The organism is Curtobacterium sp. PhB136 (genome assembly GCF_004346855.1).
In the GTDB taxonomy this organism is placed as follows: Bacteria; Actinomycetota; Actinomycetes; order Actinomycetales; family Microbacteriaceae; genus Curtobacterium.
This window is the reverse complement of the sequence record NZ_SMGH01000007.1, coordinates 288358-345140: the sequence shown is the minus strand read 5'-3', so window position 1 is coordinate 345140 and position 56783 is coordinate 288358. Positions and strand designations below refer to the sequence as shown.

Genomic DNA, 56783 nt, shown 5'->3' with positions numbered 1-56783 from the left:
GTGCTTCACCTTGAGCATCGAGCGCTTGCCCGGCTCGTACGGACGGGTCCGCGGCTTCGCGACCACCCCGTCGAGTCCGGCGCCCTCGAACGTCGTCAGCCACTCGCGGGCCAGGTCGACGTCGAGCGTGGTCCGGGTGACGAACAGCGGGTCTTCGAGGTCCGCCGCCAGTGCCTCCAGCCGTGCCCGTCGCTCGTCGAACGGCAGGTCCGTCAGCTCGGCGCCGTCCGCCGCGAGCAGGTCGAACGCCACGAACTGCGCCGGCGTCTCCACGCTGAGCTTCGTGATCCGCGACTCCGCGGGGTGGATGCGCTGCGACAGCGCCTCCCAGTCCAGGCGCTCGTTCCCGGGCTCGCCGGAGCGCAGCACGACCTCGCCGTCGAGGACGACCGGGTGGTCCCGCCCGCCGAACTGGGCGCGGAACGCCGCGACGAGCTCGGGGAAGTACCGGGTGAGGGGCTTGGCGCCGCGGCTGCCGATCTCGACGTCGTCACCGTCGACGGTCACGATGCCGCGGAACCCGTCCCACTTCGGCTCGTAGCGCAGGCCGCCCTTCACGCTGTCGGGTTCCGGGACGTCCGGGACGGCCTTGGCGAGCATCGGTGCGATCTCCATGCGTCCTGTCTACGCGGTCACGCAGGTGCTCCGGTCGACACCGGCCGGGAGGCTCGGGTCGGCTCCGCCCCGCGGGTCGCGTTGTCGGGGCTCCGGTCAGCACCGCCCGGGTGGCCGCCGCCCGCCGGTCGCGTCGTTACAGTGGCCGGGTGACGACGCCCCCCGCAGCCCCCGCCCCGGAGCCGATCAGTCCCGTCCAGGCACGCGCGCTCGCCGAGGGGGTGCTCCCGCCGGTCGAGGAGGTCCGTCCGGGCATCTGGACCCTCGCGGTCCCGTTCCGGTTCGGCGTCCCGGACGCGACGCTCGTCTACGTGATCGAGGGCACCGACGGGGTGCTCACCCTGGTCGACCCCGGGTGGAGCGAGGACGGCTCGCTCGACGCGCTCTCCGAGGGGCTCCGGCAGATCGGCAGGTCGGTGTCCGACGTCGGGCTCGTCGCCGTCACACACCTGCACGCCGACCACCTCGGCGCGGCCGCCGCCGTCCGTCGTGCCTCCGGCGCCCGGATCGCGATGCACGGGCTCGAGGTCCGCGCGCTCGAGGACGAGCGTGCCGACGCCGCTCGGCACGAGGCCGACATCGCCACGTGGGGTGTGCCGCACGAGTTCCGGTCCGGCCTGAGCGACGCGTGGGGGATCGGTCGTCGGATCGGTCTCGGCGCGACGGAGCCGCCGTACGCGGACGTGTTCCTCGACGACGGCGACCTGCTGCCCGTGGCCGGCCGGTCGCTCCGGGCGATCTGGACGCCGGGGCACACCGCCGGGCACCTCTGCTTCCTCGACGAGCCCGACGGGCTGCTCTTCACCGGTGACCACGTCCTGCCGCGGATCAACTCCGGGATCGGCCTCGGGGGTCGCACCGCGTCGAACCCGCTCGGCGACTACCTGGCGTCGCTCGCGCGGCTCGACGGGTACGCGGCGCTCGAGGTCTGCCCGGGGCACGAGTACCGGTTCGCGGACGTGGTGTCGCGCGCGCGGATCCTCGTGCGGCACCGGGAGGAGCGGAGCCGGCACGTCGCCGAGGCCCTGGACGCCCTCGACACACCGACGCTGTTCGCGGTGGCGTCCCGCGTGCCGTTCAGCGGCGGGATCGAGTCGATGCGGGGCTTCCTGCTCGCGAGCGCGCTGACGCAGACGGCGTTCCACGCGGACCTGCTCGGCCGCGCCGGCGAGATCCGCCCCGCCTGACTCCTCCACAGCCGCTGGCGGAGCGGCACTTCTCCACCGGTCATCGGTGTCGGTCTCGCGCGTTCGGCGGTCTTCGTAGCGTTGTCGTGACGGGCGCACATCTAGTGCTCCTTGATGGCAACGACAAGAGGGAATTGATACCGTGGCTCGAGCAGTGCGGCACCGGGACGTGACCACGTTCCTCCGGGCGAAGGGCTGGTGGCTCGATCGCATCAAGGGCAGCCACGAGGTGTGGTGTGGACCGCACGGCGACGGCCGGCTCGTGCTGCCACGACACAGAGAGATCAGTCCCGGCGTGGTCCGGCAGGTGGTGCAGCGTTTCCCGGACACCCGGGGAGCTGGCGATGAACGGAGTGAGCATGGCGGTCTACGAAGCACGAGCGCACCGAGAAGGCCGCTGGTGGGCAATCGACATCCCGGCTGCCGGTGCAGCGACGCAGGCGCGGCGCGTGGCCGACGTGGCGTGGATGGCGCGCGAATGCGTCGCGTTGACGCTGGACGTCCCGGAGACGGATGTCGAGATCGACGTGTACTTCGACATCCCAGACGACACCCGGGCGAAGTGGGAGGTGTCGCGTCGGAAGGCCGAGGCGGCTCGGACCGAGGCCGCGGAAGCCGCCACCCTGGCGCGCGAGGTCGTTCGCGCCATGCGGGCCGACGGGTACACGTACGCCGAGACCGCATCGGTGCTCGGACTCTCACCGCAGCGCGTCCATCAGCTCGCGCACGCGTCCTGACGGACGGCCTACCACCCGCGGGTTCAGAGGGTGGTGGCGAGGCGCTCCAGGGTGGTCTTCGCGTCGGCGAACTCGGCGGCGGCGTGGTCGGCGAGCGGAGCCAGCTCCGGCAGCCGGTCGGCCAGGGTGGCACTGACGGTGACCGGGTACTGCCGCATCCCGAGCGCGGTCCCGAGGATCAGCTCGAGGACGGGGGAGCCGTGGTCCCAGTGCTCGGTCGGGGTCCCGGCGTCGTAGGTGGCACCGCGGCTGACGACGGTCACGACCGGGCGACCGGCCAGCGGCTGCACGTCGCCCGCAAGCACCCCGGGGACGTGGATCCGGTCGATCCAGGCCTTGAGGCTCGAGGGCACCGTGTAGTTGTACAGCGGAGCGCCGACCACGACGACGTCGGCAGCGAGCAGCTCGTCGATGACGTCCTGGCGGAGGGCCTCCGCCGCGGGGTCGACCGACTCCTCGGCGGTGCGGTCACCGGCGGCCCAGTGCAACGCCGAGGTCTCCAGGTGCGGCAGCGGCGACGTGTGCAGGTCGCGGACCACGACCGTGTACTCCGGACCCCGGGCGCGCCAGGCGTCGGCGAACGCGGCGGTCAGGGCGCGCGAGCGGGAGTGGCGGAGATCGGCGGAGGAGTCGACGTGCAGCAGCGTGGGCATGGTGCCAACGCTACCGACGCCGCCGGGCGCGGGTGCGGAACGAAACGGCCCCGCCGGACCACGTGCGTGGTCTGGCGGGGCCGAGTCGAGCCTCCCTGCGGTCAGTGCCGTCGGTCACTGCCGGCGGTCAGGGCCCGCGGTCAGCGCTGGGTGCGTCGACGCACCGCGCGGAGGCCGACGAGGCCGGCACCGGCGCCGAGCATCGCGAGCGCCCAGGGCAGGGCGCCGGTGGCGTCCGAACCCGTGTAGGCGAGCTGCTGCGTCTGGCCGCCGGACGTCGCGGTCGGCGTGACCGTGGCGACGGTGGTGGTCGCCGTCGGCACGACCGTGACGGCGAAGGAGACGGACTGGCCGTCCTCGGCCACCGTCAGGACGTGGGTCGACGCGTGCGGGAAGGTGACCTTGGACGTGAAGGTGTCCTCGTCCACGCTGACCTGGTCGGTGGCGTGGTCACTCGTGACCGTCGCCATCGGGTACTCGCCCTCGCCGTCCCAATCGGTGGTCTGGTTGCCGTACTGGTCCACCGGGGAGCCGTCGACCCAGAGCGAACCGCCCTGCTTCACGGTGGGCTTGCCGCCCGGCGTGATGGTCACGTCGTCGTTCTCGATGTCCGCGGGGATGTCGATCTGGACGACCTCGCCGGTCCAGTTGATGATCCAGGCGGTCGCGGGCTTGCCGTTCTCGAACAGGTCCTCGGGCGAGGTGTTGATCGCCTGGGCCAGCACGCCGACGGCGGCGGCCGGGTCGACGACGACCTCGACGTACTCGGTCGCGGTCGAGGTGCCGTTGCTCGCGACGACGGTGAAGTCGTAGGCGCTCGCGGTGGTCAGCGTGCCGCTCAGGGTGCCCGTCGTGGTGTCGAAGACGCTCTCGTACGGCAGGTACGACTCGGGGGAGTCGTCCGGGTCGCTCGGGTCGGCGCTCTCCGGGTCGGAGTAGCCGATCGAGTACGTCACGTCGCCGCTGCCCTCGGCGACCGCGAAGGACTCCTCGATGGTGTCGCCGGCGGTGACCTCGATGGTGCGGGGGGCGTCGTACGACGTCGCGCCGTCGTAGGCGACGTCCTGGGTGACCGCGGCCGTGGTGGCCGTGGCGGTGGCGTCGTCGGCGCCGGTGATCACGACGGTGATCGTCTTGCCGATGTCGGCCTTCGTGATCGTGTACGAGGTCTTCGTCGAGACGACCGGGCCGCCGTCGAGGGACCACGCGTAGGCGTAGGGGCCCTCGAGCTCGTCGGCGCTGGCCTCGAGGACGGTGCCGACCTTCGCGTCGCCCTTGATCGTCGCGGCGACGGGGGCGGGCGCCACGGCGGTGGTGGCGCCGCCGCCGTCGGTGTCGGACGGGTCTGTGTCGGACGGGTTGGTGGTGCCGGTACCCGAGCCGGTCGTGCCGTCGGTGCTCGTGTCGCCGGTGCCGGTGCCGGTGCCGGTGCCCGTGCCCGTGCCGGTGTCGCCGGTCCCCTCGGTGTTGCCCGCGGTGTTGCCTGCGTCGGAACCGTCGGTGCCCTGGCCGGACGAGTCACCAGCGGCCTGGTCGGACCCGGTGTTCGTCTGGTCGGCACCGGCACCGGCACCGGCACCGGCGTCGGGCTGGCCGTCCGTGGTGTCGTCGACGGAGGGAGCGCCGTCGCCGGTGCCCGCCGCGCCGCCGTCAGCGTCGGTGGGGTTGGCGGAGACGGACGACGCGGCGCCGTGATCGACGGCGTACGCCGCCGTCGCGGAGAAGACGCCGAAGCCGGTCGTCAGGCCGATGAGCGCGATGGTGGTGCCGACGGCGCAGGCGCGTCGGACGCCGGATGTGCTGCGGTGCACGGGTTCCCCCAGGGTGTTCAGGTCCGGTCACGGGACCGGATCATAAGAGTTCGCCGAGAATCCTCAGGCGTGATCGGATCGTACTGATACCCGCGCGCCCGCGGGGATCGCGTGACCGGAATGTGACCAGGGTTGGGGGTGCGACCTCAGGACCGGGAGGCCGAGGCCGCCTGCTCCAGTGCAGCCCGGAACGCCGTCACTGCCGGGGACTCGGCACTCGCCAGGCGCTGCGCCGTGAAGAGCGTCCGTCGGGCGGGGTCGGGCAGCTCCAGCAGCCGGCACGTGGTGGTGCGGCCGGCCCACACCAGGTCCGGCATCAGCGCGACCGCGTTCCCGGACTCGATCAGGCGGATCTGGGCCTGCAGGTCGGCGGTCTCGTACCGCACGTCGGGCTCGAAGCCCGCGCGGCGGCAGGTCTGCTCGGCGAAGTGGCGCGACGCGGCCCCGCGCGGCTCCATCACCCACGGCAGCCCCGCGGCCGACGCGAGCGAGTCGACCGGCCAGAGCGCGGTGTCGACCGGCGGCAGCGCGAGCCGCACCGGGTCCGTCGTCAGGTCGCGGTGGTCGAGCCCGGGGAAGCGCGGTGCGGCGTGTGCGGGGTACTGCTCGGCGACGACCATGTCGAAGTCCCGCGCCCAGGTCTCGTTGAGTGCGGTCTCCGGCTCGCGCTGCACCATCTCGACGCGGACGCCGGGGTGCTCGGTCGCCATGATCCGGAGCGCGGTCGGCATCAGTGCGAGCGCCGCCGACTGGAACACCGCGACCCGGATCCGCCCCTGCACGCTGGTGAGCGTCGACTCCACGGACGCCTGTGCGCGGTCGAGCGTGTCGAGCACGTCGCCGGCCGCGGTCACGAGCACCTCGGCCTGCGGGGTGAGCTGCAGACGGCGCCCGGCCTTCCGGAGGAGCTGCACGCCGGCCTCGCGCTCGAGCACGGCGAGCTGCTGCGAGACGGCCGACGGGGTGAGGTTCGCGGCCTCGGCGACGGCGGCCACGGTGCCCCGGATCGAGAGCTCGCGGAGGAGCACCAGGCGGCGGACGTCGAGCATGGGGAAAGCGTAGTTCAACTGCACGGTATGCGTCAGAACAATTCGCTTCCGCTACCGAAACCGCAGACGACACACTGATCCCATGACCGACGTCCAGCCGCGCTCCGACGCAGCCTCCTCGACCGACCACGACGACCTCGCCGACGCGTCCGTCGCCCTCGTGCGCCAGTGGCTGGCCGAGGCCGAGACGTACCCCGTCGACGGCTCCGCGAAGCAGCTCGCCGGCGTGCTGGCCGACCCGAAGGGCCTGGCGTTCGCGGTCGGCTTCGTCGACGGCGTCGTCCGTCCGGAGGACCTCGGCGTCGCCGCGCGCAAGCTGAGCGCCATCGCGCCGGACGCTCCCGGGTTCCTGCCCAGCGCGCTCCGCGGCCTGGTGCGGCTCGGTGGCGGACTGGCACCGAGCCTCCCGTCGGTCGTCGTCCCCATCGCCCGACGCGTGCTGCGGAACATGGTCGGCCACCTCATCGTCGACGCGACCGACGCGAAGCTCGGTCCGGCCATCGCGAAGATCCGTCAGGACGGCGTCCGGCTCAACGTGAACCTGCTCGGCGAGGCCGTGCTCGGCGAGGGCGAGGCCGCCCGCCGGCTCGAGGGCACCCACAAGCTGCTGGCGCGGGACGACGTCGACTACGTGTCGATCAAGGTCTCCTCGACGGTGCACCCGCACTCGCCGTGGGCGTTCGACCACGCCGTCACCGACATCGTCGACAAGCTCCGCCCGCTGTTCCAGCGTGCAGCGGACTCGTCGCCGAAGAAGTTCATCAACCTCGACATGGAGGAGTTCAAGGACCTCGACCTCACCATCGCGGTCTTCACCCGGCTCCTCGACGAGCCGGCGTTCCTCGAGCTCGAGGCGGGCATCGTCCTGCAGGCGTACCTGCCCGACGCGCTCTCCGCGATGCAGCACCTGCAGGAGTGGTCGGCCGGCCGCCGTGCCCGCGGGGGCGTCGGCATCAAGGTCCGGCTCGTGAAGGGCGCGAACCTGCCGATGGAGCAGGTCGAGGCGTCCGTGCACGGCTGGCCGCTCGCCACCTGGCACACCAAGCAGGACTCGGACACGAACTACAAGCGGGTGCTCGACTGGGCGCTCACCCCTTCCCGCGTCGCCAACGTCCGAGTCGGCGTCGCCGGGCACAACCTGTTCGACGTCGCGCACGCGTGGCTGCTCGCCGGGGAGCGCGGCGTCCGCGACGGCATCGAGTTCGAGATGCTGCTCGGCATGGCGCAGGGCCAGGCGGCCGCCGTCCGCAAGACCGTCGGGTCGCTCCTGCTCTACACTCCGGTCGTGCACCCGGGCGAGTTCGACGTCGCGATCGCGTACCTGATCCGCCGGCTCGAAGAAGGGGCGTCGCAGGACAACTTCATGTCCGCGGTGTTCTCGCTGCAGTCCTCGCCGCCGCTCTTCGCCCGCGAGGAGTCCCGGTTCCGCGCGTCCCTCGCACCGCTGGCGCAGCCCGGCGGTCTCGACGCTCCGGCGTCGCACCGCGTCGCGGACCGCTACGCCGCCGTCGGCCGGCCCACGCCCGGCCACTTCGAGAACACTCCGGACAGCGACCCCTCGGTCGCGGCGGTCCGGTCGTGGGGTGCCGCGATCACGGCCCGGGTCGCGTCCTCGACGCTCGGCGAATCGGGCGTCCGGGAGGCTCGCCTCTCGTCCGAGTCGCAGCTCACGTCCGTCCTGGAACGCGTCCAGAGCGCCGGCGCGGTCTGGGGGACCTGGTCCGGTGCCGCGCGCGGCGCGGTGCTGCACGCCGTCGGCGATGCACTCGAGGCGAACCGCGCCGCCCTCATCGAGGTGATGGCCGCCGAGACCGGGAAGACGATCGACCAGGCCGACCCCGAGGTGTCCGAGGCGATCGACTTCGCGCACTTCTACGGTGACCTCGCCGCCTCCCTCGACGACGTCGACGGTGCGGCGTTCTCGCCCGCCCGCCTGACGCTCGTCGCGCCGCCGTGGAACTTCCCCGTCGCGATCCCGGCCGGGTCGACGCTCGCCGCGCTGGCCGCCGGGTCCGCCGTCGTGCTGAAGCCCGCGCCGCCGGCCGCGCGCTGCGGTGCGGTGCTGGCGTCGGTCATGTCGACCGCGTTCGACGCCCTCGGCGCTCCCGCTGACGTGCTCGCGTTCGTCGACGTCGAGGAATCGACCCTGGGTACCGCGCTCGTCGCGTCGCCGCTCGTCGACCGGGTGATCCTCACCGGTGCGTACGAGACCGCCGCGCTGTTCCGCTCCTTCCGTCAGGACCTGCCGCTCCTCGCCGAGACCTCCGGCAAGAACGCGATCATCGTCACGCCGTCGTCGGACCTCGACCTCGCCGTGAAGGACGTCGTCGCGTCGGCGTTCGGCCACGCCGGACAGAAGTGCTCCGCGGCCTCGCTCGTGGTGCTCGTCGGGTCCGTCGCGAAGTCGCGCCGGTTCCACTCGCAGCTGATCGACGCGGTGTCCTCGCTGACCGTCGGGTACCCGTCCGACCCGACGTCACAGATGGGGCCGGTCGTGGAACCCGCTGCGGGCAAGCTGCTCGACGGGCTGACGACGCTCGAGCCCGGCCAGACCTGGGCCGTGCAGCCCCGTCGCCTCGACGAGTCCGGCAAGCTCTGGAGCCCCGGTGTCCGCGGCGGCGTGCAGCGTGGTTCGGACTTCCACAAGACGGAGTACTTCGGCCCGGTCCTCGGCGTCATGACCGCGTCGTCGCTGGACGAGGCGATCGACATCGTCAACGAGGTCGACTACGGCCTCACCTCGGGGCTGCACTCGCTCGACCCGTCCGAGATCGGCACGTGGCTCTCCCGCATCGACGCCGGCAACCTCTACGTGAACCGCGGCATCACCGGGGCGATCGTCCGCCGGCAGCCGTTCGGCGGGTGGAAGAAGTCCGCAGTGGGGGCCGGCACCAAGGCCGGTGGCGTGAACTACCTGTTCGCGCTCGGGTCCTGGGCTCCCGCTGCTGCGACCGCCGGGGCTCCCGTCTCCGCGCCGGTGTCGTCGTTCGTCCGGGCCTCCGGGATCTCGTCGGCGTCGCTGTCGCGGGCGATCGCGTCCGACGAGCTCGCGTGGACGTCGTTGTTCGGCGTGGCGACCGACGTGTCGGCGCTGTCGGCGGAGCGGAACATCGCGCGGTACCTGCCGTACCCGGGGGTGCACGTGCGGTTGGCGGCTGCGGCTGCGTCCTCGTCTGCTTCGTCTGTGTCCGCGTCTTCGTCTGCGTCGTTGTCGGTCGAGTCGCTCGTCCGGGTCGTCGCGGCTGCGCTCCGTGCTGGGACGACGATCGACGTCTCGTCGGCCGGTCCCGTGCCGCCGGCGATCGCCGCGCTGCCGAACGTCCGGTCGGTCGTGTCGTCGGAGTCCGACGAGGCGTTCGGAGCCCGGGTGGCCGCTGGGCCGTCGACCCGCGTGCGGCTCATCGGCGGATCCGCATCGGCGCTGTACTCGGCCGTGGACGGGCGCCCCGACGTCGCGGTCTACGCGGAGCCGGTGACCGAGGCCGGGCGCCTCGAGATGCTCCCGTTCCTCCGCGAGCAGGCGGTGTCGATCACGGCGCACCGCTTCGGCACGCCGAACCACCTGACGGACGCGCTGCTCTAGCGCGCTGCGGCGGCTGCGCGGCGGCTGCGTGCGCGGCGGCTGCCGGCGGCCCGCACAACCAAAGTCAGCTCGCACCACGGGATCCCGTGGTGCGAGCTGCTTTCGGTTGTGCGGCGTGCCGTGTGTCCGGTCTCCGCGCGGAGTCGGGTGCCTCCGAGGTCGTGCGCGTTGTGTCGGTTGGGGCGCCGGGGTCCGGCGTCCGTCCGACCACGGAGGAACACCACCATGACCGAACCGATCGCACGCCCGACCGCACTCGCCCACGTGCGGGTCACCGTGACCGACATCGCCCGGAGCAAGGCGTTCTACCAGCAGCTGCTCGGCGCCGATCCGGTGATCGACTTCAGCGACCAGGTGGACGAGCCAGGCGTCCGTGACGACCGCGAGCGCTTCTACGGCGGCTGCGTGTTCCAGCTCGGCGACCAGGTGTTCGGGCTGCGGCCGGTCGCTCCCGCCGGGCAGCGGTTCGACCCGGACACCGTCGGGCTCGACCACGTCAGCTTCGTCGTCGGCTCCGTCGACGAGCTGCACGAAGCTGCCGCGCGACTCGACGCCGCCGGGGTCGAGCACGGCGAGGTCACGGAGCTCGGCCAGGCCGGCATGACGATCCTGTCCGTGCAGGACCCCGACGACATCAACCTCGAGTTCGCGGCGCTGAGCCGCTAGGCGGACGCCGCACGACACTTCGCGCCCCGCCACGGACATCGCGCCCCACCACACCGAGGTGCGATGTCCGTGCGGGGGCGCGACGTCGCAGGGGTCAGGCGTCGACGGCGACCATCGTGCCCTCGACGAGGGCGCGGAGGTCGGTCGGCAGGGGGATCGGGCGGCGGGCGCCCTCGCGGTCGATGATGACGTGCGCGAACTCGCCGGTCGCGAGCAGGGCGCCGTCGGACTGCCGGAAGAGGCCGAACTCCCACGAGAGGCTCGTGTTCCCGAGGTGCTTCGATCGCATCCCGACGTCGATGACGTCCGGCCACACGGCCGACTCGACGAACCGGCAGCTCGACGACACCAGGACGGCGATCCACTCGGACGAGAACGGGTCGAGGCCGGCCTGCTCCCGGAACCAGTACGTCGCGGCGTTGTCCATCGCGCTGTAGTAGATCGTGTTGTTCACGTGCCCGAACATGTCGTTGTCGTTCCACCGGGTGGGGTAGGTGCGGCGGAACGGGTACTCGTCGATGGTCATGGTGCTCCGGTCGATGGGGTGGTGGGGCGCAGGAGGTACTCGAACGCGGCTCGGGCCCGGACGGGGTCGGGGGTCTCGCCGGAGATCAGGTCGGCGTACGTGAAGGACTCGGAGATCCGGACGAGCAGCCGGGCGAGCTCCTCGGCGGACAATGGCGCCGGGTCGAACTCGCCGGACATCTGCTCGGCCTCGACCATGGTGCTCACCACGCTGACGAGCCGGCTCTGCACGTCACTCGACGAGGTGGTGAGGAGCCGCAGTGCCCGGGCGGGCTCCCGCGTCAGGAACGCGCGGAAGTACGGCGCCACGATGAGGTCCGCGGTGAACCGGTCGAGCACGTCGACGATGCGTGCGGCTCCGACGGATCCCGCGGCGTCGGCAGCTCGGGCGGCGCCGTCGAGCGTCGGCACCGCCAGGGACCAGAGGATCTCGGAGAGCAGCCGGTCACGGTTCCCCACCCACCGGAACAGGGACGTGCGGTCCACGCCGAGCGAGGCGGCCAACGCGCCCATGTCGATCCGTTCGCCGGCGATGAAGGTGTGGCGGGCCTCCTGGAAGGCGCGCACAGCGGAATCCGACGTCCTCATCGCGTTCCTCCCTTGCAACGTTTCCGAGAATGATGCATCGTGGTTCCCATGTCAACGTCGACGCCCACGACCACCCTGCTCGAATCCGACTTCTACGGGTTCGCGCTGCAGCTCTCCGACCAGGAGCGTGCGTCGATCGGGCGACTCCGGGAGTACCTCGAGCGCGAGGTCGCGCCCATCGCCGACGACTACTGGGCTCGTGCGGAGTTCCCGATGCAGGTCATCGCGCCGCTCGCGGAGCTCGGCATGTACGGGCCGGGTGTCCCGCTCGTGCGGCAGTTCGAGAACTCCGCCGTCTACCGCGGGTGGGCGGCGCTCGAGCTCGGCCGGGTCGACGCCAGCGTCGCCACCTTCATCGGCGTGCAGTCCGGCCTCGCGATGAACTCGATCGCGGTCGCCGGCAGCGAGGAACAACAGCGCGAGTGGCTGCCCCGCATGGCAGCGGGTGAGCTCATCGGCGCGTTCGGCCTCACCGAGCCGTACTCCGGGAGCGACTCCGCGAAGGGCCTCCGGACCACGGCGCGCCGTGAGGGCGACGAGTGGGTCCTCGACGGCGAGAAGCGCTGGATCGGCAACGCCACGTTCGCCGACGTCGTGGTGATCTGGGCGAAGGACGTCGCCGACGGGCAGGTCAAGGGCTTCCTCGTCACGACCGACACCCCGGGCTTCACCGCCACGAAGATCGAGGACAAGATCGCGCTCCGCGGCGTGCAGAACGCCGACATCGTGATGACGGACGTGCGCGTCCCCGAGTCCCGCCGGCTCCAGCGGGCGAACTCGTTCCGTGCGACCGCCGAGGTCCTCCGCCTGACCCGCACCGAGGTGGCCTGGCAGGCCATCGGCATCGCGGTCGGCGCCTACGAGGCCGCACTGTCCTACGCCAGGGAGCGGATCCAGTTCGGCAAGCCGATCGCCGCGCACCAGCTCGTGCAGGACCTCCTCGTGAAGTCGCTCGCGAACATCACCGCGTCGATCGCCCTCTGCACGCAGGCGTCGGCGATGCAGGACGCCGGCGCCGGTGAGGACGAGCACTCCGCGCTGGCGAAGGCGTTCGCAACGGCGAAGATGCGTGAGACCGTCGCCTGGTGCCGTGAGGTGCAGGGCGGCAACGGCATCGTGCTCGACAAGGGCGTTGCCCGGTTCTTCGCGGACGCCGAGGCGATCTACTCCTACGAGGGCACCCGCGAGGTGAACACCCTCATCGTCGGCCGCGCCATCACGGGCCAGGCTGCCTTCGTGTAGTCGGCGGCCCGACCCGGAACGACGGTGTCGACGTCGTACGACAGCGGTGCTGTCGTTCCGGGTCGGGTCAGCCGCCCTCAGCGGTGCTGTCGTTCGGGGTCGGGCCAGCCGCCCTCAGCCGAGCAATGTCGGACGCTCCCAGTCGTCGCCGAGGACGTGCTGCCCGAGGAACGCGAACACCGTCTGGTACCAGACCACCGCGTGCTGCGGCTTCAGCACCCAGTGGTTCTCGTCCGGGAAGTACAGGAACCGGTGCGGCATCGAGCCGTCCGGCGCCGCATGGTGCTCCGCCAGATCCGACCAGAGCCGGAGTCCTTCACCGATGGGTACCCGGTAGTCCTTGTCGCCGTGGATGACGAGCATCGGGGAGACGATGTCCGCCACGAAACGGTGCGGGTCGTTCTCGCGCATGCCGTCGGCGTCGAAGATCGATGACCAGTACTCCGGCGCGTCCGTGGTGCCGTTGAACTGCTCGAGCGCCCACAGTGAGGCGTGCGTGACGACGGCCCGGAACCGGTCGGTGTGCCCGGCGACCCAGTTCGCCATGTAGCCGCCGAACGAGCCGCCCATCGCACCCGTCCGGGTCTCGTCGATGTCGTCCCGCGCGACGACGGCGTCGGTGATCGCCATGAGATCGGTGTACGGCGCCTGCCCCCACGCGTTCCACCCGCGGTTCACGAAGTCGAGCCCGTAGCCGGTGGAGAGGGCCGGATCGGGCAGCAGGACCGCGTACCCCTTCGCCGCCGCGAGCATCGGGTTCCACCGCCACGACCACTGGTTCCAGGAGTTCAGCGGCCCGCCGTGGATCCAGAGCAGGAACGGGTGCGGCCCGTCGCCCTCCGGCAGCACGAGCCACCCGCGGATGCGCGCGCCGTCGGCCGCGACCGTCTCGACTTCTTCCAGGTGGGCGGGCACCTCCGGCAGGGGCGCCGGCGTCGCGAGCGGGGTCACCGTGCCGTCCGTCGCGATCCGGACGGGGTGCAGCGGCGCCGCCCAGGAGGCTCGGAGCGCCACGACCACGCCCGTCGCCGCCGACACGCGGAGGCTCGAGTACGCCCAGTCGTCGTCCGTCAGCTGCTCGACGGCTGCGCCGTCGAGGGGGATCCGGAAGACCGGCGCGCGGCCGTCCTGGTCGGCGGTCGCGAGGACCGCGGTGTCGTCCGCCGCGAACACGAGTTCGCTCGGCCAGCGGTCCCAGTCGGTGGCGATGCGGTGCGCATCCGAGCCGTCGATCGACGCCGTCCAGACTTCTTGCTGGTGCGCGCCCGCTGGGGTCGAGCGAACCGTCCGGACCCAGGCGAGCGTGCGGCCGTCGTGGCTGAGGGCCGGCATCTCGTGGTCGACGCCGTCGTCGTCGAAGAGCACCGTCCGCGCACCGGTCGCGACGTCGACGGTCACGATGGCGGAACGCTGGCCCCGGCTCTCCTTGACCCCGACCTGCAGCACGAGCGTGGCGCCGTCCGGGGTGAGCGCGCCGTCGACGTGGTCGAGGGTCCGCCCCGGCGCCGGCGTGAGGTCGGTCGGCGCGGGCAGGTGCGCGGGGTAGGAGTCGTCGTCGGTCTTCGGCGCTGCCCCGGTCGGGTCGGACAGCGCCGTGAGGTCGATGCCGAGCACGTGGGTCTGGTCGGGACCGAGGTCGTGGTCCCAGAACCGCACGGGGGAGCTCTCGTGCAGGATCGCCTGCACCTTCTTGTCCTTGCGCTGTTTCCGGAGCTCGGCATCGCGCGCGATCGCCCCGTCGGGATCGCCGGCGGACGCCGCGGGCAGGAGGTCGGCGGTGACGGCGACCACGTCAGCAGCGCTGGCCGTCGCGAGGACGCCACCCGTGCCTCCAGACAGGCGGGTGACGGGACGTGCCTCACCACCAGCGGCAGGCAGGATCCAGAGCTGCGGGGCGTCGCTGTCGGCGGCGTCCGCGTCGGGGCGACCCGAGACGAACAGCAGGTCGCCCTGCCGGGTGAAGGCGATGCCGGACTCGCCCTTCGCCGAGCGGGTGAGCCGCACCGGCTCGCCGTCGCCGGTCGCCGGGACGGACCAGACGGCGCGCCGGTACCCGGTGGCGTCCGGATCCAGCGTGCTGACCGTCAGGGCGACACGACCACCGTCCGGGCTCAGCGCGATCCCGTCCACACGGGGGAGGGCGATGTACTGGTCGAGGTCCGAGAACGGGGTCGTCATGCCTCCACTATGCCCAGAAGTCCACGATCTGGGAGGCGATTGCCGAGGCCTGTGCAGAACCTGCCTCGGCTGACGGGCGCTGTGTGGAGAGCGAGAGCGAGTTCGTGCCGAAGGCCTGCTGCGACGCGCTGTCGGCGACGACGACCTCGACCGAGGAACCGCCTGCGCGGAGTGACTCGACGGCCTGGTCGAGCCACGGCCCGAGCGGCGACGGCGCCTCGGGACCGCAGGCGATGACGAGCACCCGCTCGTACCCGGCAGCGACGTCGGAGTTCGTCCCGGAGCGGACGCCGCCGTCGATGTACGGGCGGCCCTCGACGGTGACCGGCGACCAGACGAGGGGGACGGAGCAGCTCGCCGCGACCGCACGGGGGAGCGGGACGCCGTCCGCCGCGGTGAGCACGCGGAAGGAGCCGTCGGTGGCGTCGACCGTCGTGATCGCCAGCGGCGCTGCCGGCCACTCGGTGGACGGCAGGGTCTCGGTGAACGTCGCCACGCGCTCGTCGTCGGTCTGCCCGGTGGTCACGGCCTGCGCCGCGTGGCCGAGGCGGGCGCGGCCGTCCTGCTCGGAGGTCATGCCGACGAGTGCCTGGCCGAACCGCTCCTGCATCGCCTCGGCGTCGATGACGACAGGTTCCTCGTAGGTCGTCGCGAGCGGGGAGATCTGCTGCTCGTAGGCCTCCCGCACGCCACCGTGCCGGACGAAGGTCCCGACGACGCTGCCGGCGCTCGTGCCGATCACGAGGTCCGCGGCGCCGAGGTCGACGCCCGCTTCCTCGAGGGTGGCGAGGACCCCCAGCTCCCAGGCGATGCCGGCGACCCCGCCGCCTCCGAGGACGATCGCTCGGGTTCCGGCGGCGGGCGTGGCGAGTTGGGTCATGCACCATGCTTACCAGCGCGGTCGGGCGTGCTGTGCTCAGCCGGCAGCGGGGCGGGGTGTCGGTGCCGACGCCATCGCTCCGAGGGCGTGGAGCTTCCGGCCGAGCTCGAACCGGCGTTCGTCCCGGACGTGGACCAGGTAGTCGGCGTGGACGAGTGCGTGCAGGAGCCGGTACGCGGTCGGGAGGGGGAAGCCCAGGGCCTCGGAGACCTCCTTGGCGGTGGCGCTGCCGCGCTCGGCGACGACCTCGAGGATGGCCAGCGTCTTCGCGACGGTGTGCACGCTCGAGTCGCGTGGTGTCTTCGTCGGCGCGGATGGTGCCGCGGTGGGGGCGGCGAGCCGTGTCGCGGCGGGCGTCGCAGCCCGAGTCGCGGTGTTCGTCGAGGTGGTCGTCGCGCCGCGCATCGCGCGGGGTGTCGCGGCGGGGTGGAGCGGATCGTCACTGATGCGCATTGGACGATGGTCCTCCCATCGCACCCGTTGTGGCAATGGCGTCGTCGGTGGTCGGCCGTAGCGTCGGGGTGTGATCGAGGGGAACGAGCGGGGACGCCGCACGCACTACCGGGACATCGCGCTGCCCGTCGTGGCCGCCGCGGTGCCCACGGCCGCGTTCCAGGTGCCCAACATCGTCGGAGCACCCACCGCCCGGGTCGCCCTCATCGTCGCCGCGCTCGTGGTGTTCGTCGTCGTCGTGGTGTGGCAGGTGGCCCGGGCCCGACGCAACGCCACGGTGCGCGCTGCCGCCGAGGAAGCCGGGGCCACTGCGCTCGCCGCGTACGAGGTCGCGGTGCAGTACGGCTTCGGCCAGATCGCCACGCGGCTCACCCGGTTCGCGGCGCACGAGCCCGCCGTCCGACGGACCGAACTCGGGGCGTTCGCCGACCGGGCCGCCGCGGCGCTGGCCTTCTACCTGCTGCCGCACGTCCCCGACGTCCGGGCGAACGTCTACCTGCTCTCGAAGCGGCTCGACGCGCTCGAGCCGATCGGGCACGGCGGAGCGGGTGACACGGCCGGGACCTTCCGCGCGGGCACGCCGTACGGTGACCGGAACCTCGAGTGGGTACTGGACGGCGGAGCGCCGCGCGTGGTCGGCGACCGGGAGTCCGACGTCGACGCTGTGGACGACGCGCCGGACTTCGACCCGCGGTACCGGTCCTACGTCGCGGTCGTCATCCGGGGAGAGGGCTACTCGTTCGGCATGCTCACGGTGGACTGCCCGACGCCGGGGGCGTTCACGGACCTCGACGTCCGGAACGTCGGTGTCGTCGCGCAGTACGTCGCCGTGGCGTGCACGCTGACGTTCCCGGCACGGCGCCGGAGCGTGAGCGAGCCGGCGACCGTGTGAGCGTCGGTGCACCGCGTTCGTCACGGCTGTCGGACGCCGGTCGTACGCTGACGGCATGACGAGCGTGCACCCGACGACGCCGCTGTTCGGCCGGGCTCCCATCCGTGTGGTGGAGCGTCGCGCGTCTGCGGGCGGTGGGGGCTTCGCGACGGGTGCCGTGGACGCTTCCGACGCTTCCGACGCCGACTACGAGGACCCGCGCGTCGTCGCGGCGAACCTCGAGCGGGCGCTCCGTGCAGCCCGCGCGCGGCTCACGCGCCGCGCGCGCTGAGGCGGGCCGCTCCCGGCGGCGCCGCCGCGCCGGCGGCGCCGCCGCGCCGCCATGCCGCTGTGCCGCGGGCCGTGGGCCGGTGCGCCGCTGCGCCGTGGGCCGGTGCGCCGCTGCGCCGCGGGCCGGTGCGCCGCAGCGCCGCCATAGCGTTGCGCCGCTGCGGCGGCGCCGCCGCAGGCCGGCCGGTGGGTCCGGCCGGTGGCGTCCGCCGGGGCTGCGAATCGCGCCCCGGTACGAACATCGCGCCTCGGTGTGACGGGGCGCGACATCTGCAGCGGGGCGCAACCGGCGACCGCGACGCCGCACAACCGAAAGCGCACCGAACCACCGATTTCCGTGGTTCGGCGCGACTTTGGTTGTGCGGAACCAAGCGGCACCGCCCGCGCCGAGCGGGCGCAGCGCCGCAGCGCCGCGCGCCGCGCGCCGCGCGCCGCGCGCCGCGCGGGCCGCGCCGGGCCGCGCCGCGCGCCGCGCGGGCCGCGCCGCGCCACCGCCGCCCCCTACGCCGCCTGCACGTCGATCAGCACCTTGCCCACGGCGTCCCCCTCGACCGCGTCGTGCGCCGCCGCCGTGTCCGCCAGGTCGAACCGGGTGAGCGGCAGCCCCGCGTCCACCCCCACGGGCAGCACCCCGTCGTGCAGTGCCCCGGTGATGTCCTCGGCCGCGGCGGCGAGGGCCTCGTCCCCGATCGTGTAGAGCAGCAGGAACTGGTACCGCGCGTTCACGCTCATGTTCGGCCGGATCGGCAGCGATGCCGAGTCGCCCCCGTTGTTCGCGTAGATCGACACGACGCCGTGGTTCGCGAGCACCTCGGCGACGAGGTCGGCGTTCTGCGGGATGGACACCTCGACGACGATGTCGACGCCGTCCGGGGCGATGGACCGGATCGCCGCGGCGGTGTCCCCGGCGCGGTAGTTCACGGTGTGGTGGGCGCCGGCGGCGGTGGCCAGCGCGGCCTTCTCGTCGGAGCTGATCGTGGAGATCACCGTCGCACCGGCCCACCGCGCGAGCTGGATCGCGGCGTGGCCGACGGCACCGGCACCACCGGCGACGAGGACCGTCATCCCGTCGAGTGCGCCGGGTCCGAGGCGCGCCGGGCCCTCCTCGTGCGTGGTCAGCGCCCGGTGCGCGGTCATCGCGGGGACCCCGAGCGAGGCGCCGACGTCGAACGAGATCCCGTCGGGCAGCGGGACGACGCGGGACGCCGGGACGACGGTGTACTCCTGCGCGGTCCCGGTGGGACGCTGCGCCGCGGACATGAACAGCCACACGCGGTCCCCGACGGCGACCTCGTCGACGCCGGGCCCGACGGCGTCGACCACGCCGGCGCCGTCCTGGTTCGGGGTGATCTCCGGGAACGGCAGGCCGTCGCCGTAGGTGCCGCCGGCGCGGGCCTTCCAGTCGGTGGGGTTCACGCCGGACACGACGACGCGGACGCGGACCTCGCCGGTGCCGGGTTCCTGCACGTCGCGGTCGACGAGGGAGAGGACGGACGAGTCACCGGGCTGGGAGTAGACGATCGATCGCATGCCCCCCACGCAACCACGCGCACCCCGGAGCCGGGTCAGCGTGCCGCGTCGTACTCCTGGCGTGACACGGCGACCGCGTCCATGTGCGAGGTGGCCCAGTCCTCGAGCGGCTCCAGCACGCGGCGGAGCGACCGGCCGGCGTCGGTGAGCTCGTACTCGACGTGCGGCGGGATCTCGGGGAACACCGTGCGCGTGACGAGGCCGTCGCGTTCCAGCGCCCGGAGCGTCTGCGTGAGCATCTTCTGGGAGACGCCCCGCACTGCGGCCGCGATCGCGGAGTACCGATGGGGACCGGACGCCAGCGTGCCGATCGTCAGGACGCTCCACCGGTCGCCGATGCGGTCGAGGAGCTGTCGGGACGGGCAGTCCGCGGCGTAGGGGCTGTACTCGAGCGCAGTCATGGGTCCTCCGGGAGCCGAGAGTCACGCACCGCGAGGTGCCTACTTACCGAAAGAGAGTAACGCCCTTAAGGTGAGTCAGGCAAGCACGCACCACCACGAAAGGAACACACATGTCCACCATCGTCGTCTTCGGAGGCACCGGGTACGCCGGCTCCGCCATCACCCGCGAAGCCCTGTCCCGTGGCCACCGGGTCGTCGCCGTCGCCCGCGACACCTCGAAGCTCGAGGCCGCCGAGGGTCTGACGCCCGCGCAGGGTGACGCGTTCGACGCCGGCTTCGTCGCCGAGGTCACGACGGGCGCCGACGTCATCGTCGTCGCGCTGCACGCGGTCCAGGCCGACGGCAGCGAGCTCAAGGACCGGTTCCAGCCGTTCGTCGACGCCGCCGCGGCCGCCGGTGCACGCCTCGGCATCGTCGGTGGCGCCGGGTCGCTGCTCGTCGCCGAGGGCGGTCCGCACCTGTTCGACACGGCCGAGTTCCCGGACGCGTTCAAGGGCGAGGCGAAGAGCCACGCGCAGATCCTCGAGGCGCTCCGCACCGCCGACACCGAGGTCGACTGGTTCTACGTCAGCCCCGCAGCCGCCTTCGGCAGCTACAACCCCGGCGAGCGTCGCGGCACGTACCGCACCACCGACGAGGTCCTGCTCACCGACGCCGACGGCAACTCGGACATCTCCGGCGATGACTTCGCGATCGCGTTCGTCGACGAGATCGAGACGCCGGCGCACCACCGCGCGCGTTTCGGCGTCGCGTACTGACGCACCTCGCACAACCGAAAGCACCCCGAACCGCGGACTCCCGTGGTTCGGGGTGCTTTCCGTTGTGCGGGACCACGCCGCGCCGCAGGGTGCGAGCGATCACCGGGAGCGACCCACAGGATGGTCGCGACCACGGCCGGACGGGAGGCTCGGTGCGGGCCCGCACCGAGCCTCCCGTCCGTCAGCGGTGACCGACGATCGCCGGGAGCGGCATGTGGTGCCGCATCCGGACCGCCAGGTGGAAGCCGCCTCGGCGGGCGAGGACCAGGCCGATGACGGCCGCCGCCGCGGCCGGCACGCCGCCGGCGACCATCATCCCGACGTGCGCGCCGAAGTGGTCGACGACCTGGCCCATGAGCGGCCCGCCGATGGCCTGTCCGCCGAGCAGCACCAGGATGTAGAGCGACATCACGCGGCCGCGGATCGCCGTGTTCGAGGACAGCTGCACGAGCGAGTTGGACGCCGTCTGGAACAGCAGCTGCGACATCCCGACCGCGACGAGCATCACGGTGAACGGGGCGATCACCGGGATCGAGCCGGAGATCACGAGCAGGATCCCGGTCCAGAACACCCCGCCGACGATCGTCCGCAGCCGGACCACCGCCCGTCGGGTCGACAGCAGGGCGCCGACGAGGGCACCGACCGCGACCGCGGAGTTGAACAGGCCGTAGCCGCCCGCGCCGACGTCGTACACCTGCGAGGCGAACGCGGAGAGCAGCACCGGCATCGTCAGCGCGAAGACCGAGAAGAACGCCACGAGGATGACCGGCACGATGATGGTCGGCTTCCCGACGGCGTAGCGGAGCCCCTCGACGAGCTGCCCCTTGCCGCGTGGGGTCGCGGGTGTCCGGTGGAGCTCCGAGACCTTCAGGAACCCGAGCGTCACGACCACCGCGGCGCAGGCGATCGCGTTCACCCCGAACGACCACCCCGCCCCGACGGCGACGAGCAGCGCCCCGGAGAGTGCCGGGCCGATCATCCCGCCGAGCTGGAACACCGACGAGTTCACGCTGATCGCGTTCCGCAGGTGCTCGTGGCCGACGATCTCGGTGACGAACACCTGGCGTGCCGGGTTGTCGATGACGGTGACCATGCCGACCACGAAGGCGATCGCCCAGATGTGCCACGCCTGGACCACCCCCGACAGCGTCAGCACCGCGAGGAGCGCGGAGAGCAGCGCGAAGGCGCCCTGCGTGATCATCATCAGCGCGCGCTTGGAGAACCGGTCGACGATCACGCCGCCGAACAGCCCGAAGAAGAGCATCGGCGCGAACTGGCACGCGACGGTGATGCCGACCTGCGCGACCGAGCCGGTGAGCTGCAGGACGAGCCAGTCCTGCGCGATGCGCTGCATCCAGCCGGCCGTCATCGCGACGAGGTTCGTCGCCGTGAACAGGCGGAAGTTCGGGACCGACAGCGCGATGAGCGTGTGTCGCCACGGCGGTCTGGTGGCCTGGATCGGGAGCGGTTCGGTGGGCGGGTAGAGGGTCGTCGATGACGCGCTCACGGTGGGGTTCTCCGGCGGTCGAGGGCGGAATCGGTACCCCATCGAAACTACTTGGCGCGAAGCCATTCGATACCCCTATGGTGGCTATCAGTCCATTGCGATCCCGAATGGGCCCGGACGACGGTCGAAGGAGACCCGTGCTCGATCCCGTGCTGCTCCAGACCTTCCTCGCCGTCGCCGAGACGCAGAGCTTCACACAGGCCGGGGCCCGCCTCGGCATCAGCCAGCCGACGGTGTCCCAGCACGTCAGGCGCCTCGAGACCGCGGTGTCCCGGACCCTCGTCGCGCGGGACACCCGCGGGGTCTCCCTGACGGACAACGGCGACGCGATGGCCGGGTTCGCGCGGACGATCCTCGCGGCGCACGCCACCGCCGACGCCTACTTCTCCGGATCGGCGACGCGCGGCCGGCTCCGGTTCGGTGCGGCGGACGACCTCGCGATCACCCAGCTGCCGCGGATCCTCCGGGACTTCCGGCGGCTGCACCCGCAGGTCAACCTCGAGCTGACGGTGAACCAGTCGTCACCGCTCCTGCGCCGGGTGCACGCGGGGCAGCTCGACCTCGTGTTCATCAAGCAGACGGCGGGGGAGTCCGCCGAGGGCACCCGCGTGGCGACGGACCAGATGGTGTGGATGGCCCAGGACGGCATCGCGGTGGAGCGTGACGAACCGGTGCCGCTCATCGCGTACCAGGCGCCGAGCATCAGCCGGCAGATGGCGATCGACGCGCTCGAGGCCGCCGGCCGCACCTGGCGCATCACCTGCAACACGCGTGACGTGAACGGGGTGCTGGCGGCGGTCCGGGCGGGCATCGGCGTCGCGGTGTTCCCGCACTCGCTGATCCCGGCCGACCTGGTGAAGGTGTCGCAGCGGTTGGGGCTGCCGGACCTGCCGGCCGTCGACTACGTCCTCATCGCGAACCCGACGGTGCAGCGGGAACCGATCGACGCCCTGACGAACGCGATCCTGTCCCGCGGGGTCGTCCGCGCGGTCTGAGCCGCGCGGCGGCGCGGTCGGGCGTGGTCGGGCGTGCGGTCTCCGCAGCATCGAGTGCGCAGTAGTCGCGCCGGAATCCCGCTTCGGGAGCAACGTCTGCGCACTCGACAGGCCGCCGCCATGGCCGGCGCCGTGGCCCGTGGCCGGCGCCGTGCCCGTGGCCGTCGGCCTCGGCGTCGGCCCCGCAGTCGAGTGCGCAGCAGTCGCGCGCGAATCCGGCTTCGGCAGCAACGTCTGCGCACTCGACCGGCGGGCGGGGGGCCGGCGGACCGGGGGCCGGCGGGCGACCGGCAGGCGGCGAGCCCGGCCCGCAGCGCGTCAGGGCGCGAGCGTGGGGACGACGCCGGCGCCGGTGAGGTCGGGGAGCGTCACGCCGGCCATCGGCAGCACTGCGCTCGCGACGGCCCAGAGCAGCACCAGCGTGCCGACCGTGCCGAGCACCGCCCCGAGGAGCGCGACCGGCCGCTGCCACGTCGCCGCGCGGTTCCGCAGCGTCGCGAACGAGCACACGAGCGCGATCACGCCGAGCGCGAGCCCGACGGCGTGCACGGTTCCGGGAGCGGTGAACCACCACGCCGCGAGACCCAGCGTCGCGAGTGCCGCGACCGCACCGAGCACGGATCCCGGGGTCGCCCCGAGCGCGCGGCGTGCGGGAGCAGACGGTGCGGGAGCAGCGGTCTGGGCCCACGCCGCCGGTCCCGGACCGACGCGCCAGCGGCGGGCCGGCCGTGCCGGTGGGGAGAGGCTCGGGTCGGCCCCGGCAGGAGCGGTCGCGTCCGCCTTGGGCTGTGTCGGGAGCGCCCGGGTCGCGGTGGTGGGCGGTGCGGCGAGCACCGCGTCGAAGGACGGCGCCGCAGCCGGAGTCGGCGTGGGCGGCACCAGACCCTGCTGGTGTGCGAACCGGGCGGGCGTCCGGTAGCCGACGGGTCCGGTCGGCTCGGGTTCGGTGCCCTCGACGACGACGTGCTCGAGGCCGGGGACCGAGAACCGCGGCTGGCCGGCGCGGGGGACCACGGGGCCGGACGGCGCGGGGACGGGAGCGCGTGCCGACGCGGCCGCTGCGACGAGTGCCGGGGCGTCGACGGGGGAGACCGGTGCGGGAGCCGAGGCGCCGGTGACCCGGTCGAACGGGGTCGTGTGCACGACGGGCGACATCGGGGCCGGGGGAAGGAGTGCCTCGGTCGGCGGGTAGTCGGGGACCACGGCGTCCGGGTCGAGTGCGTGCTGCGCGGCCGGACCGGGAGCGCTGCCCGGAGCCGGGACGCTGCCGGGCGTGACCCGGGGTGCCCTGGACTCGATCGTCTCCGGGGCGGGAGCGGACGGGACGGGCGTGGGGCGAGCCTCCAGGCCGGTGCCGGACGTGTCGACCGAGCCGGCCGCGCCGTCGCCCGGGCCGACCGCGCCGTCGACGAAGGGGGCCGTGACCCACGCCGGAACGGGCCGACGGGGTCGATCGGAATCGTGCATGCGATGCGACGCCACGTGCGCTGCTCCCTCCGTGTACTGATCCATCGTCAGTTGTAACGGCAACGCGTCGACCGGATGCAGCCCCAGTTCCGGGGTGATCGGTACGGTCGACGCATGGCAGTCATCGAACACCGTCCACTCGGCCCCTCCGGGCTCGTCGTCTCCACCGTCGGCCTCGGCTGCAACAACTTCGGCCGGGTCGGCACGGCGACCGAGACGCAGGAGGGCACCGACGCCGTCGTGCACGCCGCACTCGACGCCGGCGTCACCCTCCTCGACACCGCCGACATCTACGGCGGGACCCCCGGCCAGTCCGAGTCGATGCTCGGGAAGGCGATCGCCGGCCGTCGTGACGAGGTCGTCCTCGCGACGAAGTTCGGCATGGACATGCAGGGCGTCAACGGGCCGGACTGGGACGTCCGCGGCTCCCGCCGGTACGTGCGGCTCGCCGTGGAGTCGTCGCTGCAGCGCCTCGGGACGGACTGGATCGACCTGTACCAGATGCACCGCCCGGACCCGGTGACGCCGATCGAGGAGACCCTGTCGGTCCTCGACGACCTGGTCCGCGAGGGCAAGATCCGCTACATCGGGCACTCGAACTTCGCCGGGTGGCAGGTCGCCGAGGCCGAGCTGACCGCGTCGATCGCCGGCACCACGGCGTTCGTGTCGGCGCAGAACGAGTACAGCCCGCTGTCCCGTGGGGTCGAGGCCGAGGTGCTGCCGGCGGTCCGTGCGTACGCGCTCGGGTTCCTGCCGTTCTTCCCGCTCTACAACGGCCTCCTCAGCGGCAAGTACACGCGCGAGGGCGGCCCGGCCGACGGGCGCCTGTCGAAGCTGAAGCCGGAGCTGCTCCAGAGCGCACCCTGGGACGCGCTCGAGGAGTACCAGCGGTTCTGCGACGAGCGCGACGTGACGATGCTGCAGGCGACGTTCGCGTGGCTCCTGGCGCAGCCGGGGCTGACGAGCGTGATCGCCGGGGCGACGAAGCCCGAGCAGATCGTGCAGAACGTCGAGGCCGGCACCACGTGGGTGCCGAGCGAGGACGACCTCGCCGAGATGACGGTCATCTTCGACGAGGCCTGAGCGCGACCGGGCGTGCCGTCGCACGCCCGGTGCTCGGCTCACATGTCGCGGTAGCGCTTCGCGTCCGCCACGGCGAGCTCGAGGTCGAGCGCCGCGTACGGCTTGACGTAGCCGGGGGTGTCCCGCTGGATGCGCCATCCCTCGGCGAGCGGGCCGATGTCGACCGCGTCGAAGCCGAACTCGTCGAGGAGGTCCGCGACGGTCCGCTTCGCGTCGGCGTCGTCGCCCGCCACGATGAGTGCACGGCGTCCCTCGGTGCCGCGCGGGGAGCCCGCCGTGGTGAGGTCCGCCGCCGCGATGTGGTTGAACGCCTTGACCACCTTCGCACCGGGCAGGTGGTCCTGCAGCAGCTCCGCGGTGGTCGTCGTCTCGTCGTCGAGCGCGGCGATGTGGCCGTCGCGCTGCGGGTAGTAGTTGTTCGTGTCGATGACGACCTTGCCGACGAGCGGCTCGACGGGGATCGTCTCGATCGCGGCGAGCGGCGTGGTGACCACGACCAGGTCACCCGCTACGGCGGCCTCGTCACGGGTGACGGCACGCGCGTGCTCGCCGAGCTCGGACACGAGGTCCTGCAGGGTCTCCGGACCGCGGGAGTTCGCGATCGCCACGTCGTAGCCGTTCCGGACGGCGAGCCGTGCGAGCTGCGATCCGATGTTGCCTGCGCCGATGATGCCGATCGTCGTGATGTCCTCAGTTGTCATGGTCACCACACAACGCCGTGCCGCTTGGTGCATTCCGAGGCATGATGGCGACATGGCACACGAGTTCCGCGACGAGGCCGACCAGAGCCGGTACGCGATGTACGTCGACGGTGAACTCGTGAGCGTGCTCGACTACCGCGAGAACGTCGACGCCGTCGCGTTCCCGCACACCTACACCGTGCCGAAGCACCGCGGGCACGGCTACGCCGCGGAACTCGTCGCGTACGCCGTCGGCGACGTCGAGGCGAAGAACGACAAGCGCATCGTCCCGATGTGCTGGTTCGTCGGCACCTGGTTCGACGAACACCCCGAGAAGGCACCACTGCTCAGCCGCAACGTCGCGGACTGAGACACCGAGGAGGCACCACCGTGCGACAGATCGTCCCCTTCATCTGGTTCGACGGGCAGGCCGAGGAAGCCGCCACCTTCTACACCTCCGTCATCCCCGACTCGTCCGTGCAGAACGTGCAGCGGCTGCCCGACGGCACCACGATGGTCGTCGAGTTCGTCCTCGGCGGGAAGCCCTACCGCGCGATGAACGCCGGCCCCGGCCACCCGCACTCGGATGCGATCTCGTTCCAGATCGACGTCGACGACCAGGACGAGCTGGACCGGATCTGGGACGCGTTCCTCGACGCGGGCGGCACACCGTCGATGTGCGGGTGGCTCACCGACGCGTGGGGGGTGTCATGGCAGGTCACCCCGGCGAACTGGGGCGAGCTGATGAGCGCCGGCGGTGACCCGGAGGGCCGGGCGCGAGCCTTCGACGCGATGATGCGCATGGTGAAGCTCGACATCCCCACGCTGGAAGCCGCGATCCGCGGGGAGTAGCCGGTCCGGCGACCCCGCCGGTATGGTGACCGGCAGATCAACACCGCCGTCGACCCGTGGGGGAGCGGCAGAAATGGCTGGAGGCACGATGGACCACCCGAGGTCCGACGTCCGCAACGCTGACATCGGACGCGCCTACACCGAGCTCTCACGCATCACCCGCCGCGCGAGCATCCGCGCCCGCGGAACCGAGTCCGTGCTCAGCGTCGTCGACCAGTCCCTCGTCGACTTCATCGTCCAGCACGAGGGCTGCATGGCGATCGACATCGCCCGCTACCTCCGCCTGAACCGTTCGACGATCTCCCGGCAGCTGTCCGGGCTCCTCGCGGCGGGGCTCATCCGCACGACCGACGGCGGCACCGGCAACGCCAAGCCGCTCGCGGCGACGGAAGCCGGGTGCGCCGCGCTCGAACGGTCCGTGCAGCTGCACCGCGACGCGCTCGACGAGCGGATCGCGAGCTGGTCGGACGACGACATCGCACTGCTCGCGGGGCTGCTCGAACGGCTCGGCGCCTCGGACGAGGCCGGACTCCCGATGCCGAACGCCGCGAACCGCCAGCCCGGGTCCGAGTGACCACCTCGCTCGTCCTGCTCTCGGACACGCACCTGCCGAAGCGCGCGAAGGACCTGCCGGCAGCGCTCTGGGCCGACATCGACGCCGCGGACCTCGTGGTGCACGCGGGGGACTGGGTGGACCTGGCGACGCTCGACGCGATCGAGGCCAGGAGCGCGGCGTTCGTCGGCGTCCGGGGGAACAACGACGGTCCGGAGTTCGACGACCGCCTGCCCCTCGTCGCCCGCTTCGAGGTCGAGGGGCTCCGCTTCGCGCTCGTGCACGAGACCGGCGCCGCGACCGGCCGTGAGCGGCGGGCGGCGGCGGAGTACCCGGACGTCGACGTGCTCGTGTTCGGGCACTCGCACATCCCGTGGGACACGACGGCCCCGGGTGGGCTGCGACTGCTCAACCCGGGGTCGCCGACGGACCGACGGCGTCAGCCCGACTACACCTGGATGCGCTGCACCGTGTCCGACGGAGCACTCGACGTCGCGCTGGTCCGGCTGGCCCCGGGAACGGCGGCGCCGACCACCGAGCCGCCGACGACCGCGCCCCCGAGCTCGTAGGGCATCCGGAAGAACGCCAGCTCCCACCGCGTGGAGTCCCGGAACGCCCGCGCCATCGCACCCCGCACCGCCGGACCCGCCGCCCGCGCCAGCGTCTCCACGTGCGCCGTGGCCGCGGCGCTCGACGCCCCGAACCCAGGGTCGCCGTACGCCGTGATCCAGTCCGCGTACGGGTGCCCGACCGGGGCGACCCCGAGCTGCGACCCGACCCAGGCGTAGACCCGGAAGCAGGGCAGGACCGCTGCGGCGAGGACCGCGACCTCGCCGGAGTCCGCGGCCGCCCGCAGGTGCGCGAGGTACCCGGCGCACGTGGGGTGCACGGGGTCGTCGGCGTGCGTGCCGGCGAGGCGCCGGTGGTGCAGGCTCGCCGCCTCGTCGGCGCAGCCGGCAGCGGCCGCCGCCCAGAACGCCGCGGCCTCGGACCCTGCGGCTGCAGCACGACCGACCGCGGCGAGGTGCCCCTCGTACGCCCGCAGGTAGTGCACGTCCTGCGCCAGGTACCCCGCGAACACGTCGGGCTCGAGCGTGCCGTCGGCCATCCGCACGAGGAAGGGCGCCCGGATGGTCTCGTCGAGCACCGCCCGCACGTCGTCCCACCACACGTCCGTGTACCGGGGCTCCGGCAGGGCCGCCCGGAGCTGCGCGCCGTGGTCGACCGGCCCGTTCCCGCTCCCGACCTCGAGTGCGTCCGCCCCGCGGAGCGCCGCCGTCAACCAGTCCTTCGCCACGCCGACCGCGATCTCCCAGTCGCCGTGCCGCGCCGCCAGGGTTGCGATCGCGCTCGAGAGCGAGCACCCGGTGCCGTGCGTGTTCGCGGTGTCGACGCGCGGTGCGGAGAACACCCGCGCGGTGCCGTCCGGCGCGACGAGCACGTCGTCCGAGGTCGGCCCCGCAGCGTGCCCGCCCTTCGCGAGCACGAGGACGTCCCAGCGCGCTGCGACCGCACGAGCAGCATCGAGCGGATCCGTGGCCGCCGCGCCGGCCAGCCCGGCCGACCCCGCCGATCCAGACGGCCCCGCCAGCCCCGCCAGCACCGCGAGCTCGGCCCGGTTCGGCGTCACGAGGTCCGCCAACACCAGCAGCTCGGTCATCGCCTCCTCGGCGTCGGCGTCGAGCAGCCGGTCACCACTCGTCGCCACCATCACCGGGTCCACGACCACGACCGGCGGCCGGTTCGTGCGGAGCCAGGCGGTCACCTCACGGACGGCGGCTGCGGTGGCGAGCATCCCGGTCTTCACCGCGTCCACGACGACGTCGTCGGACACGGCGTCGAGCTGGTCGCGCAGGACGCGCACGTCCGGCACGTGCACCGACCGCACGCCGTGCGTGTTCTGCGCGACGACGGCCGTCACGACCGCCATGCCGTACCCGTCGTGCGCCGCGATCGACTTCAGGTCGGCCTGCAGCCCGGCACCGCCGGTCGGGTCGGTCCCGGCGATGCTCAGCACGCGCACCGGCCCGCTCATCGCGCGGCTCCGGTCGACCCGGTCTGGAGGCTCGCCACGCGCCCGTCACGTGCCGTCGCGGTGCCGACACGGCCGGGTGCCGAGCCCGCCCACGCCGCCACGTACGCCGCGGCCGCCGACCCCGGGTCGGGCGCCGCGCAGATCCCGGACACCACGGCGATGCCCGCCGTACCGACCGCGTGCAGGGGTGCGACGTCGTCGAGGTCCACTCCGCCGATCGCGACGCACGGCAGGTCCGTCGCCGCCGCGAGCCGCGCGATCCCCTCGTACCCGAGCGCCGGCGGGTGGTCCGGCTTCGTCGACGTGGGGTGCACGACCCCGACACCGAGCAGGTCGACCGTGCCGCGGGGGAGCCGCTCGAGGGCAGCGAGGTGCGCCGGGGTGTTCGCCGTCAGACCGACGTGTGCGTCCGGCCCGAGGAGCGCCCGCGCAGCCGACACCGGCACGTCGGACTGCCCGAGGTGCACCCCGGCGACCCGGTGCCCGGCGTGCCGAGCGGCCAGGGCGACGTCGAGCCGGTCGTCCACGACGACCTCCGCCCGGTCCCCGACGGCATCCGCGACCGCACCGGTCAGCGCGAGGAGGTCCCGCGCACTCGCCTGCTTGTCCCGCACCTGCACGATCCGGACCCCGGCGTGCACGGCCGCCCGGACGACGCCGAGCACCCCGAGCCCGTGCCGGTCGCAGAGCACGGGGTCGGTGACGAGGTAGACGCCGAGGTCCCTCATGCCGCCGTCTCCTCGCTGATGCGTGCCTCGCGGACCACGTCCTCCGGGGTCAGCGACGCGAGCCGGTCCAGGAACAGCGGCTGGAACGTCCCCGGACCCCCGGCGTCCCGCGCAGCCAGTTCGGCCGCGATCGTGTGCACGGCGGTCCCGGCGACGGCGGCGGCGACCGGGTCGCCGGGACTCACCGACGCGAACGCGGCGATCACCGCCCCGAGCGCGCAGCCGCCGCCGGTGATCCGGGTGAGGAGCTCCGTGCCGTTCGCGACCTGGACCGGTGCGACGGAGCCGCCCTGGGCACTCGACCCGACCACGAGGTCGACGGGACCGGACACCGCCACCGCGCCCACGAGCCTCCCGGCGGTCGCATCGACGGCGGACGCACGCGCGTCATCGGTGCCGGCCGTGCTGTCCACCCCGCGCCCACCGTCGGAGGAGCCGAGCAGGGCGAGGACCTCCGACGCGTTGCCCCGCAGCACGGTCGGACGGAGCGCCAGCAGGTCGCGGGCCAGTGCGGTGCGCACCGGCAGCGATCCGACCGCGACCGGGTCGAGGACCCACGGGGTCCCCGACTCGGCGGCAGCCGCGGCCGCCTCGAGCGACGCCGTCCGCGGCTCGGCGTGCGGGGTGCCGGTGTTCACCAGGAGCGCGTCGGCGATCCGGGCGAACGGACCGGCCTCGGTCGGCACGTCGACCATCGCAGCCGAGGCGCCGAGCGCCAGCAGCACGTTCGCCGTGACGTTCTGCACCACCGTGTTCGTGATGCACTGCACCAGGGGACTCCTGGCCCTGACGGCCTCGAGGAGTTCGGCGGTGCGTTCAGCCCGTGCGGGCGCAGCGGTTTCCATGGACGATCCCTTCGCGAGTACGAGCTCGAGCAGGTTCGACGGGTGTGATCTCAGCCGCTGGATGCGGCACCCCGTGTCTCGATCAGCACCGTACACGACGCCCGCGGTCACATGACGGCCCGCCCACGGGCGCGTGTGGAAGGGTGGGAGCGTGCCCGATGCCCTGCCTCCCGGTCCGCCGCCCGGCCCCCGCGACCCCGGCGACGCCTGGGCGTACGGACCCGACGGCACCAAGGCGTGGGGCGTGTTCGGCGCCGCCGGACTCCTCGTCGACGACGGCCACGGACGGGTGCTCCTGCAGCACCGCGTCGAGTGGAGCCACCACGGCGGCACCTGGGGCATCCCGGGCGGCGCACGCCACCAGCACGAGGACGCGGTCACCGGCGCGCTCCGCGAATCAGCGGAGGAAGCCGGCGTCCCGCTCGACGGGGTCGACCTCCGGCACACGTCCGTGCTCGACCTCGGGTACTGGACCTACACGACCGTCGTCGGACGGGCGAGCACGCCGTTCGAACCGGTGATCAGCGACCGGGAGAGCCTCGCGCTGTCCTGGATCCCGCTCGCCGAGGTCGACACGCTGCCGCTGCACCCGGGCTTCGGAGCATCGTGGCCCGCGCTCCGCGACGCGATCGGCACCACGCCGCACGTCGTCGTCGACGCGGCGAACGTCGTCGGGAGCGTGCCCGACGGGTGGTGGAAGGACCGGGCGGGGGCTGCCGGGCGGCTGCTGTCGCAGGTGACGGCGCTCGCCGCGGTGGGGCTGCCCGCCGACGCGCTGGGGCTCGGGTTCACGCAGTGGTGGCCGCGGTGGACCGTGGTGCTCGAGGGCGCGGCGGTCGCTGCTGCCGGCGGGGACGAGGGCCTCGTCTCGGTGGAACGCGCGTCGGGGTCCGGGGACGACGCGATCGTCGCCGCTGCCGCAGCGGCACTCGACGCCGGGCACGCGCCGGTCGTCGTCGTGACGGCGGACCGGGAGCTGCGGGAGCGGGTGTCGGCGCTCGGCGCCGACGCATCCACGCGCGGCCCGAGCTGGCTCCGCGACCGGCTGTAGCGCGCTGCGCGCCGCGCTGCGCGCCCGCGCCCGGCGCCGCGCCTACGCGCCCGGGATGTGCCGGCGCGACGACACCAGCACGCCGCCCCACGACACGAGCCCGAGCGCCACGATGACGGCGAGGACGACCGGCAGCGCCACGACGCCCGCCACCGCCGCGATGACCGCCGGCGCCAGGAACCCCGCGTACGCCGCCGCGTAGAACACCCCGGTCAACCCGGCGAGGTCCCGCGGCCCCGCGATCCGCTGCACCTCGAGCAGCGACGACACGAGCCCGAAGCCGATCCCGACGCCGATGACCACGTTCGCCGCGAGCCCGATCCACACCGACTGCAGCACGATCGCCACGCCGACGACAGCGATCCCGAGCGTCATCAGGAACACCGCCCACGCGAGCCCCCTGGCTGAGGTGATCGAGTGCACCCGCTTCGCGATCGGCTGGACCGCGCTGGACACCCCGAGTGCGACGACGGTCGCGGCGGTGGCGAACACGAGCCCCCACGCACCCGTTGCCCCCTCGAGCCGGGTCGGCAGGTACCCGTACCCGATCGCGGCCGAGCCGAAGATCCACGGCGCGGCGACGAGCACCACGCGGGTGAACCGGCGGTGTCCGGCGCTCGGGACGCGGAGCTGGCGCCACCAGGGTCCGGGGAGGCCGCCAGAGGTCTGCGTCTCCGGCGTCCGCCACACGACGACGGCGAACGGCAGGGCGACAGCGATGTGGATGAGGAAGGGCAGCACCTCGGGGATCGGTCCCCACTGCGCGATGAGCCCCGCGACGAGCGCGCCGGACGCCGAGCCGAGCGTGAACGCCAGCGATGCCCGTCGTGCTCCGGCCCCGGCGTCCGCGGCCCGGTCGAAGCGGCCCTGCGAGAGCTCCTTCACCCAGCTGTTCCCGACCGCCATCGCGATGCCGACCGTCACCCCGGAGAACAGCCGCCCGATCGCGAGGAACTCCGGTCCGAGCGGCCCGAGCGCGAGCAACCCGCTGCCGAGCACCGCCGACCCGATGCCGGCGAGCATGAGCGGGCGACGGCCGTGCCGGTCGGACAGGGACCCGGCGATGAGCAGTGCCGGCGCGAGCCCGAGCACGTAGACGCCGAGGAAGACGTTGACGAGCACCGACGAGTAGTGCGCACGCTGTTCGTACATGAGCAGCAGCGGGCTGAACTGGTTACCGCCCCACGAGCACACGAACACGGCACCCCAGACTGCGACCCACGGCATCACCCGGGCGCGCGGCAGCGCGACGGAGCCCGTGGTGGGGATCGATCCGGTCGCGCTCACAGGGCGCCCCGGTGCGATGCGACGTGGTCGTGGAGCACGGCCGCGTACCGGGCGGCGTCCCCGTCCTCGAGTGCAGCGGCGAGCGCGCGGTGGTCGTCGAGCGAGGACTGCAGCTGGGACGGCTGCACCCGCATCAGCTGGTGCCGGAGCCGCTGCTGCCGGTCGCGCAGGGTCCGCGCGAACAGCACGGCGATCGCGTTCCGCGACGCACCGATCACGGCGCCGTGGAACTCGGCGTCCACCTCGATGAAGCGGTCGACGTCCCCGTCGGCGACGGCGGTCGCCTGTTCCGCCAGCATGGCCTGGAGGCTCGGGGCGAGGTCCGTCACGCGGCCGTCGGTCACGACGCGGCTGGCCGCGGTGCTCTCGATCGCCTCGCGCATCTCCAGCACGTCCGCCGCCTCGTTCGGGGACATCGGGCGCACGACGGCGCCCTTGCGGGACTCGAGCGTCAGGAGTTCCTCGGCCGCCAGGCGCAGGAACGCCTCGTGCACCGGCGTCCGGGAGACCCCGAGGTCCTGGCAGAGGGCGTTCTCGCTGATGGCGGTGCCGCCGGGCAGGTCGCCGCGGATGATCGCGCGCTTGACGTGGTCGTAGGCCCGGTCCGACGCGGCCTGGGCGCTGGTCGTGCTGCTGTTCACGGGCTCGATCCTACGCCTTGCATGCAACGGTGCATACGGATGGGAGCACCCTTCCGCCCGTCGTATGTGTGCGAATGGATCGCGACATCATCAGCCACGGCCCGATACGCTCTCCCACACGCCGGAAGCACGTCAACGGAGACGACCGCGACAGGAGGGCTCCCATGGAGCGCATCACCAGGGCAGATGACCGAGTCCACCGGCCTGCCGGGCCGTGGACGCCCACCGTCCACCGCCTGCTCGGGCACCTCCACGAACAGGGGTTCGTGGCCGCACCGGAACCGATCGAGCTCGGGCACACCCTCGAGACCGTGTCGTTCGTGCCCGGGGTCGCGGGGGAGTACCCGTGGACCGAGGACATCGCGAGCGAAGCGGCCCTCGTCACGAGCGCCCGGATGCTCCGGCACTACCACGACGCCGCGGCGACCTTCCCCCTCGACGAGGACACCGACGTCTGGTCCCAGTCGGCCCGGGCGCCGGTGGAGACCGTCGTGCACGGTGACTTCGCCCCGTACAACTGCGTCTACGACGGCATCGCCGCCGTCGGGATCATCGACTTCGACACCGCGCACCCCGGGCCGCGCGTCTGGGACGTGGCGAGCGCGGTCTACCGGTTCGCCCCGTTCACCACGGGGGAGGTCGAGGGGTCGACGGCCCCCGCCCTCGAGCAGCGCCTCGCCCGGGCCGCGGAGTTCTGCCGTGCCTACGGCCTCGACGAACCGTCCCGGGCACGGCTCGCGGACACGATGGTGGCGTCGATCGTGGCGCTCGTCACGACGCTCGAGTCCGAAGCTTCGGCGGGCAACCCGAAGTTCATCAGCGACCTCGCGCACGGGCACGCCGAGCTGTACCGCGCCGACGTGGCGTACATCGAGCAGCACGTCGACGACATCGCCGCCGCGGTGGCCTGAGCTCGCCGTGATCACCCCCGCCCGCCTCCGGGCGATGCGCCTCGCCGCGCAGGGGGTCGGGGTGTCCGGCGGGTCGGCGCTCGACGTCGTCACGCACATGACGGCGCTCCAGGCGCAGGACCTCGGGCAGTCGCTCTGGGCGATCGGGTCCCGCGCGCTCGGACTCACCCGGGCCGACGTCCGCGCCGCGTTCGACCGCGGGGAGTTCGTCCGCTCGTGGCCGATGCGCGGCACGCTGCACGTGCTGCGGCCCGACGACCTCCGGATGCTCCTCTCCCTGACGGCATCGCGGACGTTCACGACGCTGACCCGCCGCGCCGGCCAGCTCGGCATCGACGACGCGCTCGTCGCCCGCGCCCGTGACCTCACCGTCGAGGCGCTCGGCGGCGGCCGGTCGCTCGATCGTGACGGGATCCTCGGCCGCTACCGCGACGCCGGCATCGACCCTGCCGGCGGCCGCGGGTACCACCTGCTGCTCCACCTGGCGCAGGAGGGACTCGTCGCCTGGGGGCCGACCGGCCGCGTCGGGCAGGAGCTCGTGCTGCTCGACGAGTGGGCGCCCGCCACGGAGCCCGTGCCCGACCGGGACGAGGCGCTCCGGCGGACGCTCGTCGGATACCTCCGCGGCCGCGGGCCGGCGACCGAGGTCGACGCCGCGAACTGGACCAAGCTCCCGCTCGGGGACCTCCGTCGCGCCCGGGCCGCGGCCGGCGACGCGGTGGAGGACCTCGGCGACGGACTCCTCGCCCTCGCCGACCGGCCGGAGCCCGGTGGCATCGCGACCGGGCAGCTGCTGCCGGGCTTCGACGAGTACCTCCTCGGGTACGCGGACCGCAGCGGACACCTCGACGCCGTGCACGCGGACCGCGTCGTCCCCGGCGGCAACGGCATGTTCCTGCCGATGGCCGTGCACCGCGGACAGGTCGTCGGCACGTGGAAGAGCGCCGAGCGCACCCGGGACGTCCGCACCACGGTGACCCCGTTCGTGCCGCTGGCCGCGCCGGCGGTCCGCGCGCTCGAGGCCGCGGCCGCCCACCACGCACGGTTCCTCGGCCTGCCCCTGGTGATCGAGGTCCTGGACGCACCCGCCTGACCACCCGGCCCGGCCCGGCGACCCGACCCCAACCTCTCCCCACCGGCACGGCCGCCACGCCGCTGGCGCGTCGCGTCGGTACCGGCGGCGTGGGCCCAGACAGTGCCCAGCGCGCGTGCGGCGGATGCATACGCGCCGTCGGGTACTGTGCCAGGGCCATGACCGACAGCCCGGCCGACGCCACCCCGTACGAAGTCCTCGGCGTCGCCGCGACCGCCGACGACGAGGAACTCCGTCGCGCCTACCGACGTGCCGCCCGCGAGACGCACCCCGACCTCGGCGGCGACGCCGTCCGGTTCCGGCGCGTGCAGATCGCGTGGGAGCGCGTCGGCACGCCGGCCGCGCGTCGCGCCTACGACTCCGGATCGCGCCCGACGTCCGCCCCGTCGGGCAGCTCTGCCTGGAGGCCCGGGTCCGGTCGCGACGAGTACGCACCACCCACGGCGCGCCGCGACTCCCGACCCCGCGCCCGGTCCCACGGACACCCCGGCGGTCGGTCGCGTGAGGTGTTCCTCGCGGCGGAGCGCGAGTGGGTCGGACTCGGCGACCCCATCGAGGACCCGTACGACCCGGGGCTCATCCGGTCCGCCCCGCGGTACATCCGACGGCTGCTCGGCGAGGCCCTCGCCGAAGAAGCCACCGCATCGATCGTCGCGGACATGGGGATCGGCGTGACCGTCTGGCACGACCTCGACGCCGGAGCCGAGGGCAAGCTCGACCACGTCGTGCTCATGCCGAGCGGGCTCTGGGCCCTGGAGTCGATCGACTGGGGCGGCCCGGTCACCATCGACCACGGCGAGATCGTGGGGGAGACCCTCGAGCCGGGGGAGCGCCCCGTGAAGGAGCTCGTCCGGGCAGCGCGGGCGGTGCAGAAGCAGACGCGCGTGCGGTTCACCGGCCGGCTGCTCGTCGTGCCGGACTCCGCGGTCGACCACGACGTGCAGGTCGTCGGGCCGCAGCGGAAGCCCACCGCGCTCGTTGTCCGACGGAGTGCACTCGGGCAGGTGCTCAACGGCGTCTGGTCGCCCGAGGGTGCGGTCGACGTGTTCGAGATCCGCGACCGACTGCAGCAGACGGTCCGCTTCATCTGACGCGGGCCCGGCCCGGGGTCAGTAGCCGCGGAGCTTCTCGAGGTCCCGGCGCTCCCGCTTGCTCGGACGCCCGGCACCTCGGTCGCGCATCGGGACGAACCCAGCCTCTTCCTTGGGCAGGCGCGGTGGGGTCTTGTCCTCGAGGTGCTTCGCGGCCTCGGTCGCTCCGACGCGCTTGAGGATGAGGCTCTTCACGACCACGATCCGGTCGAAGCCGGCCTGGCGCACGCGGACCTCGTCCCCGGGGCCGACCGGCTGCGAGGGCTTCGCGCGCTCGCCGTTCACCTTGACGTGCCCGGCCTTGCACGCGGTCGTCGCGGCGGACCGGGTCTTCGTGATCCGGACCGCCCAGATCCAGCTGTCCACCCGGGCCTTGTCCATGCCCCCACCCTAGGCGCGCCCGCCCGCGCACGCCGAGCGGGCGAAATGCCCGGGTCACATGCCCGCCCAAGCCTGGTATTTCGCCCGCTCGACCGCCGCGGGCCGGCCCGCGCACGCCGAGCGGGCGAAATGCCCGGGTCACATGCCCGCCCAGGCCTGGTATTTCGCCCGCTCGACCGCCGCGCGCCGGACACGTACGCTCAGGAGCATGGACGGCAGCGAGCAGGCGCGGGTCGCCCGGGCCCTGGCGCTCGGGGTCCTGCACGACGCCGCACTCGGCGGGCGGGTCGTCGTCCGGGCCCACGACGGCGACGGCGCCCGGGACGCCCTCGGCGAGCTCGCCGCACGCACGCCCGACTCCGTCACAATCGACACCCGCCGCGGCCCGGTCCGGGTCGCCCTCGCCGACGTCGTCGCCGCGAAGCGCGTCCCGCCGCCCCCGGCAGCCCGCCCGCGCTGACCTCGCCCGCGCCCACCTCGCACCGTGCGAGGCGGCGAAGCCGGGCGCGCGCGGCGAGCCGCCAGCGCCCGAGCGCCCGCCCCGTCGTAGCCTCGGGCCATGCCCGTCCCCGTCCCACTCGGCACCGAGGACCGCACCGCCCGCGTCACCCTCCGCCGCCCCGACTCGTGGCAGCGCGAGGACGTCGCCCAGGCGGACCTGCGCGTCACCGGCGACGACGTCGTCATCACCGTCCGCTCCCGCCCGAGCGACCGGGCCATCGGCGACGAGAACGGCTCGCTGCTCGACCGCCTCCCGGGCTCGGTCGACGGCCTGCTCCTCGTCGGCTGCGACGTCTGGGGCACGGTCGGCGCACCGGCACGGCTCGTCGAGTACGTCCGACCCGATGCCGGCCGCGACGACGGGCACGAGGACACGGACGGCCCCGGCGACATCGTCGGCGCGCACCTGCTCTTCGTGACCGGGCGGCACCGCGTCGACGTCACGATCGAGCGCCCCCTCGCCCGCCTCGACGACACCGACGACGTCGTGTTCGCCGTCCTCGACTCCGTCCGCGCCGTCGGCCCGGTCTCCGCGACCTCCCCGCGGGAGCTCGAACCGCTCCCGGACGCAGCAGCCCCCGCCGAGATCACCGGCGCGCGCCTCGGCCACGAGGCCCTCACGACCCTGACGAGCATGGCCGGCAAGCGGTGGAGCCCGACGCTCCTCCGCACCCCCGGCGGTCGCGCGCTCGTCGAGGCCGGCCTCGTCAGCCGCTTCGGCACGGTCCCCGCGACCACGCAGGAACTGCTCGACCCGTGGAGCGGCGACGCCCAGCCGACCACGCTGGAACAGCACCTGCCCGACGGGCGCGTGTCGCGCCTCCAGGCCTGGTCCGGAACGGTGGTCGACGCACCGGACGACACCGTCTCCGTCGTCACGCGGCTGGCGGCCGAGCGCGTGGTCGCCGTGGCGGCCGGGAGGCTCGGTGTCGGTCCGGCATGGACCTTCCCGTTCCGCACGGAGACGCTCAGGGCCGACCTGCTCGGAAGGCGGTTGGCCGGTGGGGACGACGCTCCCGACCTGCCCGCGGCGATCGGGGAGGCCGATCCCCGGCTCGCCCGGTTCTGGGCGGCACCGTGGACCGTGTCGCACCTGCGCCGCCCCGGCAAGCCGCGACCGATCACGATCGTGCACGCGGACGGCATCGGCTTCGCGCGCGTCGGACGCACGGAGGCCGGCGCCTCCGCGTTCTCTGCGGAGTCGCCGGCCAACGTGTACCGGTCCTTGGTGCGAGCGTTCCTGCCCGCTGAACTGTCCTAGAGCGCGGGGCCCGCGGTGAGCGTGACCGTGACGGTCGCAGCCGTGCCCGCGCTGTTCGTGTAGCCGACGGAGACCTTGTCGCCGACCGACTTCGACTGGATGACCTGCGTCAGCTGGTCGGACGTCGTGATCGCGGTGCCGTCGATCGAGGTGATCGTGTCACCGGCGGCGAGTCCGGCGGTCGCGGCTCCCGAGCCCTCGACCGTGCCGGCGACGGCGACGCCGCTCGTGGTGCCCGTCGCGGTGCTGCTGATCTCCACGCCGAGGAACGCCGGCAGACCGATCGTGATGGTCGAGGAGGACTCGCCCGCCAGGATCTTCGTCGCGATGGCCTTCGCCGTGGTGATCGGGATGGCGTAGCCGGTGACGTCCGTCGTGCCGGAGGACGCCGCGGTCGCCATGCCGACGACCTCGCCCTCGGAGTCGAGCACCGGGCCGCCGGAGTCGCCCGAGACGATGTTCGCCGCGACCTCGATGAGGCCGGTGAGGGACTCAGTCCCGGTGCCGGACTCGCTCTGGACCTGGATGTCCTGGTCGGTCGCGGTGACGGTGCCCTCCGCGGCGACGAGGTTGCCCGTTCCCTCCGCGTTGCCGACGTCGGTGACGGTGTCGCCGGTGCTCGGCTCGCCGTCGTCGTCGAGCTTCACGGTGGAGAGGCCGGACGCGTCCTCGAGCTTCAGGACCGCGACGTCGTTCGTGGCGTCGGCCCCGACCACGTCGGCCTTGTACTCCTTGCCGGTGGTCTCGTCGGTGACGGTGATGCTCGTCGCGCCCTGGATGACGTGGTTGTTCGTGAGGATCGTGCCGTCGGAGGTCAGGATCATGCCGGTGCCGGCGGCCTGCGAGGACTCGTCGTAGTTCAGGACGGTGTTGATCGTGACGACGCCCTTCTTCTGGGCGGTCGTCGCGGCCGTGGCGGCGGACTCGGTGCTCGTGCCCGAGCTGCTGCCGCTGCTGTCGCTGCCGTCACCCGGGACGGTGAAGCCGTTCGTGCCGCTGCCGTCGGTGCCGCTGCCGGTGTCCGGCGTCGTCGTGGTGCCCTGCGACTGGCTCGAGGTGGTCTCGGTGCTCTGCGAGGAGAGCCCGAGCGCCGTGCCGCCGGCCGCGCCGACGATGGCGAGCGCCGCGATGCCGGAGCCGATCATCAGCCCGAGCTTGCGCTTCTTGGTGCCGGGGCGGGTGCCGAAGGCGCCGGTCCAGCCCTGGTGCCCGGGGGCGGCTGCGCCGTACGGCTGGCCGTAGGGGGCGCCGTGCTGGGCACCGGTCTGCTCGCCGTGCTGGGCGGCGTGCGTCCAGGCGTTGGCGGCACCGGTGAGGGCCGGGCTGCCGACGAGGTACGGGCCGCGGCCGTCGGCGGCGTAGGCGTAGGGGCCGGAGCCGTCGGGAGCGTAGAGGTACGGACCGGAGCCGTCGAACGCGTAGGCCGGGCGGAGCGTCGAAGCGTCCGCGTGCGGGGCCTCCCACGTCGAGCGGGGGGCGGTGTCCTGTGCGTCGATCGGCGTCGTGCCCGGTTCGGCTTCGGGGTTCGGGGTCTCGTTCATCGGTGCTCTCCGGTCGCTCTCGACGTCCCGGTCGGGCGTCGATGGATACGAGTACAAGCCCGTTCCCAATGACGAACCTATGAGCGACCCCTGTGCATGCTCATGACTCGCTCGGCGATCGCCGTGGACGGTCGCACGTTAGGGTTGCCTCACCTCTCATGCGTTCCCCGTCGCCCGCGCCTCCCGCGCCCAGCTCCGTGCCCCGACTCGTCGGGGCGACCGTCCTCGCGGTCGTGGTGCTCGCCGTCGCCGTGGCGCTCAGCATCGCCTTCGGGTCGCGGCCGATCCCGCTGGCCACGGTGTTCGACGCGGTCACGCACCCCGGCCGGAACGACGAGATCGGGCTCATCGTGCTCGGCAACCGGGTCCCGCGGACCGTCGTCGGACTGCTCGCCGGTGCGGCACTCGGGGTCGCCGGCGCCGTCATGCAGGGCGTCACGCGCAACCCGCTCGCCGACCCGAGCGTGCTCGGCATCAACTCCGGCGCGGCCCTCGCCGTCGTCACCGGCATCGCGCTGTTCGGCATCAGCGGCACCGCGGCGTACCTGCCGTTCGCGTTCGCCGGCGCCGCCCTGGCGGCGCTCCTCGTCTACGGCATCGCCGCCGTCGCGAAGCGCGGACTGACCCCGGTCGGCCTCGCGCTGTCCGGCGCCGTGGTGGCCGCGGCGCTCGCGTCCATCACGACCGCGGTCCTCGTGACGAGCCAGAGCCTCCTCGACCAGCTGCGCTTCTGGCAGGTGGGTGCGCTCGCGGGCAAGGACCTCGGCACCGCCGGCGTCGTCACGATCCCGGTGCTCGTCGGGCTCGTCATCGCGTTCGCGCTCGGTCGGTCGCTGAACACCCTGGCGCTCGGCGACGAGCTCGCCGCCTCCCTCGGGCAGCGCGTCGTGCTCGTCCGCGCCGTCGGCGGGCTCGTGACCGTGCTGCTCGCCGGCTCCGCTGTCGCCGCAGCCGGCCCCATCGCGTTCATCGGGCTCGCCGTGCCGCACGCCGTCCGGCGCCTGAGCGGACCGGACCACCGCTGGACGATCCTGCTGTCGGCGATCGTCGCACCGGCGCTGCTCCTCGTCGCCGACGTCATCGGCCGGGTCGTCGCGTACCCGGGGGAGCTGCAGGTCGGCATCGTCACGGCGCTGATCGGCGCGCCGGTGTTCATCGGGCTCGTCCGGTCGAAGGCGGTGAAGGGGCTGTGAGCGCCGTGGTCGTCCGTGTGCGCGCCGCCGTCCGCGGGCTCCGACGCGAACTCGTCGTGCTCGGGGCCGTCGTCGTCGTGCTCGTCGCGCTCGTGCTCGTCGGCCTCGGTGTCGGCGAGATCCCGCTCTCCCCGGGCCAGGTCGTCGCCGCGCTCTTCGGGCACGGCGACACCGTGTCGGACTTCGTGATCGGCCAGCTCCGCGGTCCCCGCACCCTGGCCGCGCTGCTCGTCGGCGCGAGCCTCGGCGTCGCTGGGGGCATCGTCCAGAGCGTCGTCCGGAACCCGATCGCCAGCCCGGACGTCATCGGGATCACGTCGGGCGCGAGCGCGTCCGGGCTCACCGCGATCGTGCTCTTCGGCGCATCGGGGGCGTCGCTGTTCACCGTCGTGCTCATCGGCGCCGTGCTGGTCTCGCTGGTGATCGGCGGGCTCGCGTGGCGCCGCGGGATCACCGGCAACCGGGTCGTGCTCGTCGGGATCGGCGTCGCGGCGATGTCGCTCAGTGTCACCGGTTGGATGCTCACGAGCGGCACCGTGCAGCAGGCGGGGACGGCGCTCCTGTGGCTCTCCGGCAGCCTCAACGCGGTGGACCGTGGGGTCGTCGGGCTCCTCGGCGTCGGGTTCGTCGTGCTCATGGTCGCGGCGCTGGTGCAGTCGCCGCGGCTCACGGTGCTGACCCTCGGGGACGAGGTCGCGGCGTCCCTCGGACTGCGGCCGAACCGGGCGAAGGTGCTGCTGCTCCTCACCGCGGTGCTCCTCACCGCCGCTGCCGTCGCGACCGCCGGACCGGTGTCGTTCGTCGCGCTGATGGCGGCGCCGATCGCGCGGCGGCTCGTCGGCGGGGGGCGGGTCGCGCTCGGGGTGTCGGCGGCGGTCGGCGCGGTGATCGTGCTCGCGAGCGACCTCATCGCGCAGTTCGCGATCCCGGGCAACGCGCTGCCGGTCGGCGTCGTGACGGGTGTCGTCGGTGCCCCGTACCTCCTCTGGCTCCTGGCCCGAGGCCGCTGACCCGCCCGCGCCGCGCGCCGCGCCCGCCGCGCCCGCCGCGCGCCGCGCCCGCCCGCTGAGATCGCACTTCGTGTCGGGTGCCCGCGACCGAGGCGACACGGACTGCGATCTCACCGGGGGTGCCCGCGACCGAGGCGACACGGACTGAGATCGCACTTCGTGTCGGGTGCCTGCGACCGAGGCGACACGGACTGCGATCTCACCGGGGGTGCCCGCGACCGAGGCGACACGGACTGAGATCGCACTTCGTGTCGGGTGCCTGCGACCGAGGCGACACGGACTGCGATCTCACCGGGGGTGACCTGCGACCGAGGCGACACCGGCGCGCGACGGGGTGACGCGCGGGGCGGGGGCGCGCCGAGCCTCCCGGCCGGGTGTGACGCGACACGCCTGCGGGCGCGCCGGTACGGGGATCCGCGCGGGATTGCGGTTTTCCGCACGGCACGCTCAGAACCCCCCTTCCGGGTGTCCACGCCCCCCGTGTTGTCCCCCTAACGTCGGACACGACCCCGGACTCCCGACAGTGCCCCACCCGAGCGAGCGCTGGTCCGGTCGAACGAAGGACACCCATGCCCGAACAGCTCGACGACGCGCCCGTGCGCCGTCGGCAGTGGGGTTCCGAGCGGCGCACCCACCCGCTCGACACCCTGCACGCCCGCCCCTCCGACCGGAAGCTCGTCTCCGGCCGCATCGCCATCATCCTGACCATCGCGTTCTGGCTCGCCTACGTGATCTACACGGTGATCCGCCAGTTCCTGAACTACGGCACCGAGAGCTTCCGGTTCACCACCGAGGCGCTGTCCTACCTGGTCGTGGTCACCTTCCTGACGTTCTCCGCGCTGATGCACCTGGTCGCACGGCAGGGGGCGCTCGAGCGCTTCGCCACCCACGTCCGCGTGCCGCGCGCCGAGCTCGACCGGCACTTCGGCGAGGGTCACGAGTCCCCGCTGACGGTCCTCGTGCCGAGCTACGCCGAGGAGCCGGACGTCATCGCGACGACGCTCTGGTCCGCCGCACTGCAGGAGTACCCGTCGCTCCGGGTGGTGCTGCTCGTCGACGACGCGCCGTTCCCGACCGACCCCGAGACGCTCGACAAGCTGCAGCGCACCCGCGCGGTCGCCGCCACCATCCAGAACCAGCTCGCCCCCGCGGCCGAGCGGTTCCAGGAGGCGCTGCTCTCCGCCGAGGTGGAGGCGTCGCACACCCCCGTCGCGACCGTCGACTCGCTCCGCACCCTCGTCGAGCACCACCGCTGGGCCGACGCCTGGCTGCGCCGGCACGCCCGGGAGCACGACGTCGTCGACCACGTCGACCACTTCTTCCACGACCAGGTCCTCGTCGCCCTGGCGGACGAGCTGCGGCTGACGTCCGAGGCACTCGAAGCGGCGATCGTGGACGCGCTGGACGCCGCCGCCGACGCGCACGGTGACCCCGGCGCGGACGCCGGGGCGCACGCCGACGCCGGCGCTGACGCCGGCGCGCACGGTGCCCTGCTCACCGAGATCCCCTCGTCCCGCGTCGTGGAACTCCAGCGCCGCCTTGCCTGGACCTTCACCGCCGAGATCACCACGTTCGAGCGGAAGCGCTTCGCGAACCTCTCGGACGAGGCGAACAAGGCGATGAACCTGAACTCGTACATCGGCCTGCTCGGCGGTGCGTACGCGTTCGACGAGACCGCGTCGGGCACGATCCTCCGCACGGTCACCGACCCGGCGACCGCCGACCTCGTCGTGCCCGCGTCCGACTACGTCCTGACGCTCGACGCCGACTCGGTCCTGCTCCGCGACTACTGCCTGCGCCTGGTGTACTTCCTCGAGCAGCCGGAGAACGCCCGCGTCGCCGTCACGCAGACCCCGTACTCGTCGTTCCGCGGCGCTGCGACCCGCATCGAGCGGCTCGCCGGCGCGACGACCGACATCCAGCACATCCTCCACCAGGGCATGTCGCGCCACAACGCGACCTTCTGGGTCGGCGCGAACGCGGTCATCCGCACCCGGGCGCTCCGTGACATCGAGGAGGTCGAGACCGTCGGCGGCTTCGAGGTGAAGCGCTACGTGCAGGACCGCACCGTCATCGAGGACACCGAGTCGAGCGTCGACCTCGGCATGCACGGCTGGTCGCTCGTGAACTACCCGGAGCGTCTGTCGTACAGCGCGACCCCGCCGGACTTCGGGTCCCTGATCGTGCAGCGGCGCCGCTGGGCGAACGGCGGGCTCCTGATCCTGCCGAAGTACCTCCGCCAGGTGCGGGAGCGTCGTGCCCGCGGCGAGCGGGTCGGCATCGTCGAGATGTCCCTCCGCGTCAACTACATGGCGTCGATCGCCTGGGCGTCGTTCGGCCTGATCTTCCTGCTGGCCTACCCGTACGACTCGCGGCTGCTCAGCCCGATGGTGCTCCTCGCCGCGCTGCCGTACTTCTGGCTGCTCAGCAGCGACCTGAAGTACTGCGGGTACAAGCGCACCGACGTGCTCCGCATCTACGGCTTCAACCTGATCCTGATGCCGGTGAACGTGGCCGGCGTGCTGAAGAGCATCCAGCAGGCACTGACCGCGAAGAAGATCCCCTTCGCCCGCACGCCGAAGGTCCGGGACCGGACCGCCTCCCCGGCGCTGTACGTCCTCGCGCCGTACGCGATGGTCGTCTTCTCGGTGTTCACGTTCGTGCGCGACTTCCACGCGGGCAACTGGGGCAACGCGGTGTTCGCCGCGTTCAACGCCCTGCTCGCGATGTACGCGATCGTCGCCTACATCGGGGTCTGGAACTCCGTGGTCGACGTCTTCATCTGGGCGACCGGGTGGATGTTCTACGACCCGGCTGCCCGGGCGGCGCGGAAGCAGGCACGCAAGCAGGCGCGGCAGCAGGCGCGGGCCGGGCGCCGCGGCGCGAGCACGGGCACGGGCACGGGCACGCCGACGCTCGAACCCGTCACCGAGGACTGGCGCGCCGTCCTCTACTTCGGGGACCGCGGCCAGACCATGCCGAAGCGCCACCACGCCGACGTCGTCGGCGCGGGCCGCGCCGGCACGGACCACAGCGGCAGCACGACCGGGACCGACCACACCGGCACGACGACCACCGGCACGACGACCACCGACACGAACGAGAAGACGGCCGCCTGACCATGTCGACCACGAAACGCCTCTCCCCGCTCCGCGTCGGCCTCGCCGCCGTCGTGGCCGTCGCCCTCCTCGCCGCCGGCTACGCCGGCTTCGACCGCTGGCAGTCCGCGCAGGCCTCGGAGACCCAGCAGTCCTGGTTCGCCGCGTACACCGACGTGACCGCCACCCCGACGTTCGCCTTCGAGGACGTCAAGTCCACGAAGGGCCGCAACGTGATGCTGTCCTTCGTCGTCGCGGACAACGACGCCGCCTGCACCCCGACGTGGGGCTCGTTCTACTCACTCCAGGGTGCGTCGGACCAGCTCGACCTCGACCGGCGCATCGCCCGCCTGCAGCAGCAGCACGGCGAGGTCGGCGTGTCCTTCGGCGGCCTGTCCAACGACGAGCTCGCGACCACCTGCACGAACAGCGCCGACCTGGTGGATGCCTACACGACCGTCGTCAAGCGCTACGACGTCAGCACGGTCGACTACGACGTCGAGGGTGACGACCTGACGAACCACGCCGCGGGGGAGCGCCGCGCGAAGGCGGTCGCGAAGCTCCAGGAGGAGCGCCGCGCCGCCGGGCACCCGCTCGCCGTGTGGCTGACGCTGCCCGCTGCACCGTCCGGACTCACGAGCGACGGAACCACCGCGGTCGCGCAGTTCCTCAAGGCCGGTGTCGACCTCGCCGGGGTGAACGCGATGACGATGAACTACGGGGACGGCAAGGGCGCGAGCCAGAGCATGTACTCCGCCTCGGTGCAGACGCTGCAGGAGGTGCACCGCCAGCTCGGTGTCCTCTACGAGCGGTCCGGCACGCCGCTGACCGACGGCACGCTCTGGCACAAGATCGGCGCGACGCCGATGATCGGCCAGAACGACGTGCAGGACGAGGTCTTCACGATGGCCGACGCGAAGAAGCTCAACACCTGGGCGACGCAGCGGGGCCTCGGCCGGATGTCGATGTGGTCGCTGAACCGCGACACGACGTGCGGGACGAACTACGTCAACCTCTCGACCGTCTCGAACTCCTGCTCCGGTGTCGACCAGGACGGCGTGCTCTTCGCCGACGTGCTCGGCAAGGGCTTCAGCGGCGGGGTCGTCGCGGCCGCGTCGGACGTCACCACCGCCGAGCCCTCGGCGACCGTGCAGCCGACGGACGACCCGTCGACCAGCCCCTACCCGGTGTGGAGCTCGGACGCGTCCTACCTCGAGGGCACGAAGATCGTCTGGCACCGGAACGTCTACGAGGCGAAGTGGTGGACCTCCGGCGACCTGCCCGACGACCCGGTGCTGAGCGCCTACGAGACGCCGTGGCAGCTCGTCGGACCGGTCCTCGCGGGCGAGAAGCCGGTGAAGCAGGTCACCCTGCCGGCCGGCACGTACGACGCGTGGTCGGGCACCGCGACGTACGACACGGGCGACCGGGTCCTCTTCGACGGGATCCCCTACCAGGCGAAGTGGTGGAACACCGGCAACAGCCCGGAGGCCTCCACGAGCGACCCCGACGGCTCGCCCTGGGTGAAGCTCAAGGACTCCGAGATCAAGCAGATCCTGCAGGACGGCAGCTGAGCGCACTGGTCGCGATCACCACCGGACGGGAGGCGCGGTGCCAGCTGGCACCGCGCCTCCCGTCCGCCGTTCACCCGGTCCCTGTCCGCTGGCCGCGGACAGGTCGTGTCACCCGAGGACGGGGCTCTCGACGGCACCCGCGTTTCCGATACGCTTGGACGCCAAGAGGAGGAGGTCCACCGATGCCAGATCCAGTGGTCCCGCAGCCAGAGGGACAGCGCGCCCCGGAGCAGCGGCTGGTCGACACGACGCTGACCTTCAGCATGGAACTCGGAGCGGCCCTGACGCCCGAGTCCGGTGTCTCACCCGAAGAACGTGAAGCGATCAACGCCCTGCCGTCCGGCTCGGCGCTGCTCGTCGTCCGCCGCGGCCCCAACGTCGGCGCCCGGTTCCTGCTCGACTCCGACGTCACGACGGCAGGACGGCACCCCGACGCCGACATCTTCCTCGACGACGTCACGGTGTCGCGGAAGCACGCGCAGTTCCTGCGCAGGGGCACGGCGTTCACCGTGAAGGACCTCGGTTCCCTGAACGGGACGTACTTCGACGGTGACCGCATCGACGAAGCACAGCTCACCGACGGCGCCGAGGTGCAGGTCGGCAAGTTCCGCCTGACGTTCTACGCGTCCCGCGTCGACCTGGCGCGCCTGGCGAACGCGTAGTGGCTGCTCGCTCGGCCGCGGTGCGGTCGGGTTCGCCGTCCGCGGACCTGCTGACCATCGGCCAGGTCCTCGCGCGGCTGAAGCCGGAGTTCCCGGACCTGTCGAGCTCGAAACTGCGATTCCTCGAGGAGCGCGAGCTCGTCACACCGGTCCGGACCGCCAGCGGGTACCGCAAGTTCTCACCCGCGGACCTCGAGCGGCTCCGCGTCGTGCTCGGGCTGCAGCGTGACCACTACCTGCCGCTCAAGGTCATCAAGGAGTACCTCGCCGACGTGGACGCCGGGCGTGACCCGGTGCTGCCCGGGGGTGGGGACGCGCCGAAGCCGTCGATCCTCGTGCGCGAGAAGCGGTACTCCCGCGACGACCTGGTGCGTGCTGCCGCGGCGTCGCCGATGCTGCTCTCCGACGCCGTCACCGCGTCGCTCCTGCCGGCGTCGGACACCTTCGCGGAGGACTCCGTCGTCGTGCTGAAGGCCCTCGTCGAACTGCAGCGGTCCGGCATCGAGCCGCGGCACCTCCGGACCTTCCGCAGCACCGCCGAGCGGGAAGTCGGGCTCATCGAGTCGGCGCTCATGCCGGTGTCCCGCCGCGGTGACGCCACGTCCAAGGCGAAGGCGCTCGAGCTCGCGCGGGAGATCGCCGGGCACCTCGAGGTCATCCGGTCGAACCTCATCCGGGCCGCGATCGGGCGGATGGACGCGTGAGCCCGGTCTCCACCGGGCCTGTCGTCCCGCCGGTGGGCTCGTCGTCCGGGCCTGTCGTCCCGCCGATGCGCTTGTCGTCCGGGCCTGTCGTTTCGTCGGTGGGCGGGCGTATCCTCGACACGCCGGACGCGCCGAGTCGGATGTACCGCGTCGGAGCCGTCGGAGTCGCTACCGTGGACCTCGGCACAACTCTCAACCCGTCGTTGAAGCTTCGGGTGGGGGCTCGATCGTCCTGGAAGGCAGTCCAATGAGTGGGAACGAAACCCCCGGTACCCCGTCAGACATGACGCGGTACGACCTCGGGTTGCTCTTCACCGACGGCCTGCCCGAACACGACGAGCAGAACGGCTACCGCGGCACCGTCGCCGCGAAGGCAGCCGGCATCAGCTACCGCCAGCTCGACTACTGGGCACGTACCGAGCTCGTCGAACCCACGATCCGCGGGGCCGCTGGCTCCGGGTCGCAGCGGCTCTACGGCTTCCGGGACATCCTCGTGCTCAAGCTCGTGAAGCGCCTCCTCGACACCGGGATCTCGCTCCAGCAGATCCGCACGGCGGTGAACCAGCTCCGGGAGTCCGGCGTCTCGGACCTCGCCCAGACCACCCTGATGTCCGACGGTGCCTCGGTGTACCTGTGCACCTCCGACGACGAGGTCATCGACCTCGTGTCCCGCGGCCAGGGCGTGTTCGGCATCGCGGTCGGCAAGGTCCTGCGAGAGGTCGAGTCCTCCCTCGTCGAGCTCGACGCAACGCCCGCGGCGGACCCTGCCGACGAGCTCGCGGCGCGCCGCGCCACTCGCGCTTCCTGACCCGCGCCCGGGCCGCGCCCGGTGCTGCCGGCGGTCCGTCCCGCGCGGCCGGTGTCCTTCGAGATGCCGTCGTTCGCGCATCTCGAGCCCGAACACAGGGCATTCGTGACACTTCGACGAACCTGAGCGGCGAGTCGTGGAGCCTCGCACCACGCCTCTCGCACCACGCACGGCGCCGCGCACGGCGCCGCGCCGCCCCCAACGTGAGATCGCACTCCGTGTCGCTTCCGGTGAACCGGGGCGACACGAAGTGCGATCTCAGCAAGCGCCGGGCGCCGGGCGCCGGGCGCCGGGGCGCACGCGCGCCCGCCGGCCCGCGCTACGCGGGGGTGCCGTCGGCGTAGGGGCCGATCTTGCCCGTGCGCATGATGCGCTCGAGCAGCTGGTCGAAGTTCCGCGCCATCTCCTGCGCGGACTCGCCCGGCCACACGTGCAGCGGCTTCGCCGCACCCTGCGCCTGCTGCAGCGACGTGCGCTCGGGCAGCTGCGGGGAGAGCACGAGCGGGCCGAACATGTCGCGGAGTTCCTTGATGCGGAACTGGTGCTCGAGGGACTGCACGCGCGCACGGTTCACGATGATGCCGAGCGGCTGGAGCCGGGGGGAGAGTCCGCGGCGGATCTCCTCGATCGCGCGGAGGGCGCGGTCGGCGGCGGCCACGGAGAACAGCCCCGGCTCGGTGACCACGGTCACGCGGTCGGACGCTGCCCAGGCGGTGCGGGTGAGGGCGTTCAGCGACGGCGCGCAGTCGATGAGCACGAGCTCGTAGTCCTGCTCGACGTTGGCCAGGGCCTCTTCCAGCTTCCAGATGTCCCGGATGGAGGGGTGCGGCCCGTCGAAGTTGATCGCGGAGGGCGACCCGACCATGACGTCGATCTTGCCCTGGGAACCCTTCGTCCAGCCGGACGGCGCGATGGCCTGGCGGACGATCTTCTCCTTCGGGTTCTCGAGCACGTCGGCCACGTTGAGGTGTCCGGCGATGTTGATGTCGAGGCCGGTGGAGACGTCGGACTGCGGGTCGAGGTCGACGACCAGCGTTCGCAGGCCCTTGGCGAACGCGGCCGAGGTCAGACCGAGTGTGACCGTCGTCTTGCCGACACCGCCCTTGAGAGAGCTCACGCTGAGTACATGCACGTTGAGCAACGTTACCGCCAGTAGGGTTGTCCCACCTGACCCAGCGCTGAAAGGGCCCGCGTGTTCCGCAAGATCCTGGTCGCCAACCGTGGCGAGATCGCGATCCGTGCCTTCCGCGCGGCGTACGAGCTCGGCGCGGGCACCGTCGCCGTCTACCCCTACGAAGACCGCAACTCCCTGCACCGTCTCAAGGCGGACGAGGCGTACCTGATCGGCGAGCGTGGGCACCCGGTGCGCGCGTACCTCGACGTGTCGGAGATCATCCGCGTGGCGCTGGAGTCCGGCGCCGACGCGATCTACCCCGGGTACGGCTTCCTGTCCGAGAACCCGGACCTCGCCGCAGCGGCCGCCGCGAACGGCATCACGTTCATCGGCCCCGGCGAGCACGTGCTGGAGATGGCGGGCAACAAGGTCACCGCGAAGGAGCACGCGATCGCGGCCGGCGTCCCGGTCCTCGCGAGCACCCCGGCCAGCCGCGACATCGACGAGCTCATCGCGGGTGCGGACGCCGTCGGCTTCCCGGTCTTCGCGAAGGCCGTCGCGGGTGGTGGTGGCCGCGGGATGCGCCGCGTCGAGACGAAGGCCGAGCTGCGTGCCGCGCTCGAAGAAGCCATGCGCGAAGCCGACAGTGCGTTCGGCGACCCGACGATGTTCCTCGAGCAGGCGGTGCTCCGGCCGCGCCACATCGAGGTCCAGATCCTCGCGGACGCCACCGGCACCGACGCGGGCACGATCCACCTCTTCGAGCGGGACTGCTCCGTGCAGCGCCGCAACCAGAAGGTCGTGGAGATCGCCCCGGCGCCGAACCTCGACCCCGCGGTCGCCGCGGCGCTGCACCGCGACGCCGTCGCGTTCGCCCGGTCGATCGGCTACGTGAACGCCGGCACCGTGGAGTTCCTCCTCGACACCGTGGGTGAGCGCGCCGGCCAGCACGTCTTCATCGAGATGAACCCGCGCATCCAGGTCGAGCACACCGTCACCGAAGAGGTGACGGACGTCGACCTCGTGCAGTCGCAGATGCGGATCGCGGCGGGGGAGACCCTCGCCGACCTCGGCCTCAGCCAGGACACGGTCGCCGTGCACGGTGCCGCGCTCCAGACGCGCATCACGACCGAGGACCCGACCCAGGGCTTCCGCCCGGACACCGGCCGCATCACCACGTACCGCAGCCCCGGTGGCGCCGGTGTCCGGCTCGACGGCGGCACCGTCGCGACCGGCGCCCAGATCAGCCCGCACTTCGACTCGATGCTCGCGAAGATGACGTGCCGTGGGCGGGACTTCCCGGCGGCGGTCGCCCGCGCCAAGCGTGCCCTCGCCGAGTTCCGCATCCGTGGGGTCAGCACGAACATCCCGTTCCTCCAGGCGGTGCTCGAGGACCCGGACTTCGCCCGCGGCGACATCTCCACCGCCTTCATCGAGGAACGCCCGCAGCTGTTCAGCGGCCACGTCTCGAAGGACCGCGGCACGAAGGTCGTGAACTGGCTCGCCGACGTGACGGTGAACAAGCCGAACGGCGAGCCGGGTGCGCAGATCGTCGACCCCGCGCTGAAGCTCCCGCGCCTCGACCTCAACACGCCCGCGCCGGCGGGGCAGCGGCAGCGACTGCTGGAGCTCGGCCCGGCCGCGTGGGCGAAGGCCCTCCGCGAGCAGACCGCCCTCGCCGTCACCGAGACGACGATGCGCGACGCCCACCAGTCGCTCCTCGCCACCCGCGTCCGGAGCAAGGACCTCGTCGCGGTCGCCCCGTACGTCGCCCGGCTGACCCCGGAGCTCCTGAGCATGGAGGCCTGGGGTGGTGCGACCTACGACGTCGCGCTCCGCTTCCTCGGCGAGGACCCGTGGGAGCGCCTGGCGTCCCTGCGCGAAGCGATGCCGAACATCCCGATCCAGATGCTCCTCCGCGGCCGCAACACCGTCGGGTACACGCCGTACCCGACCGAGGTCACGGACGCCTTCGTCGCCGAGGGCGCCGCGACGGGCGTCGACGTGTTCCGCGTGTTCGACGCCCTGAACGACGTCAGCCAGCTCCGCCCGGCGCTCGAAGCGGTCCTCGCCACGGGCACCGCCGTCGCCGAAGCCGCGATCTGCTACTCCGGCGACCTCCTCGACCCCGCCGAGGACCTCTACACGCTCGACTACTACCTGCGCCTCGCGGAGCAGATGGTCGAGGCCGGCGCGCACGTCATCGGCATCAAGGACATGGCGGGCCTGCTCCGCGCCAGTGCCGCCGAACGGCTCGTCACGGCGCTCCGGGAGCGCTTCGACCAGCCGGTGCACGTGCACACCCACGACACGGCCGGCGGACAGCTCGCGACCCTCCTCGCCGCCGCCCGTGCCGGTGCGGACGCCGTGGACGTCGCCGCCGCGCCGATGGCCGGCACGACCAGCCAGCCGAGCATGTCCGCGCTCGTCGCGGCCCTCGCGCACACCGAACGCGACACCGGCATCTCCCTCGACGCCGTCGGCGACCTCGAGCCGTACTGGGAAGCCGTCCGCCGTGCCTACGCACCGTTCGAGTCCGGCCTCGCCGGGCCGACCGGCCGCGTGTACAAGCACGAGATCCCCGGCGGGCAGCTCTCGAACCTCCGCCAGCAGGCCATCGCGCTGGGGCTCGGCGACCGCTTCGAGCAGGTCGAGGACTGGTACGCCGAGGCGAACCGCATCCTCGGCCGCCCGACGAAGGTCACGCCGTCGTCGAAGGTCGTCGGCGACCTCGCACTGCAGCTCGCCGCGGTCGACGCCGACCCGGTGGACTTCGAGCAGAACCCGCAGAAGTACGACATCCCGGACTCGGTGATCGGGTTCATGGCCGGCGAGCTCGGGGAGCTCCCCGGCGGCTGGCCGGAGCCGTTCCGCTCGAAGGTGCTCGAGGGCCGGAACATCGTCCCGACGATCACCCCGGTGCCGGACAGTGAGCGTGCAGCACTCGCGACGCCGGGGGACGCCCGCAAGCAGGCGCTCAACCGACTGCTGTTCGAGGCACCGACCAAGGCCTTCCAGCAGGTCCGCGACGAGTACGGCGACCTCTCGGTCGTGTCGACCGTGGACTACCTCTACGGCCTCCGTCCGGGCGAAGAGCACGTCGTGCCGCTCGGCAAGGGCGTGAACCTGCTCGTCGGGCTCGAGGCGATCGGCGAAGCCGACGAGCGCGGCATCCGCACCGTGATGGCGACCCTCAACGGGCAGCTCCGTCCGGTGTACGTCCGCGACCGCTCGATCACGGTCGAGACCAAGGCCGCCGAGAAGGCGGACAAGACCGACCCGAAGCACGTGGCGGCGCCGTTCTCCGGCGTGGTGACGCTCAAGGTCGCCGTCGGTGACGCCGTCGAGGCCGGGCAGGCCGTGGCGAGCATCGAGGCGATGAAGATGGAAGCGGCCATCACGGCACCCACTGCGGGTGTCGTCGGCCGTCTCGCGATCCCGGTGACCCAGCAGGTGGACGCCGGAGACCTCCTGGTGGTGCTGCAGTAACGTGACCGTCCGTCCGATCCGCCTCTTCGGCGACCCCGTCCTCCGTTCCACCGCCGACCCGATCGCTCCCACCGCACTCGGGTCGACCGGCATCCGGGACCTCGTGCAGGACCTCATCGACACCGTCAAGGAGCCCGGTCGCGCCGGGGTCGCGGCCCCGCAGATCGGTGTCGGCCTGCGTGCGTTCTCCTACAACGTCGACGGCGAGGTCGGGTACGTCCTCAACCCCGAGGTCGTCGAGACCTCGGGCGAGCCCGAGCTCATGGACGAGGGCTGCCTCTCCGTGCCCGGCCTGGCCTACCCGACGAGCAGGTACCCGTACGCCAAGGTCCGGGGCGTGGACGTCGACGGCAACGAGGTCGTGGTCGAGGGCACCGGTCTGATGGCCGAGGCCCTGCAGCACGAGGTGGACCACCTCGACGGCACCGTCTACGTGATGACGCTCGCCCCGGAGACGCGCCGCCAGGCCCTCCGCGACATCCGCTCGCAGGACTGGTTCCACTGAACCTGCGGGGGTCGTGACACCCCCCGTCGACGTGACACCCGGACGTGGGATTGTCGCCATGTCCTGACGAAGAGGTACCGTATCCCGTCGGCCTCCCACCGACACGGTTTCCCACACCTCCAGGACGCACGATGGCACCCCAGAACGACGAGCTCAGCTCGCACCGCACCCGCACCAACCACCGCCCCGAGCCGGTCGCCACGACGACGTCGTCGACGGCGGTCCTCGAGCCCACGGACGCGCCGGACAACCGCACGGTCTGACCAGCAGGCGGTACCGTCCGCGACGCACCGCACGCCTCGAACGCAACCGACGGGAGGCCCGGTGCCGGTCCCGTGGACCGGCACCGGGCCTCCCGTCTGGTCCGCTCCGGACCCGGCCGCCTACTTCCGGCGGCGTCCCTCCACCACCGGCGTCGCCGTGGTCTGCACCTTCGATCCCGCGTAGATGTGCGCGATGTCCGCGGCGAAGTCAGACAGGATCACGGACCGCTTGATGGTGAGCTTGGGCGTCAGGTGGCCGGACGCCTCGCTGAGCTCGGTGTCGAGGATCGTGAACGACCGCACCGACTCGGCACGGGAGACCCGGCCGTTCGCGGTGTCGATGGCCTCTTGCACGGCTGCCAGCACGCGCTCGTCGTAGGCGGCCTCGTGCGCGGAGAGCGCCGGCGTGATCCCGCGCGACTCGCACCAGCCGGGCAGCATCTCGCGGTCGAGCGTGACGAGTGCGGCGACGAACGGCTTGCCCTCGCCGACCACGACGACCTGGCCGATGAGCGGGTGCTCGCGGACGCCGTCCTCGAGCGGTGCCGGTGCGACGTTCTTGCCGCTCGCGGTGACGATGAGCTCCTTGGCGCGGCCGGTGACGGTGAGGATCCCGTCGCCGTCGAGCCGCCCGAGGTCGCCGGTGCGGAACCAGCCGTCGGCGAACGCCTTGTCGGTGGCCTCTGGGTTGTTCCAGTAGCGGTCGAAGACGTCGACGCCGCGGATCAGGATCTCGTCGTCCTCGGCGATGCGGATCTCGACGCCGGGGAGTGCGCGGCCGACCGAGCCGATGCGGAGTTCGGTGGCGCGGTTCACGGTGGCGGGTGCGGTGGTCTCGGTGAGGCCGTAGCCCTCGAGGATGAGGACCCCGATCGACCGGAAGAAGTGCGACAGCCGCGGGGAGAGTGGTGCTGAGCCGCTGATCGCGTAGCGGACCCGGCCACCGATCGCGTCCCGGAGCTTCGCGTAGACGAGCTTGTCGAACAGCCGGTACTTCAGGGCGAGGACGAGCGGGACCTTGCCGGCGGCGACGGCCTCGGAGTGCGCGACCGCGGTGGTGGCGGCGGCGCGGAAGACCCGGCCCTTGCCCCCGAGGTCGGCCTTCTGCTCGGCGGAGTTGTAGATCTTCTCGAACACGCGGGGGACCGCGAGCAGGAAGCTCGGCTTGAACGTGGACACGGCCTTCATGAGGTCCTTCGTGTCCGGCTCGTGCCCGACCAGGACGCCGGCGGAGATCGACATCGCGGCGATGAACCGCGCGAACACGTGCGCCATCGGGATGAAGAGCAGGGTCGAGGCGTCCCCGGCGATGATCTCGGACATCGCCTCGGTGGAGCCCTCGACGGTTGCGGTGAAGTTGTCGTGCCGGAGCACGCAGCCCTTCGGCCGGCCGGTGGTGCCCGACGTGTAGATGATCGTGGCGTCGTCGTGGCCGTGCACCGCGGCGGTGCGGGCGTCGAGGTCGTCGTCGGTGACGTCCTCGCCGAGGCGGGTCAGGTCGTCGAGACCGCCACCGTCGATCGTCCAGTGTTGCCCGAGGTGCGGCAGGTCGGTAGCGATCCCGGCGACGCGGCGTGCGTGCTCCTCTTGCTCGACGACGATCGCGACCGACTCGGAGTCGCTGAGGATGTGCCGGATCTGGTCGGGGGAGCTGGTCTCGTAGACCGGGACGGACACCAGGCCGGCGGTCCAGATCGCGAAGTCGACGAGGGTCCACTCCAGGCGGGTCCTGGAGAGGATCGCGACGTGCGCACCGGGTTCGAGGCCGGCGGCGATGAACCCCTTCGCGATCCCGCGCACCCGGCGCTCGACGTCGGCGGCGCTGATCGTCGTCCAGGTGTC

General features: G+C 72.7%; 52 protein-coding genes, 1 pseudogene and 1 riboswitch (2 of these 54 only partly in view). Of the genes and pseudogenes, 30 read left to right on the top strand and 23 right to left on the bottom strand.

The window, feature by feature from the left end:
• Nucleotides 1-615, bottom strand: partial view of an ATP-dependent DNA ligase gene (locus tag EDF27_RS13595; RefSeq protein ID WP_132049323.1) — the 5' portion only. Its footprint begins 429 nt before the window's first position; the window shows 615 of its 1044 coding nt (coding positions 1-615); the start codon lies at nt 613-615; its stop codon lies off the left edge, out of view.
• Between the two features lie 149 nt (nt 616-764).
• On the opposite strand from EDF27_RS13595, the gene EDF27_RS13590 reads away from it, so the two are divergent.
• A complete protein-coding gene (locus EDF27_RS13590; RefSeq protein WP_165931495.1) occupies nt 765-1802 on the top strand; it encodes an MBL fold metallo-hydrolase in 1038 nt (345 codons plus the stop codon).
• Nucleotides 1803-2146: 344 nt separating this feature from the next.
• Nucleotides 2147-2539 carry a sigma-70 region 4 domain-containing protein gene (locus tag EDF27_RS13580; protein WP_132049319.1) on the top strand — a complete coding sequence of 131 codons (393 nt, stop codon included), beginning with the start codon at nt 2147-2149 and terminating at the stop codon, nt 2537-2539.
• Nucleotides 2540-2562: 23 nt separating this feature from the next.
• On the opposite strand, the gene EDF27_RS13575 is transcribed toward EDF27_RS13580, so the two are convergent.
• From EDF27_RS13575 to EDF27_RS13565, 3 genes are all read right to left on the bottom strand, one after another.
• Nucleotides 2563-3192: an NAD(P)H-dependent oxidoreductase gene (locus EDF27_RS13575; RefSeq protein WP_123704504.1), complete on the bottom strand. Its 630-nt coding sequence runs from the start codon at nt 3190-3192 to the stop codon at nt 2563-2565.
• 140 nt (nt 3193-3332) lie between these two features.
• Entirely contained in the window at nt 3333-5003 is a 1671-nt protein-coding gene (locus tag EDF27_RS13570) for a hypothetical protein (RefSeq protein ID WP_132049317.1), read from the bottom strand.
• Between the two features lie 146 nt (nt 5004-5149).
• Nucleotides 5150-6052 (bottom strand): LysR family transcriptional regulator, encoded by a 903-nt coding sequence (locus tag EDF27_RS13565; RefSeq protein ID WP_123653022.1) that lies wholly within the window; start codon nt 6050-6052, stop codon nt 5150-5152.
• Between the two features lie 82 nt (nt 6053-6134).
• On the opposite strand from EDF27_RS13565, the gene EDF27_RS13560 reads away from it, so the two are divergent.
• Both EDF27_RS13560 and EDF27_RS13555 read left to right on the top strand, forming a co-directional pair.
• Nucleotides 6135-9635 (top strand): bifunctional proline dehydrogenase/L-glutamate gamma-semialdehyde dehydrogenase, encoded by a 3501-nt coding sequence (locus EDF27_RS13560; protein ID WP_132049315.1) that lies wholly within the window; start codon nt 6135-6137, stop codon nt 9633-9635.
• A 225-nt stretch (nt 9636-9860) separates the two neighbouring features.
• Nucleotides 9861-10301, top strand: coding sequence for a VOC family protein (locus EDF27_RS13555; RefSeq protein WP_132049313.1), 441 nt, complete (start codon nt 9861-9863; stop codon nt 10299-10301).
• Nucleotides 10302-10395: 94 nt separating this feature from the next.
• Here EDF27_RS13555 and EDF27_RS13550 read toward each other — a convergent pair whose 3' ends face one another.
• Nucleotides 10396-10827, bottom strand: a complete 432-nt coding sequence (locus EDF27_RS13550) for a thioesterase family protein (RefSeq protein WP_132049311.1) — start codon at nt 10825-10827, stop codon at nt 10396-10398.
• On the bottom strand, nt 10824-11393 hold the full coding sequence (locus EDF27_RS13545; protein WP_243698352.1) for a QsdR family transcriptional regulator: 570 nt from the start codon (nt 11391-11393) through the stop codon (nt 10824-10826). The genes EDF27_RS13550 and EDF27_RS13545 overlap by 4 nt, the downstream gene beginning before the upstream one ends.
• 69 nt (nt 11394-11462) lie before the next feature.
• Here EDF27_RS13545 and EDF27_RS13540 point away from each other — a divergent pair, with 69 nt between their 5' ends.
• Nucleotides 11463-12656 carry an acyl-CoA dehydrogenase family protein gene (locus tag EDF27_RS13540; protein ID WP_132049307.1) on the top strand — a complete coding sequence of 398 codons (1194 nt, stop codon included), beginning with the start codon at nt 11463-11465 and terminating at the stop codon, nt 12654-12656.
• A 114-nt stretch (nt 12657-12770) separates the two neighbouring features.
• Here the strand turns inward: EDF27_RS13540 and EDF27_RS13535 are convergent, their stop codons facing one another.
• From EDF27_RS13535 to EDF27_RS13525, 3 genes are read right to left on the bottom strand one after another with little or no spacing between them, the layout of a single operon-like run.
• On the bottom strand, nt 12771-14834 hold the full coding sequence (locus EDF27_RS13535; RefSeq protein WP_132049305.1) for an alpha/beta fold hydrolase: 2064 nt from the start codon (nt 14832-14834) through the stop codon (nt 12771-12773).
• A gap of 7 nt (nt 14835-14841) precedes the next feature.
• On the bottom strand, nt 14842-15714 hold the full coding sequence (locus EDF27_RS13530; protein ID WP_132049303.1) for a patatin-like phospholipase family protein: 873 nt from the start codon (nt 15712-15714) through the stop codon (nt 14842-14844).
• Between the two features lie 36 nt (nt 15715-15750).
• The gene (locus EDF27_RS13525) at nt 15751-16167 is read right to left on the bottom strand and encodes a helix-turn-helix domain-containing protein (RefSeq protein ID WP_132049301.1); all 417 of its coding nucleotides are present in this window, start codon (nt 16165-16167) and stop codon (nt 15751-15753) included.
• Between the two features lie 70 nt (nt 16168-16237).
• Here EDF27_RS13525 and EDF27_RS13520 point away from each other — a divergent pair, with 70 nt between their 5' ends.
• Nucleotides 16238-17059: a GAF domain-containing protein gene (locus EDF27_RS13520; protein ID WP_132049299.1), complete on the top strand. Its 822-nt coding sequence runs from the start codon at nt 16238-16240 to the stop codon at nt 17057-17059.
• Between the two features lie 55 nt (nt 17060-17114).
• On the top strand, nt 17115-17330 hold the full coding sequence (locus EDF27_RS13515) for a hypothetical protein (protein ID WP_132049297.1): 216 nt from the start codon (nt 17115-17117) through the stop codon (nt 17328-17330).
• Between the two features lie 500 nt (nt 17331-17830).
• Here EDF27_RS13515 and EDF27_RS13510 read toward each other — a convergent pair whose 3' ends face one another.
• The gene (locus EDF27_RS13510) at nt 17831-18859 is read right to left on the bottom strand and encodes an NADPH:quinone reductase (protein WP_132049294.1); all 1029 of its coding nucleotides are present in this window, start codon (nt 18857-18859) and stop codon (nt 17831-17833) included.
• A 35-nt stretch (nt 18860-18894) separates the two neighbouring features.
• Nucleotides 18895-19260: a helix-turn-helix domain-containing protein gene (locus tag EDF27_RS13505; protein ID WP_132049292.1), complete on the bottom strand. Its 366-nt coding sequence runs from the start codon at nt 19258-19260 to the stop codon at nt 18895-18897.
• Nucleotides 19261-19370: 110 nt separating this feature from the next.
• Here EDF27_RS13505 and EDF27_RS13500 point away from each other — a divergent pair, with 110 nt between their 5' ends.
• Nucleotides 19371-20018, top strand: a complete 648-nt coding sequence (locus tag EDF27_RS13500) for an NAD(P)H-binding protein (protein ID WP_132049290.1) — start codon at nt 19371-19373, stop codon at nt 20016-20018.
• A gap of 181 nt (nt 20019-20199) precedes the next feature.
• On the opposite strand, the gene EDF27_RS13495 is transcribed toward EDF27_RS13500, so the two are convergent.
• Nucleotides 20200-21525 carry an MFS transporter gene (locus EDF27_RS13495; protein WP_123653039.1) on the bottom strand — a complete coding sequence of 442 codons (1326 nt, stop codon included), beginning with the start codon at nt 21523-21525 and terminating at the stop codon, nt 20200-20202.
• 137 nt (nt 21526-21662) lie between these two features.
• On the opposite strand from EDF27_RS13495, the gene EDF27_RS13490 reads away from it, so the two are divergent.
• Nucleotides 21663-22520: a LysR substrate-binding domain-containing protein gene (locus EDF27_RS13490; RefSeq protein ID WP_123653040.1), complete on the top strand. Its 858-nt coding sequence runs from the start codon at nt 21663-21665 to the stop codon at nt 22518-22520.
• 318 nt (nt 22521-22838) lie between these two features.
• On the opposite strand, the gene EDF27_RS13485 is transcribed toward EDF27_RS13490, so the two are convergent.
• Complete coding sequence (locus tag EDF27_RS13485) at nt 22839-23987, bottom strand: hypothetical protein (RefSeq protein ID WP_132049288.1); 1149 nt, start codon at nt 23985-23987, stop codon at nt 22839-22841.
• 114 nt (nt 23988-24101) lie between these two features.
• Between EDF27_RS13485 and EDF27_RS13480 the strand changes: the two genes are divergently transcribed.
• Nucleotides 24102-25070: an aldo/keto reductase gene (locus EDF27_RS13480; RefSeq protein WP_132049286.1), complete on the top strand. Its 969-nt coding sequence runs from the start codon at nt 24102-24104 to the stop codon at nt 25068-25070.
• A 38-nt stretch (nt 25071-25108) separates the two neighbouring features.
• Here EDF27_RS13480 and EDF27_RS13475 read toward each other — a convergent pair whose 3' ends face one another.
• A complete protein-coding gene (locus EDF27_RS13475) occupies nt 25109-25756 on the bottom strand; it encodes an NAD(P)-binding domain-containing protein (RefSeq protein ID WP_132049478.1) in 648 nt (215 codons plus the stop codon).
• On the opposite strand from EDF27_RS13475, the gene EDF27_RS13470 reads away from it, so the two are divergent.
• From EDF27_RS13470 to EDF27_RS13455, 4 genes are all read left to right on the top strand, one after another.
• Nucleotides 25722-26120, top strand: coding sequence for a GNAT family N-acetyltransferase (locus tag EDF27_RS13470; protein ID WP_347812801.1), 399 nt, complete (start codon nt 25722-25724; stop codon nt 26118-26120). The two genes, EDF27_RS13475 and EDF27_RS13470, sit on opposite strands and share 35 nt — an antisense overlap.
• A 20-nt stretch (nt 26121-26140) precedes the next feature.
• Nucleotides 26141-26602: a VOC family protein gene (locus EDF27_RS13465; protein ID WP_132049284.1), complete on the top strand. Its 462-nt coding sequence runs from the start codon at nt 26141-26143 to the stop codon at nt 26600-26602.
• Between the two features lie 88 nt (nt 26603-26690).
• Complete coding sequence (locus EDF27_RS13460) at nt 26691-27176, top strand: MarR family winged helix-turn-helix transcriptional regulator (RefSeq protein WP_165931494.1); 486 nt, start codon at nt 26691-26693, stop codon at nt 27174-27176.
• Complete coding sequence (locus tag EDF27_RS13455; protein WP_123653046.1) at nt 27173-27724, top strand: metallophosphoesterase; 552 nt, start codon at nt 27173-27175, stop codon at nt 27722-27724. The genes EDF27_RS13460 and EDF27_RS13455 overlap by 4 nt, the downstream gene beginning before the upstream one ends.
• Before the next feature lie 56 nt (nt 27725-27780).
• Here EDF27_RS13455 and thiD read toward each other — a convergent pair.
• The 3 genes and pseudogenes from thiD to thiM all read right to left on the bottom strand — a co-directional run.
• Nucleotides 27781-29190 (bottom strand): annotated as a pseudogene (gene thiD / locus EDF27_RS20135) (bifunctional hydroxymethylpyrimidine kinase/phosphomethylpyrimidine kinase); the annotation flags it as partial.
• Complete coding sequence (gene thiE, locus EDF27_RS13445) at nt 29187-29918, bottom strand: thiamine phosphate synthase (RefSeq protein WP_132049278.1); 732 nt, start codon at nt 29916-29918, stop codon at nt 29187-29189. The gene thiE and the pseudogene thiD, both read right to left, overlap by 4 nt.
• The gene (thiM, locus tag EDF27_RS13440; protein WP_123704549.1) at nt 29915-30763 is read right to left on the bottom strand and encodes a hydroxyethylthiazole kinase; all 849 of its coding nucleotides are present in this window, start codon (nt 30761-30763) and stop codon (nt 29915-29917) included. Before thiM ends, thiE begins: the two co-directional genes overlap by 4 nt.
• A riboswitch (TPP riboswitch) is annotated at nt 30752-30847 on the bottom strand. (Overlaps the previous gene by 12 nt.)
• Before the next feature lie 67 nt (nt 30848-30914).
• On the opposite strand from thiM, the gene EDF27_RS13435 reads away from it, so the two are divergent.
• Nucleotides 30915-31814, top strand: coding sequence for an NUDIX hydrolase (locus EDF27_RS13435; RefSeq protein WP_123704629.1), 900 nt, complete (start codon nt 30915-30917; stop codon nt 31812-31814).
• Between the two features lie 42 nt (nt 31815-31856).
• On the opposite strand, the gene EDF27_RS13430 is transcribed toward EDF27_RS13435, so the two are convergent.
• Nucleotides 31857-33101 (bottom strand): MFS transporter, encoded by a 1245-nt coding sequence (locus tag EDF27_RS13430; RefSeq protein ID WP_207909630.1) that lies wholly within the window; start codon nt 33099-33101, stop codon nt 31857-31859.
• Nucleotides 33098-33742, bottom strand: coding sequence for a GntR family transcriptional regulator (locus EDF27_RS13425; protein WP_132049276.1), 645 nt, complete (start codon nt 33740-33742; stop codon nt 33098-33100). The genes EDF27_RS13430 and EDF27_RS13425 overlap by 4 nt, the downstream gene beginning before the upstream one ends.
• Nucleotides 33743-33906: 164 nt before the next feature.
• On the opposite strand from EDF27_RS13425, the gene EDF27_RS13420 reads away from it, so the two are divergent.
• The 3 genes from EDF27_RS13420 to EDF27_RS13410 all read left to right on the top strand — a co-directional run bounded on the left by EDF27_RS13420 (nt 33907) and on the right by EDF27_RS13410 (nt 36837).
• The gene (locus EDF27_RS13420; RefSeq protein WP_165931493.1) at nt 33907-34653 is read left to right on the top strand and encodes a phosphotransferase; all 747 of its coding nucleotides are present in this window, start codon (nt 33907-33909) and stop codon (nt 34651-34653) included.
• Between the two features lie 7 nt (nt 34654-34660).
• Nucleotides 34661-35746, top strand: coding sequence for a winged helix DNA-binding domain-containing protein (locus tag EDF27_RS13415; RefSeq protein WP_132049273.1), 1086 nt, complete (start codon nt 34661-34663; stop codon nt 35744-35746).
• Nucleotides 35747-35904: 158 nt separating this feature from the next.
• Complete coding sequence (locus EDF27_RS13410) at nt 35905-36837, top strand: DnaJ domain-containing protein (protein ID WP_123653054.1); 933 nt, start codon at nt 35905-35907, stop codon at nt 36835-36837.
• An 18-nt stretch (nt 36838-36855) separates the two neighbouring features.
• Here EDF27_RS13410 and EDF27_RS13405 read toward each other — a convergent pair whose 3' ends face one another.
• A complete protein-coding gene (locus EDF27_RS13405) occupies nt 36856-37218 on the bottom strand; it encodes an RNA-binding S4 domain-containing protein (protein WP_123653055.1) in 363 nt (120 codons plus the stop codon).
• A gap of 208 nt (nt 37219-37426) precedes the next feature.
• On the opposite strand from EDF27_RS13405, the gene EDF27_RS13400 reads away from it, so the two are divergent.
• The gene (locus EDF27_RS13400; RefSeq protein WP_132049271.1) at nt 37427-37678 is read left to right on the top strand and encodes a ferrous iron transport protein A; all 252 of its coding nucleotides are present in this window, start codon (nt 37427-37429) and stop codon (nt 37676-37678) included.
• Nucleotides 37679-37777: 99 nt separating this feature from the next.
• A complete protein-coding gene (locus EDF27_RS13395) occupies nt 37778-38980 on the top strand; it encodes a hypothetical protein (protein WP_132049269.1) in 1203 nt (400 codons plus the stop codon).
• Here EDF27_RS13395 and EDF27_RS13390 read toward each other — a convergent pair.
• Complete coding sequence (locus EDF27_RS13390; RefSeq protein ID WP_243698351.1) at nt 38977-40521, bottom strand: trypsin-like peptidase domain-containing protein; 1545 nt, start codon at nt 40519-40521, stop codon at nt 38977-38979. The two genes, EDF27_RS13395 and EDF27_RS13390, sit on opposite strands and share 4 nt — an antisense overlap.
• Nucleotides 40522-40718: 197 nt before the next feature.
• Here EDF27_RS13390 and EDF27_RS13385 point away from each other — a divergent pair, with 197 nt between their 5' ends.
• From EDF27_RS13385 to EDF27_RS13355, 7 genes are all read left to right on the top strand, one after another.
• Nucleotides 40719-41714, top strand: a complete 996-nt coding sequence (locus tag EDF27_RS13385; protein ID WP_123653798.1) for an iron chelate uptake ABC transporter family permease subunit — start codon at nt 40719-40721, stop codon at nt 41712-41714.
• Nucleotides 41711-42724, top strand: coding sequence for an iron chelate uptake ABC transporter family permease subunit (locus tag EDF27_RS13380; protein ID WP_243698350.1), 1014 nt, complete (start codon nt 41711-41713; stop codon nt 42722-42724). Before EDF27_RS13385 ends, EDF27_RS13380 begins: the two co-directional genes overlap by 4 nt.
• A 569-nt stretch (nt 42725-43293) precedes the next feature.
• Entirely contained in the window at nt 43294-45843 is a 2550-nt protein-coding gene (locus tag EDF27_RS13375) for a glycosyltransferase family 2 protein (RefSeq protein WP_207909629.1), read from the top strand.
• A gap of 2 nt (nt 45844-45845) precedes the next feature.
• Nucleotides 45846-47396, top strand: coding sequence for a carbohydrate-binding protein (locus EDF27_RS13370; protein ID WP_132049267.1), 1551 nt, complete (start codon nt 45846-45848; stop codon nt 47394-47396).
• Nucleotides 47397-47578: 182 nt separating this feature from the next.
• A complete protein-coding gene (locus tag EDF27_RS13365; RefSeq protein ID WP_123653059.1) occupies nt 47579-48058 on the top strand; it encodes an FHA domain-containing protein in 480 nt (159 codons plus the stop codon).
• Complete coding sequence (locus EDF27_RS13360) at nt 48058-48762, top strand: MerR family transcriptional regulator (protein ID WP_132049265.1); 705 nt, start codon at nt 48058-48060, stop codon at nt 48760-48762. Before EDF27_RS13365 ends, EDF27_RS13360 begins: the two co-directional genes overlap by 1 nt.
• Before the next feature lie 247 nt (nt 48763-49009).
• A complete protein-coding gene (locus EDF27_RS13355; protein WP_071301115.1) occupies nt 49010-49570 on the top strand; it encodes a MerR family transcriptional regulator in 561 nt (186 codons plus the stop codon).
• 319 nt (nt 49571-49889) lie between these two features.
• Here EDF27_RS13355 and EDF27_RS13350 read toward each other — a convergent pair whose 3' ends face one another.
• A complete protein-coding gene (locus tag EDF27_RS13350) occupies nt 49890-50702 on the bottom strand; it encodes a ParA family protein (protein WP_123704563.1) in 813 nt (270 codons plus the stop codon).
• 60 nt (nt 50703-50762) lie between these two features.
• Between EDF27_RS13350 and EDF27_RS13345 the strand changes: the two genes are divergently transcribed.
• The 3 genes from EDF27_RS13345 (at nt 50763) to EDF27_RS20270 (ending at nt 54941) form a co-directional block, all read left to right on the top strand.
• The gene (locus EDF27_RS13345; protein WP_132049263.1) at nt 50763-54173 is read left to right on the top strand and encodes a pyruvate carboxylase; all 3411 of its coding nucleotides are present in this window, start codon (nt 50763-50765) and stop codon (nt 54171-54173) included.
• Between the two features lies 1 nt (nt 54174).
• Entirely contained in the window at nt 54175-54678 is a 504-nt protein-coding gene (locus EDF27_RS13340; protein ID WP_132049261.1) for a peptide deformylase, read from the top strand.
• A gap of 131 nt (nt 54679-54809) precedes the next feature.
• A complete protein-coding gene (locus EDF27_RS20270; protein ID WP_279433190.1) occupies nt 54810-54941 on the top strand; it encodes a hypothetical protein in 132 nt (43 codons plus the stop codon).
• A gap of 120 nt (nt 54942-55061) precedes the next feature.
• Here EDF27_RS20270 and EDF27_RS13335 read toward each other — a convergent pair whose 3' ends face one another.
• Nucleotides 55062-56783 carry the 3' portion of a long-chain fatty acid--CoA ligase gene (locus EDF27_RS13335; RefSeq protein WP_207909628.1) on the bottom strand. The gene runs 147 nt beyond the window's last position, so only the last 1722 of its 1869 coding nucleotides appear in the window; its start codon lies beyond the right edge, outside the window — the gene reads right to left on this strand; its stop codon occupies nt 55062-55064.

Excerpts from the sequence above, each read along its gene's own strand:
- EDF27_RS13580 (WP_132049319.1), top strand. The coding sequence starts at position 2,147 with ATGAACGGAGTGAGCATGGCGGTCTACGAAGCACGAGCGCACCGAGAA.
- EDF27_RS13575 (WP_123704504.1), bottom strand. The coding sequence starts at position 3,192 with ATGCCCACGCTGCTGCACGTCGACTCCTCCGCCGATCTCCGCCACTCC.
- EDF27_RS13565 (WP_123653022.1), bottom strand. The coding sequence starts at position 6,052 with ATGCTCGACGTCCGCCGCCTGGTGCTCCTCCGCGAGCTCTCGATCCGG.
- EDF27_RS13560 (WP_132049315.1), top strand. The coding sequence starts at position 6,135 with ATGACCGACGTCCAGCCGCGCTCCGACGCAGCCTCCTCGACCGACCAC.
- EDF27_RS13555 (WP_132049313.1), top strand. The coding sequence starts at position 9,861 with ATGACCGAACCGATCGCACGCCCGACCGCACTCGCCCACGTGCGGGTC.
- EDF27_RS13550 (WP_132049311.1), bottom strand. The coding sequence starts at position 10,827 with ATGACCATCGACGAGTACCCGTTCCGCCGCACCTACCCCACCCGGTGG.
- EDF27_RS13540 (WP_132049307.1), top strand. The coding sequence starts at position 11,463 with ATGTCAACGTCGACGCCCACGACCACCCTGCTCGAATCCGACTTCTAC.
- EDF27_RS13535 (WP_132049305.1), bottom strand. The coding sequence starts at position 14,834 with ATGACGACCCCGTTCTCGGACCTCGACCAGTACATCGCCCTCCCCCGT.
- EDF27_RS13530 (WP_132049303.1), bottom strand. The coding sequence starts at position 15,714 with ATGACCCAACTCGCCACGCCCGCCGCCGGAACCCGAGCGATCGTCCTC.
- EDF27_RS13525 (WP_132049301.1), bottom strand. The coding sequence starts at position 16,167 with ATGCGCATCAGTGACGATCCGCTCCACCCCGCCGCGACACCCCGCGCG.
- EDF27_RS13515 (WP_132049297.1), top strand. The coding sequence starts at position 17,115 with ATGACGAGCGTGCACCCGACGACGCCGCTGTTCGGCCGGGCTCCCATC.
- EDF27_RS13510 (WP_132049294.1), bottom strand. The coding sequence starts at position 18,859 with ATGCGATCGATCGTCTACTCCCAGCCCGGTGACTCGTCCGTCCTCTCC.
- EDF27_RS13505 (WP_132049292.1), bottom strand. The coding sequence starts at position 19,260 with ATGACTGCGCTCGAGTACAGCCCCTACGCCGCGGACTGCCCGTCCCGA.
- EDF27_RS13500 (WP_132049290.1), top strand. The coding sequence starts at position 19,371 with ATGTCCACCATCGTCGTCTTCGGAGGCACCGGGTACGCCGGCTCCGCC.
- EDF27_RS13485 (WP_132049288.1), bottom strand. The coding sequence starts at position 23,987 with ATGCACGATTCCGATCGACCCCGTCGGCCCGTTCCGGCGTGGGTCACG.
- EDF27_RS13480 (WP_132049286.1), top strand. The coding sequence starts at position 24,102 with ATGGCAGTCATCGAACACCGTCCACTCGGCCCCTCCGGGCTCGTCGTC.
- EDF27_RS13470 (WP_347812801.1), top strand. The coding sequence starts at position 25,722 with ATGTTGCCTGCGCCGATGATGCCGATCGTCGTGATGTCCTCAGTTGTC.
- EDF27_RS13460 (WP_165931494.1), top strand. The coding sequence starts at position 26,691 with ATGGACCACCCGAGGTCCGACGTCCGCAACGCTGACATCGGACGCGCC.
- thiE (WP_132049278.1), bottom strand. The coding sequence starts at position 29,918 with ATGAGGGACCTCGGCGTCTACCTCGTCACCGACCCCGTGCTCTGCGAC.
- thiM (WP_123704549.1), bottom strand. The coding sequence starts at position 30,763 with ATGGAAACCGCTGCGCCCGCACGGGCTGAACGCACCGCCGAACTCCTC.
- EDF27_RS13420 (WP_165931493.1), top strand. The coding sequence starts at position 33,907 with ATGGAGCGCATCACCAGGGCAGATGACCGAGTCCACCGGCCTGCCGGG.
- EDF27_RS13410 (WP_123653054.1), top strand. The coding sequence starts at position 35,905 with ATGACCGACAGCCCGGCCGACGCCACCCCGTACGAAGTCCTCGGCGTC.
- EDF27_RS13405 (WP_123653055.1), bottom strand. The coding sequence starts at position 37,218 with ATGGACAAGGCCCGGGTGGACAGCTGGATCTGGGCGGTCCGGATCACG.
- EDF27_RS13400 (WP_132049271.1), top strand. The coding sequence starts at position 37,427 with ATGGACGGCAGCGAGCAGGCGCGGGTCGCCCGGGCCCTGGCGCTCGGG.
- EDF27_RS13395 (WP_132049269.1), top strand. The coding sequence starts at position 37,778 with ATGCCCGTCCCCGTCCCACTCGGCACCGAGGACCGCACCGCCCGCGTC.
- EDF27_RS13390 (WP_243698351.1), bottom strand. The coding sequence starts at position 40,521 with ATGAACGAGACCCCGAACCCCGAAGCCGAACCGGGCACGACGCCGATC.
- EDF27_RS13375 (WP_207909629.1), top strand. The coding sequence starts at position 43,294 with ATGCCCGAACAGCTCGACGACGCGCCCGTGCGCCGTCGGCAGTGGGGT.
- EDF27_RS13370 (WP_132049267.1), top strand. The coding sequence starts at position 45,846 with ATGTCGACCACGAAACGCCTCTCCCCGCTCCGCGTCGGCCTCGCCGCC.
- EDF27_RS13365 (WP_123653059.1), top strand. The coding sequence starts at position 47,579 with ATGCCAGATCCAGTGGTCCCGCAGCCAGAGGGACAGCGCGCCCCGGAG.
- EDF27_RS13355 (WP_071301115.1), top strand. The coding sequence starts at position 49,010 with ATGAGTGGGAACGAAACCCCCGGTACCCCGTCAGACATGACGCGGTAC.
- EDF27_RS20270 (WP_279433190.1), top strand. The coding sequence starts at position 54,810 with ATGGCACCCCAGAACGACGAGCTCAGCTCGCACCGCACCCGCACCAAC.